The 56,555-nt window shown below is 58.0% G+C and carries 53 protein-coding genes, 1 tRNA gene and 1 pseudogene (1 of these 55 running past the window's edge); 16 read left to right on the plus strand and 39 right to left on the minus strand.

The features are described 5' to 3' along the window. The 5 genes and pseudogenes from GRX64_RS03870 to GRX64_RS03890 form a co-directional block, all read right to left on the minus strand. Positions 1 to 361 (minus strand): annotated as a pseudogene (locus GRX64_RS03870) (ABC-three component system protein); the annotation flags it as partial. A gap of 413 nt (positions 362 to 774) precedes the next feature. Then, positions 775 to 850: transfer RNA gene (locus tag GRX64_RS03875), tRNA-Phe, on the minus strand. Positions 851 to 982: 132 nt separating this feature from the next. After that, on the minus strand, positions 983 to 1,258 hold the full coding sequence (locus GRX64_RS03880; RefSeq protein ID WP_166263880.1) for an oxidative damage protection protein: 276 nt from the start codon (positions 1,256 to 1,258) through the stop codon (positions 983 to 985). A gap of 55 nt (positions 1,259 to 1,313) precedes the next feature. Beyond that, positions 1,314 to 2,378, minus strand: coding sequence for an A/G-specific adenine glycosylase (gene mutY / locus GRX64_RS03885; protein WP_166263881.1), 1,065 nt, complete (start codon positions 2,376 to 2,378; stop codon positions 1,314 to 1,316). Further along, complete coding sequence (locus GRX64_RS03890) at positions 2,378 to 4,576, minus strand: AsmA family protein (RefSeq protein WP_166263882.1); 2,199 nt, start codon at positions 4,574 to 4,576, stop codon at positions 2,378 to 2,380. The genes mutY and GRX64_RS03890 overlap by 1 nt, the downstream gene beginning before the upstream one ends. 208 nt (positions 4,577 to 4,784) lie before the next feature. Here GRX64_RS03890 and GRX64_RS03895 point away from each other — a divergent pair, with 208 nt between their 5' ends. From GRX64_RS03895 to hisF, 5 genes are all read left to right on the plus strand, one after another. After that, positions 4,785 to 5,246 (plus strand): SRPBCC family protein, encoded by a 462-nt coding sequence (locus GRX64_RS03895; RefSeq protein ID WP_166263883.1) that lies wholly within the window; start codon positions 4,785 to 4,787, stop codon positions 5,244 to 5,246. Between the two features lie 123 nt (positions 5,247 to 5,369). Then, positions 5,370 to 5,963, plus strand: a complete 594-nt coding sequence (gene hisB, locus GRX64_RS03900; RefSeq protein WP_166263884.1) for an imidazoleglycerol-phosphate dehydratase HisB — start codon at positions 5,370 to 5,372, stop codon at positions 5,961 to 5,963. Between the two features lie 24 nt (positions 5,964 to 5,987). Continuing rightward, positions 5,988 to 6,626: an imidazole glycerol phosphate synthase subunit HisH gene (gene hisH, locus GRX64_RS03905; RefSeq protein ID WP_166263885.1), complete on the plus strand. Its 639-nt coding sequence runs from the start codon at positions 5,988 to 5,990 to the stop codon at positions 6,624 to 6,626. A gap of 44 nt (positions 6,627 to 6,670) precedes the next feature. Next, the gene (gene hisA / locus GRX64_RS03910) at positions 6,671 to 7,420 is read left to right on the plus strand and encodes a 1-(5-phosphoribosyl)-5-[(5-phosphoribosylamino)methylideneamino]imidazole-4-carboxamide isomerase (RefSeq protein ID WP_166263886.1); all 750 of its coding nucleotides are present in this window, start codon (positions 6,671 to 6,673) and stop codon (positions 7,418 to 7,420) included. Between the two features lies 1 nt (position 7,421). Further along, complete coding sequence (gene hisF / locus GRX64_RS03915) at positions 7,422 to 8,195, plus strand: imidazole glycerol phosphate synthase subunit HisF (RefSeq protein ID WP_166263887.1); 774 nt, start codon at positions 7,422 to 7,424, stop codon at positions 8,193 to 8,195. Between the two features lie 12 nt (positions 8,196 to 8,207). Here hisF and GRX64_RS03920 read toward each other — a convergent pair whose 3' ends face one another. From GRX64_RS03920 to gpmM, 4 genes are all read right to left on the minus strand, one after another. Beyond that, the gene (locus GRX64_RS03920; RefSeq protein WP_166263888.1) at positions 8,208 to 9,038 is read right to left on the minus strand and encodes a divergent polysaccharide deacetylase family protein; all 831 of its coding nucleotides are present in this window, start codon (positions 9,036 to 9,038) and stop codon (positions 8,208 to 8,210) included. 4 nt (positions 9,039 to 9,042) lie between these two features. Then, positions 9,043 to 10,434, minus strand: coding sequence for a S41 family peptidase (locus GRX64_RS03925; protein WP_166263889.1), 1,392 nt, complete (start codon positions 10,432 to 10,434; stop codon positions 9,043 to 9,045). Positions 10,435 to 10,528: 94 nt separating this feature from the next. Continuing rightward, the gene (locus GRX64_RS03930) at positions 10,529 to 11,746 is read right to left on the minus strand and encodes a murein hydrolase activator EnvC family protein (protein WP_235937513.1); all 1,218 of its coding nucleotides are present in this window, start codon (positions 11,744 to 11,746) and stop codon (positions 10,529 to 10,531) included. Between the two features lie 31 nt (positions 11,747 to 11,777). Next, positions 11,778 to 13,325, minus strand: a complete 1,548-nt coding sequence (gene gpmM, locus GRX64_RS03935) for a 2,3-bisphosphoglycerate-independent phosphoglycerate mutase (protein WP_166263891.1) — start codon at positions 13,323 to 13,325, stop codon at positions 11,778 to 11,780. A gap of 173 nt (positions 13,326 to 13,498) precedes the next feature. Between gpmM and GRX64_RS03940 the strand changes: the two genes are divergently transcribed. Both GRX64_RS03940 and secB read left to right on the plus strand, forming a co-directional pair. After that, positions 13,499 to 13,915, plus strand: coding sequence for a rhodanese-like domain-containing protein (locus tag GRX64_RS03940; protein WP_166263892.1), 417 nt, complete (start codon positions 13,499 to 13,501; stop codon positions 13,913 to 13,915). Positions 13,916 to 14,063: 148 nt separating this feature from the next. After that, positions 14,064 to 14,567, plus strand: coding sequence for a protein-export chaperone SecB (gene secB, locus GRX64_RS03945; RefSeq protein WP_166263893.1), 504 nt, complete (start codon positions 14,064 to 14,066; stop codon positions 14,565 to 14,567). Between the two features lie 343 nt (positions 14,568 to 14,910). Here secB and trmL read toward each other — a convergent pair whose 3' ends face one another. From trmL to GRX64_RS03970, 5 genes are all read right to left on the minus strand, one after another. Next, positions 14,911 to 15,375 (minus strand): tRNA (uridine(34)/cytosine(34)/5-carboxymethylaminomethyluridine(34)-2'-O)-methyltransferase TrmL, encoded by a 465-nt coding sequence (gene trmL, locus GRX64_RS03950; protein WP_166263894.1) that lies wholly within the window; start codon positions 15,373 to 15,375, stop codon positions 14,911 to 14,913. A 156-nt stretch (positions 15,376 to 15,531) separates the two neighbouring features. Beyond that, entirely contained in the window at positions 15,532 to 16,710 is a 1,179-nt protein-coding gene (locus GRX64_RS03955) for an acetyl-CoA C-acetyltransferase (protein WP_166263895.1), read from the minus strand. 149 nt (positions 16,711 to 16,859) lie between these two features. Beyond that, positions 16,860 to 17,606, minus strand: coding sequence for a pteridine reductase (locus tag GRX64_RS03960; RefSeq protein ID WP_207308725.1), 747 nt, complete (start codon positions 17,604 to 17,606; stop codon positions 16,860 to 16,862). Next, the gene (locus GRX64_RS03965) at positions 17,603 to 18,724 is read right to left on the minus strand and encodes a tRNA nucleotidyltransferase/poly(A) polymerase-related protein (RefSeq protein WP_166263896.1); all 1,122 of its coding nucleotides are present in this window, start codon (positions 18,722 to 18,724) and stop codon (positions 17,603 to 17,605) included. Before GRX64_RS03965 ends, GRX64_RS03960 begins: the two co-directional genes overlap by 4 nt. A gap of 281 nt (positions 18,725 to 19,005) precedes the next feature. After that, positions 19,006 to 20,271, minus strand: coding sequence for a conjugal transfer protein TraF (locus GRX64_RS03970; RefSeq protein ID WP_166263897.1), 1,266 nt, complete (start codon positions 20,269 to 20,271; stop codon positions 19,006 to 19,008). A 284-nt stretch (positions 20,272 to 20,555) separates the two neighbouring features. Here GRX64_RS03970 and GRX64_RS03975 point away from each other — a divergent pair, with 284 nt between their 5' ends. Both GRX64_RS03975 and GRX64_RS03980 read left to right on the plus strand, forming a co-directional pair. Then, entirely contained in the window at positions 20,556 to 21,092 is a 537-nt protein-coding gene (locus GRX64_RS03975; protein WP_166263898.1) for an LPP20 family lipoprotein, read from the plus strand. Positions 21,093 to 21,115: 23 nt separating this feature from the next. Next, positions 21,116 to 22,336: a flagellar assembly protein T N-terminal domain-containing protein gene (locus tag GRX64_RS03980; RefSeq protein ID WP_166263899.1), complete on the plus strand. Its 1,221-nt coding sequence runs from the start codon at positions 21,116 to 21,118 to the stop codon at positions 22,334 to 22,336. Positions 22,337 to 22,404: 68 nt separating this feature from the next. On the opposite strand, the gene GRX64_RS03985 is transcribed toward GRX64_RS03980, so the two are convergent. From GRX64_RS03985 to GRX64_RS04020, 8 genes are all read right to left on the minus strand, one after another. Continuing rightward, on the minus strand, positions 22,405 to 22,884 hold the full coding sequence (locus tag GRX64_RS03985) for a SufE family protein (protein ID WP_166263900.1): 480 nt from the start codon (positions 22,882 to 22,884) through the stop codon (positions 22,405 to 22,407). A gap of 15 nt (positions 22,885 to 22,899) precedes the next feature. Beyond that, positions 22,900 to 23,442 carry a putative Fe-S cluster assembly protein SufT gene (gene sufT / locus GRX64_RS03990; protein ID WP_166263901.1) on the minus strand — a complete coding sequence of 181 codons (543 nt, stop codon included), beginning with the start codon at positions 23,440 to 23,442 and terminating at the stop codon, positions 22,900 to 22,902. 42 nt (positions 23,443 to 23,484) lie between these two features. Beyond that, positions 23,485 to 23,838 carry a HesB/IscA family protein gene (locus GRX64_RS03995; RefSeq protein WP_166263902.1) on the minus strand — a complete coding sequence of 118 codons (354 nt, stop codon included), beginning with the start codon at positions 23,836 to 23,838 and terminating at the stop codon, positions 23,485 to 23,487. Between the two features lie 13 nt (positions 23,839 to 23,851). Then, positions 23,852 to 25,105: an aminotransferase class V-fold PLP-dependent enzyme gene (locus tag GRX64_RS04000; RefSeq protein ID WP_166263903.1), complete on the minus strand. Its 1,254-nt coding sequence runs from the start codon at positions 25,103 to 25,105 to the stop codon at positions 23,852 to 23,854. A gap of 6 nt (positions 25,106 to 25,111) precedes the next feature. Further along, positions 25,112 to 26,398: a Fe-S cluster assembly protein SufD gene (gene sufD / locus GRX64_RS04005; RefSeq protein WP_166263904.1), complete on the minus strand. Its 1,287-nt coding sequence runs from the start codon at positions 26,396 to 26,398 to the stop codon at positions 25,112 to 25,114. Between the two features lie 14 nt (positions 26,399 to 26,412). Further along, positions 26,413 to 27,174, minus strand: a complete 762-nt coding sequence (sufC, locus tag GRX64_RS04010) for a Fe-S cluster assembly ATPase SufC (protein WP_166263905.1) — start codon at positions 27,172 to 27,174, stop codon at positions 26,413 to 26,415. Between the two features lie 53 nt (positions 27,175 to 27,227). Continuing rightward, positions 27,228 to 28,676, minus strand: a complete 1,449-nt coding sequence (gene sufB / locus GRX64_RS04015) for a Fe-S cluster assembly protein SufB (protein ID WP_166263906.1) — start codon at positions 28,674 to 28,676, stop codon at positions 27,228 to 27,230. Between the two features lie 299 nt (positions 28,677 to 28,975). Beyond that, positions 28,976 to 29,422: a hypothetical protein gene (locus GRX64_RS04020; protein WP_166263907.1), complete on the minus strand. Its 447-nt coding sequence runs from the start codon at positions 29,420 to 29,422 to the stop codon at positions 28,976 to 28,978. Positions 29,423 to 30,050: 628 nt separating this feature from the next. On the opposite strand from GRX64_RS04020, the gene GRX64_RS04025 reads away from it, so the two are divergent. Then, entirely contained in the window at positions 30,051 to 30,968 is a 918-nt protein-coding gene (locus tag GRX64_RS04025) for an AEC family transporter (RefSeq protein WP_166263908.1), read from the plus strand. 64 nt (positions 30,969 to 31,032) lie between these two features. Here GRX64_RS04025 and GRX64_RS04030 read toward each other — a convergent pair whose 3' ends face one another. From GRX64_RS04030 to GRX64_RS04070, 9 genes are all read right to left on the minus strand, one after another. After that, positions 31,033 to 31,872: a cation diffusion facilitator family transporter gene (locus GRX64_RS04030; protein ID WP_166264123.1), complete on the minus strand. Its 840-nt coding sequence runs from the start codon at positions 31,870 to 31,872 to the stop codon at positions 31,033 to 31,035. Positions 31,873 to 32,071: 199 nt separating this feature from the next. Beyond that, positions 32,072 to 33,595, minus strand: coding sequence for an FAD-binding domain-containing protein (locus GRX64_RS04035; protein WP_166263909.1), 1,524 nt, complete (start codon positions 33,593 to 33,595; stop codon positions 32,072 to 32,074). Further along, positions 33,592 to 33,735: a DUF2256 domain-containing protein gene (locus tag GRX64_RS04040; protein WP_166263910.1), complete on the minus strand. Its 144-nt coding sequence runs from the start codon at positions 33,733 to 33,735 to the stop codon at positions 33,592 to 33,594. Before GRX64_RS04040 ends, GRX64_RS04035 begins: the two co-directional genes overlap by 4 nt. Positions 33,736 to 33,845: 110 nt before the next feature. After that, positions 33,846 to 35,129, minus strand: a complete 1,284-nt coding sequence (locus GRX64_RS04045; protein ID WP_166263911.1) for a sensor histidine kinase — start codon at positions 35,127 to 35,129, stop codon at positions 33,846 to 33,848. Next, on the minus strand, positions 35,126 to 35,860 hold the full coding sequence (locus GRX64_RS04050; protein ID WP_166263912.1) for a response regulator transcription factor: 735 nt from the start codon (positions 35,858 to 35,860) through the stop codon (positions 35,126 to 35,128). Before GRX64_RS04050 ends, GRX64_RS04045 begins: the two co-directional genes overlap by 4 nt. A 4-nt stretch (positions 35,861 to 35,864) precedes the next feature. Next, complete coding sequence (locus tag GRX64_RS04055; protein ID WP_166263913.1) at positions 35,865 to 37,331, minus strand: ArnT family glycosyltransferase; 1,467 nt, start codon at positions 37,329 to 37,331, stop codon at positions 35,865 to 35,867. Beyond that, positions 37,318 to 38,325: a glycosyltransferase family 2 protein gene (locus GRX64_RS04060; protein ID WP_235937516.1), complete on the minus strand. Its 1,008-nt coding sequence runs from the start codon at positions 38,323 to 38,325 to the stop codon at positions 37,318 to 37,320. The genes GRX64_RS04055 and GRX64_RS04060 overlap by 14 nt, the downstream gene beginning before the upstream one ends. A 25-nt stretch (positions 38,326 to 38,350) precedes the next feature. Continuing rightward, entirely contained in the window at positions 38,351 to 38,734 is a 384-nt protein-coding gene (locus GRX64_RS04065; protein WP_166263915.1) for a GtrA family protein, read from the minus strand. An 84-nt stretch (positions 38,735 to 38,818) separates the two neighbouring features. After that, positions 38,819 to 40,813, minus strand: coding sequence for an LTA synthase family protein (locus GRX64_RS04070; RefSeq protein WP_166263916.1), 1,995 nt, complete (start codon positions 40,811 to 40,813; stop codon positions 38,819 to 38,821). A gap of 249 nt (positions 40,814 to 41,062) precedes the next feature. Between GRX64_RS04070 and GRX64_RS04075 the strand changes: the two genes are divergently transcribed. Then, positions 41,063 to 42,751, plus strand: coding sequence for an HAD family hydrolase (locus tag GRX64_RS04075; protein WP_166263918.1), 1,689 nt, complete (start codon positions 41,063 to 41,065; stop codon positions 42,749 to 42,751). A 164-nt stretch (positions 42,752 to 42,915) separates the two neighbouring features. Then, positions 42,916 to 43,503, plus strand: a complete 588-nt coding sequence (locus GRX64_RS04080; RefSeq protein ID WP_235937514.1) for a DUF2845 domain-containing protein — start codon at positions 42,916 to 42,918, stop codon at positions 43,501 to 43,503. Here the strand turns inward: GRX64_RS04080 and GRX64_RS04085 are convergent. The 4 genes from GRX64_RS04085 to GRX64_RS04100 form a co-directional block, all read right to left on the minus strand. After that, positions 43,448 to 44,719 carry a transporter substrate-binding domain-containing protein gene (locus tag GRX64_RS04085; RefSeq protein WP_166263920.1) on the minus strand — a complete coding sequence of 424 codons (1,272 nt, stop codon included), beginning with the start codon at positions 44,717 to 44,719 and terminating at the stop codon, positions 43,448 to 43,450. The two genes, GRX64_RS04080 and GRX64_RS04085, sit on opposite strands and share 56 nt — an antisense overlap. A gap of 124 nt (positions 44,720 to 44,843) precedes the next feature. Further along, positions 44,844 to 46,376 carry a cryptochrome/photolyase family protein gene (locus GRX64_RS04090; protein ID WP_166263922.1) on the minus strand — a complete coding sequence of 511 codons (1,533 nt, stop codon included), beginning with the start codon at positions 46,374 to 46,376 and terminating at the stop codon, positions 44,844 to 44,846. 133 nt (positions 46,377 to 46,509) lie between these two features. Then, a complete protein-coding gene (locus GRX64_RS04095) occupies positions 46,510 to 47,589 on the minus strand; it encodes a fatty acid desaturase family protein (RefSeq protein ID WP_166263924.1) in 1,080 nt (359 codons plus the stop codon). 78 nt (positions 47,590 to 47,667) lie between these two features. Continuing rightward, positions 47,668 to 48,771, minus strand: coding sequence for a ferredoxin reductase (locus GRX64_RS04100; RefSeq protein ID WP_166263926.1), 1,104 nt, complete (start codon positions 48,769 to 48,771; stop codon positions 47,668 to 47,670). 366 nt (positions 48,772 to 49,137) lie between these two features. Here GRX64_RS04100 and GRX64_RS04105 point away from each other — a divergent pair, with 366 nt between their 5' ends. Then, positions 49,138 to 49,731, plus strand: a complete 594-nt coding sequence (locus tag GRX64_RS04105; RefSeq protein WP_427901642.1) for a TetR family transcriptional regulator — start codon at positions 49,138 to 49,140, stop codon at positions 49,729 to 49,731. Between the two features lie 2 nt (positions 49,732 to 49,733). Here GRX64_RS04105 and GRX64_RS04110 read toward each other — a convergent pair whose 3' ends face one another. From GRX64_RS04110 to GRX64_RS04125, 4 genes are all read right to left on the minus strand, one after another. Next, positions 49,734 to 51,296 carry a WS/DGAT/MGAT family O-acyltransferase gene (locus GRX64_RS04110; RefSeq protein ID WP_166263930.1) on the minus strand — a complete coding sequence of 521 codons (1,563 nt, stop codon included), beginning with the start codon at positions 51,294 to 51,296 and terminating at the stop codon, positions 49,734 to 49,736. A 185-nt stretch (positions 51,297 to 51,481) separates the two neighbouring features. After that, on the minus strand, positions 51,482 to 52,858 hold the full coding sequence (locus GRX64_RS04115; protein WP_166263932.1) for a GntP family permease: 1,377 nt from the start codon (positions 52,856 to 52,858) through the stop codon (positions 51,482 to 51,484). Positions 52,859 to 52,896: 38 nt separating this feature from the next. After that, a complete protein-coding gene (locus GRX64_RS04120; protein WP_166263934.1) occupies positions 52,897 to 53,490 on the minus strand; it encodes an HD domain-containing protein in 594 nt (197 codons plus the stop codon). Between the two features lie 33 nt (positions 53,491 to 53,523). Further along, entirely contained in the window at positions 53,524 to 54,294 is a 771-nt protein-coding gene (locus GRX64_RS04125) for a class II aldolase/adducin family protein (RefSeq protein WP_166263936.1), read from the minus strand. A 107-nt stretch (positions 54,295 to 54,401) separates the two neighbouring features. Here GRX64_RS04125 and GRX64_RS04130 point away from each other — a divergent pair, with 107 nt between their 5' ends. The 3 genes from GRX64_RS04130 to GRX64_RS04140 all read left to right on the plus strand — a co-directional run. Beyond that, entirely contained in the window at positions 54,402 to 55,094 is a 693-nt protein-coding gene (locus GRX64_RS04130; RefSeq protein WP_166263938.1) for a Crp/Fnr family transcriptional regulator, read from the plus strand. A gap of 10 nt (positions 55,095 to 55,104) precedes the next feature. Further along, the gene (locus GRX64_RS04135; RefSeq protein ID WP_166263940.1) at positions 55,105 to 55,575 is read left to right on the plus strand and encodes an EVE domain-containing protein; all 471 of its coding nucleotides are present in this window, start codon (positions 55,105 to 55,107) and stop codon (positions 55,573 to 55,575) included. Between the two features lie 210 nt (positions 55,576 to 55,785). After that, a protein-coding gene (locus GRX64_RS04140) for a substrate-binding periplasmic protein (protein ID WP_166263942.1) crosses the window boundary here: on the plus strand, positions 55,786 to 56,555 show its 5' portion. It continues 1 nt past the right edge of the window; the window shows 770 of its 771 coding nt (coding positions 1-770); the start codon lies at positions 55,786 to 55,788; only part of the stop codon is in view: it crosses the right edge, with 2 bases visible at positions 56,554 to 56,555.

Raw genomic sequence — 56,555 nt, forward strand, 5'->3', positions numbered from 1 at the left:
CAGTTAAACGTCTATTGGCGACAAGAAGGTAATTATCTAAGTCACCCTCACAAATAAGCTTTTTGATCCTTGGAATTTCTTTCTGGATAACGCAGCTTTCGTTATCTTTGCTATAGAATTCACTCTCGGTAAAGCTTTTGTTTAATCCGATAGTATGCTTTGCTTGGATTATCGTAATTCCCTTCCATGGGGATGAGTTGCTAGGGAATGCATCAGCTGTTCCGACAAACTTTGCATCACGCCCGCCATCTGGTCCTTTTGCAAAGCCTTGGGTGGATAATCCAAACAGTCGTTGGGATAGCGCCAGTACCAAATCTTCGAATTGGCCATCACTTAAATCAGAATATGCAAATTTTGCCATTTTCTATAGTGCCTACTGAGTGGTGCTCAAACGGATGCTGCGCTTGCTAACAAAAATATACTCTAAGGCCACCATTCGCAAACTTGCGCGGAATCGGCAGTGATTCGATCCAGTGATCCCCGCACAATCGATTTTTCGCCCTAGACGCTGGTTCATTGAGCTAATGGGGTGGTTTTGCTTGATCCATCTCTCAATCTGCTTTCGCTTTACTACGTCGGGTGAGGCATGCCTACGTTGAAATTGAGAACCTATGAGAAATGGTGAGAACATACTGAGGTTATCCACAGTTAGCGAAGGCGTTTGTATGGGCCGCTCCTGTGACTAAATTTAAGAAAAGTGCTTACATAATGCTTACAATTGAGGATATAGAAACAACAAAGCCCGCACAAGGCGGGCTAAGTAATTGAAATAATTGGTGCCCGGAGGCGGAATCGAACCACCGACACGAGGATTTTCAATCCTCTGCTCTACCAACTGAGCTATCCGGGCGTTGCGGTTAACCCCGAAAGGTGTCACTGCAACGGGGCGCTATTAAACCGGTTTCGGTTGTTTGAGTCAAGACCGGGAGGTGAAAAAACCGGAGACCTGGCGCCTTTGGTTATTAGTTGATCAATCAGGTGGTTAGGATGCTTCCGGCGGCACGTAGCCCTCAGCCTGGTCGAACGGCTCATTTTTGAGGAAGCGCTCCATCTGAGCCTGCAGGTATTTGCGCGAGTTGGGGTCCATCATATTGAGATGTTTTTCATTGATCAGCATGGTCTGTTGGCTCTGCCATTCCTGCCAGGCTTTCTTGGATACATTGAGGTAAATGTCTTCGCCTTTTTTGCCCGGCATGGGCGGAAAGTCCAGGCCTTCAAGCTCTTTCTGAAATTTGCGGCAGAATACTGTGCGGCTCATGTTGGCTCCTGTGTGGGCGGGCGGGTGATCGACGATTACCCCGGATGATAACAGATCAAAGCAGCAAGGGCTGCGCCGGCGAGGTGAGCAGTGTGCGAACAGGCGCTGGTAACCCCAGGCTAAGCGCTTCATCGCGGAAGACCCAGCGGGTACTGGAGGGGTCCGCTACCCGATGGCCGTTAATTACGGCAAGGCGAGCGGGTTGAATGTGGAGATGATAGTGGCTGAACGTGTGCCGAAAGCCGTCGCTGATTTCGGCGTCGGTACAGCTTACACCGAAGCTGTCCTCGCAGGCTTGAGACAGCTCGTCGGCTGTGTAAGCGGCGTCGAGTTCGGGCAGGCTCCAGAGGCCACCCCAGATGCCACTGGGCGGGCGGCGTTCGAGTAAGACACGGCCATCACGGTCTTCCAGAATGATCATCCAGGTGGTTTTTTCCGGCTTGGGTTTTTTCGGTTTGCCACCCGGGTATCGGGCGACCTCGCTCTGATCAAAAGCGCTGCAGCCCTGCTGCAGCGGGCATTGGTGGCAGTCAGGGCGGGTGCGGGTACAGACCAGTGCGCCCAGGTCCATGATGGCTTGGGTGTAGTCTCTGATGCGCTTGTCCGGCGTATGGGCTTCGGCGTGCAGCCACAGCTGTTTCATGACCTGGGTCTGGCCAGGCCATCCGGGCACGGCATGGTAGCGGGCCAGGACGCGTTTGACATTGCCGTCCAGGATGGCGGCCCGTAACTGAAAAGCCTGGGCCAGAATGGCCGCGGCCGTGGAGCGACCAATACCGGGCAGGGCTTCCAGTTGCGCCTGGTCGGCCGGGAACTCACCGTGGTGTTCGATGACGACCGATTGAGCGGCTTTTTGCAGGTTGCGGGCGCGGGCGTAATAGCCGAGCCCGGACCAGTGTCCGAGTACATCGTCTACCGGCGCATCCGCCAGTGTGTGCACATCCGGAAAGCGTGCCATGAACGCCTGGAAGTAGGGGATAACGGTGTTGACCTGGGTTTGTTGCAGCATGATTTCCGAGACCCACACCCGATACGGGTTTCGGTCTTCATGCCACGGCAGGTTTTTCCTGCCGTGCCGGTCGTACCAGCACAGCAGGCGATGGGCGACGCTGTCGGGCATTACTTGAACAAGCCTTTTAACGCATCTTTGACCTTGTCGCCACTTTCGGAACCAAGCTTTTCTTCCAGTTTTTTACCGACTTTTTCATCGATGGCTTTGTCGATTTTTTCCTCGGCTTTTTTGCGAGCCGCGTTAGCCGCCATGGTTTTGAGCGTATCGCGGAAGCGTGAACCGTCAAATGAGCACAACTTGGCGGGGTCTTCCGAGAAATTGCCGCGACACTCGACTGGAATCACGGCACCCTTGACGTAATCGGTGACACGGCATGCGTTGTCACGATGGACCTCGCCAACGACTCGCAAGCCAATTTCATAGTTCAGATCGGACGCTTTCAGATCAACCGAGCCGTCGCCGCGTAATTCCATTCCGGCCAGCGCCGCGACCAGATCGGTATTGTTTAGGGTGTTGCCGTCTATTTTCAGGGTGCCCTTCATGTCGTTAAAGGGCGTGCTGGTGCCCCAATCGGAGGTTGAGAGGCTCTCGCCATTGGCCAACGCGATGCCTTGGCAGGCCATTCGAGTGATGTTCATGCGAGTGAATTGACCTTCGGCGAGATTGAAGTTGATCTCACCGTTCGCCTTCTCACGCAGAACGGAAACCCGGTTGCCCTGGGTTTTGACATCAATGTTGATGTTGGCCGCGCCGGACAGCAGGTCGAGCTCCGCCAGGTCCTTGAGCATGGGCAGGGTTTTGACGTTGGTGACTTTGCTGCCAATGACCCAGGCCGGATTGTCGGTGCGGGCGTCCAGAGTAGCATTGGTGGTGAAACTGCCGTCGTAGAGCTTGCCGCTGAACTCACTGAGCTTGAGTATGCCGTTATTGGCGGTTATCACGGATTTGATGTCGTTGATGGTCAGGTTGCTGACGACCAATTCACTCAGCCCAAGGTTGATGTCGAGTGCCAGCTCTCGCAGTGTTTGCAAGGGCAGCAGATCGCCCTCTTCAGTCTGGCCTGCTGCGCTGGTCTTGCTCGGTTCGGCGCTGGATGGGGCGGTATCTTCTTCGCTGGTCGGTGGCAGATACCGGTCTGCGTTGAAACTGTCGCCGGTGAGCTTGAGGCCAATGGCTTGGTTTGCGAGGCCATAGCTGGCCATTCCGTTAAAGGTGGTGTCGTCGACCTTTATTATGAGGCTGCTGAGCTCCAGCTTGCCTGACGGCCCACCAATGCTGGTCGAGAAGCCCAGGGCGTTCAGCACATCCGGGTCGTCGGTCTCAATCTCGGCCTGGCCAAGATTTGACAGCAATTGTTTGAGTGAGAATTCCGGAATTTTAAGGTCACCACTGATGGTTGGCTGGTCGCCGAAACCGGACACGCTCAGGTTTGTGTTGAGCTCCAGGTTTGCCAGTGTTGCCCTTAAGTTGGTCAGCATGGCCGTTTGGTTTTCGAGGTTGGCTTTGATCGCACCGGTCAGTCGGGTCTGGACGGTCTTCTCGCCAAACGGCTTGCCGCTGAGTTCGAACTGGCTGTCGAGGCCACTGACTTCAAATTCACTTAAAGCTTCGTTGGCGGCCAGTTGGGCGTTGATACGGCCGTCCACTGCAAAGGCCGGTTCGCCGGTGGAGAAGCGGAATGCCAGCTCCAATGGAAATTGCTGACCCAGTTTGATCTGGCTCGCCGCGAGGCTGAAATCTTCCAGGGTGATGGACTGGCCCGAGCTGAGATCGTCGTAATGTACCTGGGCATTGGTGATGCGGACGTCTTCCACATTAAAATTGAGCGGGGCGCTGGCGGTGGGTTCGGCGTCGTCCGTGGGTGCCGTTTCCGGTTGCGCCTCGGCGGCTTGCTCAGTCGCATTCGCCTCGCCTGCAGGTTCGGGCATCACCCGGGTCCAGTTGCCGGTGCCGTTTTTGGCCACGCTCAGTCGGGCGTCCAGGCCATCCAGTACGAACGTGTCCACCTGCGGCGACATGGTAATTAACGACCAGAAGTTGACCTGGGCAATCAGTTGGTCCAGCTTCACCAGACGTTCACCGTCCAGTGTTGCCTCCACGTTATTCAGCTCAAGGCCCAGGGGAATGAATGACCAGCCGATATTGCCCGCCAGTATCAGATCGAGATTGGTGTTGTCCTCGACGACCTGCTCGATTTGCGGTTTGTAGGTGTTGGGGTCGATGACAAGTATGGCGACACCGACAGCGACGACGGCAAATACCATCAGCCCAAACAGCGCAAGAACGATATTGCGGACAGCTTTCATGGTTTAGCATCCTTTCGATTTAAAATGGGCGGATTGTCTCGAGAGCATCAAGGATAACGTAGACGGCTTGAAATTAAAGGTGATGCAATATGACAAAACGTTAGTGTTAAGACAGAATACGTCATTAATAGCCAAAGGGTGTAGGTGGGTGGTGTTTATCACCTTTCAGTCCTTTTGGGGCAGATCAATAATAAAAGAGGAGTTGAGAGTGGCTATCACGGTATCCATCGAGTTAAATCGCGACATTGAAATCCCCGGCCCATACGACGACGTGTTTGACCTGCTGGCCGATGTGCCCAGGTCAGCCAGTCACTTTCCCAAGGTGGACAAGCTGGTGGATCTGGGTGACAACGCCTATCGCTGGGAAATGGATAAAATTGGCGTTGATAAACATGCGATTCAGTCCGTGTACGCCAGTCAGTACTCCGCCGATCGGGAGGGCGGAAAAATCACCTGGACGCCGGTCAAAGGTGAGGGCAATGGCGTGGTGAAAGGCTCCTGGGTATTAACCAGCAAGGACGACAATACCACGCGCGCGAAATTCCAGACTTCCGCAGAGCTGACGTTGCCGTTGCCAGGGTTATTGAAGTTGGCTATCAGCCCGGTGATCAAGCATGAGTTCAACAGCTTGGTTGATACTTACATGGCGAACTTGAAAAAAGCGTTCTGACAAGAAGTACTTGAATTTCCGGGGCGGCGAGCCGGTAATGGTGCAGGACGAAGACCGGTAGAACAGGTATAATTCTCGTTCACTTGATATCGGCTTTTGCCGCCTAATGACTTTGGAGACCCCATGGCCGAACGTAAGGCACGGGTAGAGCGAAATACCCTCGAAACTCAGATCACCGTTGAAATCAATCTGGACGGCACGGGGCAGTCCCGGTTCGAAACCGGCGTGCACTTTCTTGATCACATGATGGATCAGATCGCACGTCACGGACTGGTCGATCTGGATATTGTTGCGAAAGGCGATCTGCACATTGACGACCACCACACTGTGGAAGACATTGGCATTACGCTGGGTCAGGCCTTCAAGGCGGCCGTGGGTGACAAAAAAGGGATTCGTCGCTATGGCCATGCTTACGTGCCGCTGGATGAAGCCCTGTCACGGGTGGTGATTGATTTGTCCGGTCGTCCCGGACTGACCATGGATGTCCCTTATACCCGAGGCTCAGTGGGTGGCTTTGACGTTGACCTGTTTGGCGAGTTTTTCCATGGTTTCGTCAATCACTCCATGGTGACGTTGCACATCGACAACCTCAAAGGCAAAAACACTCACCACCAGATTGAGACCGTGTTCAAAGCATTCGGTCGCGCCCTGCGAATGGCGATTGAGTCGGATGAGCGCATGGCTGGTGTGGTCGCCTCTACCAAAGGCTCGCTGTAACCCGTTTCGGAGCTCTATTCTGTAATGAAAACCCTGGCCATTATCGATTACGGGATGGGTAATCTCCATTCCGTCAGCAAGGCAGTGGAACACGTTGCGCCGGATACCCGGGTCTTAGTGACCGCGGATCCCGCTCAGATACGCAGCGCAGACCGGGTCATTTTGCCGGGTGTCGGCGCGATCCGGGATTGCATGGCCGAGATTCGTCGCCTGGGCGTCGACGACCTGGTTCGAGAGGTGTCGTCGGACCGGCCATTGCTGGGTATCTGTGTCGGCATGCAAGCCTTGATGTCCCGAAGCGAGGAAAACGGCTGGGTGGATTGCATCAATCTATTTCCCGCCGAGGTGCGATTTTTCGGGCAGAACCTTGAAGAAGAGGGCGTCCGCCTGAAGGTTCCCCACATGGGCTGGAACGAGGTGCACCAGACCGTGGATCACCCAGTGTGGCATGGCATACCGGACGGTGACCGCTTCTATTTTGTGCACAGCTACTACGCCGAAGCGGAGCATAATGCCGATATTGCCGGTCGCACGCACTACGGTGTTGATTTGGCTGCGGCGGTTGCACGAGACAATATTTTTGCCGTGCAGTTTCACCCCGAAAAGAGCCATCGGGCGGGCCTGCAACTGCTAAAAAACTTTGTGCAGTGGTCGGGTACCTGATTGCTGCTCTGCCTAATTGAAAGACTGATAACGGAATCTCCCTCATGTTGATTATTCCCGCCATTGATTTGAAAGACGGTAAATGTGTTCGCCTGCGTCAGGGCCGCATGGAAGACTCCACGGTGTTCTCGGATGACCCGGTTGAGATCGCCACTCGCTGGGTCGACGCGGGTGCCCGCCGATTGCATTTGGTGGATCTCAATGGTGCGTTTGCCGGTGAACCGGTGAATGGCGAAATCGTTCAGGCCATTGCCCGTAAATACCCTGACCTGCCGATCCAGATTGGCGGCGGCATCCGGTCTTCAGAAACGATAGAAGCCTACCTGAATGCAGGCGTGCAATGGGTCATTATTGGCACTAAGGCGGTGAAGGAGCCGGAGTTTGTCACGGCAATGTGCAAGCGTTTTCCGGGTCATATCATTGTGGGCCTGGATGCCAAGGATGGGCGGGTGGCGACCGACGGCTGGGCAGAGGTGTCAGACGTGATGGCAACGGATTTGGCAAAGCGGTTTGCCAACGATGGCGTGGACGCGATTGTGTACACCGACATTAGCCGCGACGGCATGATGCAAGGTGTGAATGTAGAGGCAACGGCCGCGCTGGCCGAGGCGGCGGGCATCCCGGTGATCGCCTCGGGTGGCGTGACCAATATGGACGACCTGATGCAGCTGGCGGATGTGGCCGACCGGGGCATTCTGGGCGCCATTACTGGACGTGCCATCTATGAAGGGACATTGGATGTAGCGGAAGCCCAGGCCTGGTGTGACAGCCTGGGTGCAAGGTCGGAGCTCTGATATGGCGTTGGCAAAACGGATCATTCCTTGCCTGGATGTGGACAAAGGACGCGTTGTAAAAGGTGTCAACTTTGTGGATATCCGCGATGCCGGTGACCCGGTGGAAGTCGCTCGCAAATACAATGAGCAGGGTGCCGACGAGATTACATTTCTAGATATCACGGCCAGTCACGAAAGCCGGGACACCACCTATGAGACGGTGGAACGAATGGCCAGCGAGGTCTTTATCCCGCTGACGGTCGGTGGCGGTGTGCGTACGGTTGAGGATATCCGCAAGCTGCTCAATGCTGGCGCCGATAAGGTAAGCATCAATACCGCGGCGGTGTTTGATCCGGACTTCGTGCGGAAAGCGGCGGAGCGGTTTGGCAGCCAGTGCATTGTGGTGGCAATTGATGCCAAGCGCGTGAGCAAAGCCGGCGAAGTGCCGCGCTGGGAAATATTTACCCACGGTGGCCGCAAGCCAACCGGTCTGGATGCGGTCGAATGGGCAAAGAAAATGACCGCCCTGGGCGCCGGAGAGTTGCTGCTTACGAGCATGGACCGGGATGGCACCAAGGTAGGATTTGACCTGGGCCTGACCCGGGCAATCAGCGATGCGGTGTCGGTGCCAGTCATTGCATCGGGGGGTGTTGGTGAGCTACAGCATCTGGCTGACGGGGTCACCGAGGGGGGTGCCGATGCCGTATTGGCGGCGTCCATTTTCCATTTTGGCCAACACACTATTCCGGAAGCCAAGGCCTTTATGAAGGCGCAGGGTATTGAAATCCGCGATTAGCGGCGGGCGCGGTCAGCGCTTGTGAGCAAGTGCTGGTGAGACAGCCTCTTTGTCACCGTTAATGAACATGGCGCGGTTGTTGTTTCTCAGCGCCCACAGCGCGCTCACCGTGGCCACGGCAATGCCTTGTTCGTCAAGCTCGGGCAGTTTTTTAATAAGATAGTCCACCGTCACTTTGTGGGGGTGGCCAATGCCGATGGCACTGCCAGTGTCCCGCGCCTTCTGCACCAGTAATTTGAACTGGGCATCGACATACTCTTCCGTTTGTTCATGATCCAGAAATACGTCCCGCACCATGGTCGGTATCCTAAATGCCTCGGCCGTTGCGCCGGCCACGGTGGTGGCGATGGTTCGGCTATCGACAAAATAGACCGGATACTGATCCAGTTCCGCCATGACCCATTCCATACGGTCCTGCATTTGGGTGAGTTGACTGCCCATATGGTTGTTAACACCCTGCACATGAGGGATCGACTGAAGGGCACGTCGCAGGACCCGGATCGTTGACAGCATGTCCATTCCAGTTTCCAGTCCGCCGGCCCCAAGGCCCAGGTTTCGGGTGTTGGCCATTGGGATATGGAGCATGATTTCTTTGTGATGCTGGTGCGCCATTTCGGCAAGCGTTGTGGTATGCCGACGATAGGGCAGGAAGGCCAGGGTGACCGGTTGCTCTAACATCGCCAGACGGCGACCTTGAGTCAGATCATGACCCATATCATCAATGATGATGGCGATGGTCGGTGGAGGGGTGTTGTCACTGAATTCGGCGCGAACGGGCTGCGCTGCCGACGCAAGTGTCGTCAGCAGTGTGAGCGCAGTTATTAATACCAGGGCTGGCTGCATAGAATCAGTCGTTCCGGATCGGTCTCTTGTCGAGAATGCGTAAGCCTTTGAGCAGGTTCAGCGCCGAGCGTAGCTGGAAATCTCTGTCAATCGGATTGGTGGTCGGCTCGTCGCCGTCTGCCTGTTCCGGAGCGGTCTCCATGTTGCCATTTTCAAGATGGCCGCTGAGGTCGGCTTCTGTGAAGAACGGTTGGTTGTCCACCTCGGTCAGTCGGGCCTGCTTCACCACAATGTCCGGTTTGATGCCCTTGGCCTGAATGGAGCGGCCGTCCGGGGTGTAATAACGGGCGGTGGTCATCTTGATGGCGTGGGTCTCATCCAGTGGGATGACGGTTTGAACAGAGCCTTTGCCAAAGGAGTCGGTACCCATTACCACCGCGCGCTGGTGGTCTTGCAGGGCGCCGGCGAGAATTTCAGAGGCCGATGCTGAGCCGCCATTAATCAGAACAACGATGGGGGTCCCGTCAGTAAGATCGCCAGGCTTGGCGCTGAAGCGCAAGCGTGAGCTTTGGATGCGGCCTTCCGTGTAGACGATCAAGCCTTCATCGAGTACTGCGTCGGCGGCTTCCACGGCGGCTTGCAGGATGCCACCGGGATTGTTGCGCAGGTCGATGACCAACCCTTCAAGGTGGCCACCGTTGTCACTGGTGAGCTTTTTGATGGCGTCACTGAATTCCTGGCCGGTCTCGGCCTGAAACTGCGTCAGGCGAATGTAGCCATAGCCATCTTCGACCAGTCGTGACTTGACGCTGGCCACTTTGATGACATCGCGGACCACGTCGATCTCGATCGGGCCGGTTTCGGTGTCTCGAATGATGGTCAGGGTCAGCACCGTGCCAGGTTTGCCTCGCATCAGCGTGACCGCTTCTTCGAGCGACATGCCCTTGACCGGCTGATCGCCGAGTTTGATGATCAGGTCGCCCGCTTGAACGCCTGCTTTCTGGGCGGGCGTGTCGTCAATCGGCGAGATCACTTTTATGAAACCATCTTCCATGCCGACTTCGATGCCAAGACCGCCAAACTCGCCACTGGTGTTCTCTTCCAGCTCTTCGTAAGCCTTGGGTTCAAGGTAAGTGGAGTGGGGGTCAAGTCCGGACAGCATGCCCTTGATGGCATTCTCGAGTAGCGTCCGGTCGTCCACCTCTTCGACATAGGCGTCTTTGATCCGGCTGAACACTTCGGTAAATTTGCGCAGGTCCTGCAGGGGCAGTTGGGTCTCAGGGTCGGGTAGGCGAAGCTCAACATCCTTGCCCTCGGAAATCGCCTTGAGCAGCTGTTGGCCTTGGGCGTCAGGTTCTTGAGCGTGGGTCAGAGCCGGGAGCGTAGTCATTAGGGCGGCGGCACCGAGCAGTGCGCCGAAAAAGACAGAGTGATGCTTACTTCTGACCCGTATCATTCACGTATCCTGTTTCCTGATTGTCATTATTGACTTCCGTTTTAACAGTATGGCGGTCTGTCGGAAGTTTGTCAGCTTTGAAACTGGTTTCGAATCAGCGATTCAGCCAAGACTCCGGATTCTGGGGTTTGCCCTTGTAACGTATCTCAAAGTAGACGCCAATGTCATCGGTGCCACCAGACTGGCCGGCCACCGCAATGGGCTCGCCGGCATCGACCCAGTCGCCGGGGCTTTTCAGCAAACTGCTGTTATGCCCATACAGACTCATATAGCCGCCACCATGGTCAACAATGGTCATCAGGCCAAAGCCTCGCAGCCAGTTGGAAAATACCACTCGGCCATAATGAATGGCCCCGACGTCGACACCTTCTGCGGTTGCGATAAGCACGCCATTCTGGCGCAGTTTTCCGTGCGCGAGACTGTCACCGAAGCGCCGGATTACCTTACCACGGGCGGGCCAGGGAAGTTTGGCTTTCAACGCCTTGAACGGCTTGGACTCATTGGGTGCGGGAATGCTGGCGATGGCTTCCTCCACCTCGCGAAGCAGCTTTTCCAGTCGTGCCCGGTCAGCAACCAGGGCCGCGCGCTCCGATTGCCGGTCGCGTATATCGGTGTTCAATGCGGTCAGGGTTTGTTGGCGCTGCTTCTTTTTATCGCGCAACGTTGCCTGGCGGTCTTCAACCTGAAGCTTAAGCTGCGACAATTCGACCTGGGTGGCCTGGGCATCCTGCTGGGTCGCTTTCAGTTTTCTAAGGGTGGTGTTGAACGCGTCCAGGCGCTCGATGGCATCCCGGCTCAGGTACTCGTAGTAGGTCATGGTGCGGGAGATCGTTTGCGGGTCGATTTCATTCAATAGCACTTTGACGGCCGGTGCGTCGCCTTCCATCCAGGCGGTCCGTATCTGTTTTTTCAGGCTTTCCCGCTGCCGCGCCAGGACCCTGTTCAGGTCGGCCTGTTCGGCTTGCAGCGCTTTCAGGCGCTTGGTTTGTACCATCGCCTTGGCCTGGAGCGCTCGCCGTTCACGAGTCAATTGGCTGATTGCGCGATCCGTTTCGACCAAATCCTGCTCCAGGGAGCTGCGATCCCGCTCAGCGGATTTTAACCACTTGTCAATGGAAAGGATTTGATCTTTGAGCGCCTCAACCTGCGCCGGCGTGACATTTTGCTCGGCCGCCGCATGCCCGGTCAATACCCCGAGAAAGAGGCCCAGCACCGCGATTTGGCCGACGCCCCGGAGCCATGACCGGGCGCCCGACTGACGGACGCCGGCAGGCGTCAACCGGACGAACGAACCCGGTATGGGTGCCGTCAAAGCAGTGTCTTTGGGGCGCGCAGTGATTGCTTTAGCCTGCATCGACCAGACTATGGCCGGTCATCTCTGCCGGTTTGTCGATGCCCATGAGGGCCAGCAGCGTCGGAGCGACATCACTCAAGCTGCCGCCTTCCTGGAGGCTCGACACGTTTGAACCGATGTACACCAGCGGTACCGGGCCAATGGTATGCGCCGTATGCACCTGGCCAGACTTGGGGTCGGTCATTTGTTCGCAATTACCGTGATCGGCGGTAATCAGCGCCTGGCCACCGACCTCGTCAATGGCTTTCGCAATTCTCTCAATGCACTGGTCCAGGCACTCGGCGGCCTCGATGGCGGCGTCCAGTTTGCCGGTATGGCCGACCATGTCGCCATTGGCATAGTTGCACACGAGCAGATCGAATTTGCCGCTCTTGATGGCGTCCACCAGTTTGTCGGTGACTTCCGGCGCGCTCATTTCTGGTTGCAGGTCATAAGTGGCGACGTTCGGCGACGGAATCAGGATGCGTTCTTCGCCCTCGAAGGGTGTCTCAACGCCGCCATTGAAGAAAAACGTGACATGGGCGTACTTCTCGGTTTCTGCGATGCGTAACTGGGTTTTGCCCAGCTTGGCCATGTACTCGCCGAGACCATTTTCGAGCGTTTCAGGAGGATAAGCGCAAGAGGTATCAATGTCCGCTGCGTACTGAGTCAACATGACGAAGTCGGCGATGGCGGGATGTTTGCGACGTTCAAATCCATCGAAATCCCGCTCGACGAAGGCACGGGTGATTTCGCGCGCGCGGTCTGCTCGGAAGTTCATGAAAATCAATGCATCGCCATCATTAACGGTGGCGTCGGGCTCATCGGCTTCCTGAAGGAGTGTGGGCTTGACGAACTCGTCGTTTTCGCCGCGTTCATAGGCCTGGGCCAAGCCTTCCACGGCGGTTGGCGCGGTGAACTCGGCCTCGCCCAGAGTCAATAGGTTGTAAGCCGCCTCGACCCGATCCCAGCGATTGTCACGGTCCATGGCATAGTAGCGCCCGACCATCGATGCCACCCGGCCGACGCCCAGCGATTTCATTTTTGCGGCCGCTTTCTCCAGCGAGGGTTTGGCACTGCGCGGAGGCATATCGCGGCCATCAAGAAAGGCGTGGATGTAAACCTGTTTGGCGCCGCGGTCAGCGGCCAGTTGTGCGGCCGCGAGTACGTGATCCTCGTGGCAGTGAACACCGCCCGGCGACAGCAGTCCCATCAGGTGCACGGCCCGGTCCTGGCGAACGGCTTTATCAATGGCATCACACAGCACCTGGTTGTGGGCGAAGGTGCCGTCCGCCAGATCCTTGTCGATTCGGGTCAGGCTCTGGTAAACCACCCGGCCAGCGCCGAGGTTCATGTGACCGACTTCGGAATTGCCCATCTGGCCTTTTGGTAGGCCGACAAACATGCCGGACGTATTGATCAGTGTTTTCGGCTGTTGTTGCCAGATCTTGTCCCAGAATGGAGTGTTGGCATTGCTGATCGCGTTGTCGTCAGCGGGTTCACGATAGCCCCAGCCGTCAAGAATAATCAAAGCTGTCGGTTTGCGGGTGTCAGTCATCTCACCATCCGGTTGCTGTTGGTAACCACGTGCAGCCGATGCAGGGATTACCTGAGGAATGAAAGGTTTTAGATTCTACCCGGTTTGGCCAGTTCCGGCTATGCGGAGTGCCTTCTGTCAGCGGCAGCAGACGTGTATAATCTCGCCAAATTATCCAGCAGGGCACATTGTTGATGGAAAGGTTGTTTGAGTTTGTCGTTAGTCATTACGTTCTGGTGTCAGCGTTTGTCGCGCTGTTGGCAGCCCTCTTCCTTCTCGAGAGCCGCCGGGGTGGCCAGAAGGTCAGTGCTCAGGCTGCGGTGAACCTGATCAACCGGGATCAAGCGATCGTGGTGGATATCCGCGACCGGAAAGAATACGGCGAAGGTCGCATCACCGGCTCTGTGCATATTCCGCTCAGCGCGATTAAAGAGCGCGCCAGCGAGCTGAAAAAGCACAAGGACAAGCAGTTGATCGTCGTCGACAAGATGGGGCAGCACTCAGCCGCAGCGGTCAAGCTGTTGAATGGCGAAGGCTTCGAGAACGTCTCTCGTTTGGGCGGTGGCATCGCGGACTGGAAGAGCAGCAACCTCCCGCTGGTGAAAAAGTAGGGTAGGTGTGGTTTGCGCTTGAACGGGTGTGTAACCTGACGCACTGTTTCACACCTCGACCCAGGCCGGGCGGTCACACCCACGGCCGCGCCTGGCTAACAATAACAGGGCCGCACAACGCCCACGACAGAGAATGAAAGGATCGAACATGGCTGATAATGAACAGGCCGCCGCTGGCAGCGAAGACACCAACCAACCTCAGTTCGCACTCCAGCGGATTTACGTAAAGGACATGTCCTTCGAGTCACCCAATTCACCGCTGGTGTTTCAGGACCAGTGGAAGCCACAGGTGAATCTGGACCTGAACACAACGCACACCAAGGTGAGTGACAATCAATACGAAGTCATCTTGTCTCTGACGGTAACGTCAAAAATTGACGAGAAAGTGGCTTTTATTGTTGAGATCCAGCAGGCCGGTGTGTTCTTGCTGAAAGGGATTGAAGGGCCTCAGCTTGGTCAGATGCTGGGCGCGTATTGCCCTAACATCCTGTTCCCCTACGCCCGTGAAGCCATCGATGGCATTGTCAGCAAGGGCAGCTTCCCGGCCTTGATGTTGGCTCCGGTCAACTTCGACGCTATCTACGCGCAAGCGGTGAAGCGCCAGCAGGACGAAGCAAACGGCGAAGCCGAGAAGGAAGAACAAACTCACTGATGTTTTGGTGAGAAAACAGGCTCATCGCGGATGGGTTTGAAAGCACGGATATTGAAGGCGATCACCGAACGGCTGTTTGCCTATGCAACCGAGGCTTCAGTTTCGGAGCAGGCCCGCGGCCTGCCAGATTGACCCTAAGGACCCTGGCGGGCCCTCCGAAGCTGAAGCGTCGGCTACGAAAACCATTCCGACAGAGTTGGGTCGTCCGCCAGCCATAGCCGTGTTTCCTCAGTAAAGCGCAATGTGTCGTGTCTCTGTCTTGTCCTCAAAAGCCCCCATTACGGGGGCTTTTGGCGTGTGTGGTTCCGAGTAACGGTCGGTCAGCAAGCGGCCGTATTTGATGTTACACGCCGCCGACAAAATCGAGCTGGCGCCACGCCTCGTACACAACGATCGCCGCGGTGTTTGACAGGTTCAGGCTGCGACTGCCGGGCTGCATTGGCACCCGGATGCGGTGCTCCTCCGGCAACTGCCGACGTATGGTATCCGGCAACCCCCGGGTCTCGGGGCCGAACATCAGGTAATCACCCGCCTCAAACCGGACCTGTTGATAAGGTTGGCTGCCCTTGGTCGTCAGTCCGAACAGGCGTCGTGGAGTCTCCGACGCCACAAAGGCCTCAAAATCCGGGTGTACCATCAGGCTGGCGTATTCGCTGTAGTCGAGCCCTGCGCGTCGAAGCTGCTTGTCATCAAGGCTGAAGCCAAGGGGCTCAATCAGGTGAAGTTTGCAGCCTGTGTTGGCGCATAGCCGGATGATGTTGCCTGTATTCGGCGGTATCTCCGGCTCGTAAAGAACCACGTTAAGCATGGGGGGAGGTCTCTTCTGGCTGATCCCTTGACTGACAGGCCAAGGTCCCAGCAAACGTGAAAACAGGGCGTGGCAATCGCCATGCCCTGCAGGCCAGCACCTTGACAAACGCCTTCAGAAGCACGCAGTCAATTCTGTCACTGGCCAGAGCGGGTGTTAGCGTTCGACGGCCAATGCCACGCCCATACCGCCGCCAATGCACAGTGTGGCCAGGCCCTTCCTGGCATCCCGGCGGCTCATTTCGTGGAGCAGGCTGACCAGGATGCGGCAACCTGAAGCGCCAATCGGGTGACCCAGGGCAATCGCGCCGCCATTCACATTCACTTTGTCAGTATCCCAGCCGAGGTCCCGGTTGACCGAGATGGCCTGGGCGGCGAACGCTTCGTTGGCCTCGATCAGGTCGAGGTCAGTGGCAGACCAGCCTGCGCGTTTCAGGCAGCGCTGGGTCGCGGGGATTGGTCCGGTTCCCATAATGGCGGGGTCAACACCGGCGTTGGCGTAGCCGCGAATGGTCGCCAGGGGAGTCAACCCCAGTTCGGCGGCCTTCTCTGCGCTGCAGACCATGACGGCCGCTGCGCCGTCGTTTAATGATGACGCATTGCCTGCCGTAACAGTGCCGTCTTTCTTGAACGCCGGGCGTAGCTTGGCCAGACCGTCCGCGCGGACGCCATCCCGAGGGCCTTCGTCCCGATCAACCACCAGCGGTTCCCCTTTACGCTGTGGAATGCTCAACGGCACAATCTGGCCATCAAAATAACCGGCCTTTTGCGCGGCAACGGCCTTCTGCTGGGAGGCCGCCGCGAATGCGTCCTGTTCTTCCCGGCTGATGCCGTACTGCTCAACAATGTTTTCGGCGGTGATGCCCATATGGTAGTCATTAAAGGCATCCCACAGCCCATCGGTCACCATGGTGTCGATCATTGACCAATTGCCCATGCGCTGGCCATTTCGGCTGTTGGGCAATACATGGGGTGCCTGGCTCATGCTTTCCTGGCCGCCGGCAATGATCATCTCGGCGTCGCCGCATTGAATGGCTTGTACGGCCATATGGACAGCCTTCAAGCCGGAGCCACAGACTTTATTGATGGTCATGGCAGGCACGGATGCAGGCAGGCCGGCATTGATCGCGGACTGTCGGGCCGGGTTCTGACCGACGCCCGCCGTCAAGACCTGCCCCAGCACAACTTCGTTGACCTGATCCCCGGATACACCGGTCTCATCAAGCAGCGCCTTGATCACGGCCGTTCCGAGCTGATCCGCCCGTAAACTCGACAATGCACCGCCGAAAGCACCGATGGCGGTTCGTTTGGCTGAAACAATCACAACATCCCGCATAACCTTCTCCTTTAAAAGCGTGTTTGTCGCCATTGTATCATTCGCACCGAGTGCAGTGCGCTTTTACGGATCACCGCACTGGGTCCGTAAACGGGTTGCGGGAAATTGTTCGCAGGGCTGTGGTTCCTGCTGTCTCAGTGGCGAAGGTGTTACATATTCAAGCTGCGACCGCCATCCACGGCCAGGATTTGCCCGGTCACAAACGGCGCCCCGGCCAGGAAATAAGCCACCGCGCCAGCAATATCTTCCGGGTGGCCGGTACGTTTTAATGGCGTCCGGTCGATAATGGTTTGCGGGTCGGCTGAAACCTTCTGGTCATTGTGTTCTGGCCACAGTATGGCGCCGGGCGACACACCGTTGACCCTGACCGCGGGGGCGAGGTCTTTGGCCCAGGCCCGGGTCAGGGCGGCCAGCCCCGATTTGCTGGCGCAATACAGCGGGTGCTCGGGTAACGGCTGTTCACTGTATATGTCGATGAGGTTGACGATGCTGCCGTGGCTTGCCATCAGTGCCGGTAAGCAGGCCTGCCCGAGTAAGAAGGGCGCCCGAAGGTTGGTGTTCATAATGCGGTCCCAGTCGTCCAGTGTCGCCTCACCGGTTGGCGTCGGGTAGAACACCGATGCATTGTTGATCAAACCGTCGAGCCGGTTCCAGGCGGCGATACTGGCCTGGGCCAGCTGCGTTATCTCGCCGGGTTGGCAAAGATCGGCCTGCACGTCGATGGCTGAGTCAGGGCGGCGGCTGTTGAGCGTCTTGACCAGGCTGCGTGCCTGCTGTGGTCGGGAGCGGTGATGGACGATGATGCGCCAGCCACGGTGGTGCAGCGTTTCGGCCATGCAGACGCCAAGACGCTGGGCGGCGCCGGTAATGAGTACCACTGGGCCGGGATCGGTCACGGGGCGTCCTCGCGGTGGTTGAGTGGCGTTGACTCGGCAATACGACGAAGTCGTTCGCGGTGGATGGCTGCTCCAAGTTCGGGTCCGGAGAACCCTTGTGCCATAAGAGCGCGGGCGTTGACTTTGTTCGCGACCGCGTAGGCCTGGCGCAGGGTGGTTGCAACCTCGGTCGTTAGCGAATTGGGCAAACAGTGGCCCACGGACAGCAACCGCTCGAAACGTTCGGGCCGTCGCCACACATCCGCATCATCAAGCACCGCAAGTTGCGCCGCCGGCGAGGTGGCGGTGGGTATCCGTTCAGCCAGTCTGGCGGTTAACCGGGCCAGTTCCAGGCACTCGTTGGGTGCTTTCAGGGCTTTTGCGCGGGCTTCTTGCTGTTCCGGTTGGAGTGCCGCCAGCAGTGCGGCAAACCGGACGTCGGTGGGTGAGGGTTGTTGGCAAGCGCAGCGCAGATTGCTCAGTGCCGCTTTCAGGCAGGGTTCATCTTCGAACTCCGGCACCAGCACGGACAATGCCCCGCACTGGTCCAAGACCTCGAAAAATACCACCGGATTGTTCTCCTGCAGGGCGCGCTGCATTTCCTGCCAGACCCGTTCGGGCACAAGGTGCTGCACCTCGCCGGCCTCAACCATTTGGCGCATGACGCCCAGGGTGTCGGGGGTGACTGTAAAACCAAGGGTGGAAAATCGGGCCAAAAACCGCGCGGTTCGCAGAATGCGCAGGGGGTCTTCCGAGAAGGCAGCGGACACATGGCGCAGTTCTCGCCGGGCAAGGTCGGCCTGGCCATTAAAGGGATCGATGATTTTACCGTCGGTGGTCTGGGCCATCGCGTTGATGGTCAGGTCCCGGCGCTGCAAATCTTCCTCCAGAGTGACGTCCGGTGCACTGTGAACGGTAAAGCCGTGGTAACCGCGGCCCTGTTTTCTCTCAGTCCGGGCCAGTGCGTATTCTTCATTTGTCTCAGGGTGCAGAAACACGGGGAAATCGGCGCCTACCTGGCGATAGCCGGCCGCCAGCATTTGTTCGGGCGTGGCGCCAACGACGACCCAGTCCCGATCGGTTACGGGCAGCCCGAGTAGGGCATCGCGCACAGCGCCGCCAACGAGATAGATGTCCATGAAAGTCCCAAAGTTATGCGGTGTAGAGGCACAATTATCATAGGCTTATGCCAGTAGCGCAAACGACCGCTACGGGTTGCGTGATTCGGGGGAGTGTTGGGCCATCCCTTCAGCGTCCGCACGTGACCGAGGCATCCGCTAGCTGGAATGCTCCGTGGGGCCCGGCCATGGCCGATCGCGATCAACGTTTATGGCGCGTCATCCTGACGGGAGAGGAAGCGTTTGTCCGGAGAGCGGGCCAGTCTGTTCATGAACCAGACTGGCCCGCAACGTTTGTGTGGCTAGAATGCAGCGCCCAGTTCAATGGCCGCCCCAGTATCCGTGTCGCTCACCAGACCGGCAATATCGAGCCGGGCGCCAAACGGAGACAAGCCGATACCAAAGGTCAGCTGTGTTGACTCTTCAATGCCATTGCTGCTGTCGTTGCTGGACAGATTGTGGCGCGCGCCCAGGCGAAGTTGTGCGTAACGGAAGGCGTCAAACTCGGCACCGATGGCCACCCATCGGGTATCGTCTTCAAAACCAAACGCTTTGGTTTTGGTCAGGTCCCAGTCGGCGGTGACCGTGTGAAACTCGCCCGTATGGGCAATGCCGACCGTTACCCGTGGGTCCAGCTCGTAGGTCCGGATCTGTTCCCCCAGTTGAGGGCGGGAGGCTGCCGAGTCGAGTGCCATCGGGATCATGTTCTTGACCACAACACCGGCATTCCACTGCCGGGTTTCGCCGAAGCTGTAAACGGCGCCCAGATCAAAATTGAAGCTGCTTTTATCCGTTTCATACTCGTCACGGTCGACATCGTTATCCTCAAAGCCCGAGACGGTTTCGGTGTACTGAAATGTTCTCAGCTGCACGTATTTAGGTGAAACCCCAAGCTGGAGCCGGTTGCCGTTGGCAAGCGCGAACGCACGCGCAAAGCTGATGCCGAACTCTGACACCGCGGTGGCCAGCAGGCGCCCGCGGGACTCAAGGTCGCGATCAAGGTCAGCGAGCAAAAGCTCGGCCGCTGTGGCGGTTTCCAGGTCCGCCAGGTACTGCTCGTCGTCCTGGTCAAAGTCACCGCGTGCCGTCGCTCGTAAAGACGCATTGGCGAACACGCCTACCGCAAGGGTTTTGCTGGGAAGCGCGACGCTGAGACCAACAGCGGCATCGACGCGCACGGTGTCCTTGTCGAATGCATTGAGTTGTCGCCGTAAATCGCCCGCCGCATCGCGAGCCTCTTGCGGGCTGGAGGTCTTATCGATGCCCTGGAACCGGTCAATGGTGTCCTGGATCGCATCGATCTGATCTCCGGTCTCTTCCTCATCCGCAAACCGGGCGTTGACGGACGGCAGAATCAGGCCGAAATCATCGGACCAGTCGTGATGATCGGCTGCCAGCATTGCCGGATTGGCGCTATTGGCACTGGCGGGGTGTGCTGCGGCCACGCCGGTGCCACCCATGGCAAGCGATCGGGCGGTATTGAATGTCTGCGCTCCGGCGAAGGTTAATGAGGAGGCAAGCGACAACCCGATGGCCAGGGACAGGCGCGAAAACTGGCAGAAGATCATAGATCAGGAAACTCCAACGATTAGACACACGTAATACCGGGCCCCTTGGAGGGCTTTGTTTTTTATTGCGATATCGAGAAGTTAGGGTAATGCAAGGCGGGACCGTCGGCATTAGCAGAGGGGTAACGGATTGTTGACCGTCTGTTAACGACGGTATGAATTTGCCGCTCTGGCGGGTGAATTTCGGTGAGTGGCTATGTGGGTTTAGGTAAAACAAAGGCTTACAGAAGTTGGCGTGTTTCTTCCATGGTGAACCTAAATTGCCGTATTTCCGGAGACAAAACATGATGCTTCGCTGGATCAGCCTGATAGTGGCCATTGCTTTGGTGGGTTGTGCCCCCATTCGCCAGGACCAACAGACGAGTGAAAACACTGACCGCCGGTTCGAGCCGATTACGGTCAGGGTCAGTGGGTTTGGTACCTACGAGGATACCGCCAAGGATCGCCTCAATACCCGCAAGCGGCTGCTGGCGCGACGTGCATCGCAGTTGGACGCCTACCGGAATCTGGCCGAGCGGGTTTATGGCACAGTGATCTACGGCAGCTCCACAGTGAATGATTTTGTGCTGCGCAATGACATGTTCCGGGCCTACGTCGACACCTACCTTCGGGGGGCCAAGCTGGTGGCAGTCAATGAACACAGCGACGGCGTGGTTGAATCGGTCATGGAGCTGAAGCTGGAGCCCAGATTTCGCGAATGCGTATCCAAAGTTGCTGACCACCGGGTCAGAGATTTGTGCGTGATCCCCATGCCATTGGAGAACGACAGTGCTGGCGACGTTCACAGCCGCAGTGTTGATTCGCTGTACTACCTAGAATGATGTCTGAGCACTTGGAGTCTGTGATGACGCTGAGTCGTTGGAACTGGCGATCGTTGGTTTGTCTGGCGTGCGCCTTGTTGGTATTGGGACCCTGGGGCGTGGCCCAGGCGGTTGTGCTTGAGGGCACTGGTCAGGCCGTCATACAGGGCGATGATCTGGATCAGGCGCGCACTCAGGCTCGGCGAGCCGCCTTGAGGGATGTGGCGCTGCAGTACGAGGCGCGCATCGCCAGTGAAGAGACCATGGAAAACGGGGTATTAACCGACTCGCGCCTTACCGTTGCCTCCCAGGCGCGGGCCAGAGACGTCCGGGTGGTTAACGAGGTGCGTCGGGGTAACCTGTTGCGTCTCACCATTCGGGCTGACATGTCGGCCGGGCAGGCCTGCGGTGCGGGTGAGGCGGCCCGCATGAAGAAGCGCGTGGCGGTGACTGGATTTCCGATCCTGTACCCTGATCAGGCCCGCATCGGCCGTATTGGCGATGCCGGCGAAGTCTTGCCGCAGACCCTGCAGGCGACCCTCCAGAGCGAGGGCAGTTTGCAGATTTTCGGGGCAACCCGGTTGCAGCTGTTTGGTGACCTTTTGAACGCCCCCACGCGGCAGGGCGCCGACAACCGACTGACCAACGTAACCGAGTTGGCGAAAGAGCTGGATGTTCAGTTTGTGGTGGCCGGTGTCATTCGGGAGCTGGCGATTGACGATCCGACGGCCTGGGGCTCCTCAGTATGGCGCCAGATGCAGCGCGGTGTGGGCCTGGCTAACCGAAACCGCCAATTTGTGGCCGATTTGATCGTGTTTGACGGCTTTAGCGGCTCGCCGGTGTATCGCGAGCGGTTCGCCGCCCAGGGCAGCTGGAATACCGATCTCCGGTCGACTGTGGGCTTTGGCTCGCCTGGTTTCCTGGAGACGGATTACGGCAAAGCCGTCGGGCGTTTGATGGGAGAGATGAGTGCGGCAGTCACCGAGGCCTTGGCCTGTCAGCCCTTTATCACTCGTATTACCCGTGTCGAGGGCCAGAATGTGACCCTGGCGTCCGGTGCTCTGGCGGGCATTCGACCCGGCGATGAGCTGCAGTTGTATCGCAGCTATAGCTATTTCGATAGCCCCGGGGCCACGCCGGAACTGAGTGACAGCGGCACGGTTGTTCGCATTGATAACGTTCATCCCGATTTCAGTAACGGCCTGATTCCGGTGGCGGGCGGTCAGATCAATATCCAGCGCAACGACATTGCCATTCTCTGGTAACACTTCAGATTATGTGTTGATGGGGATGGGCACGACGCGCCACCGCACCGGGGTGGCGCTGGGCGTATTCAGACCCGGCTGGGCGGCTCCGATGGCACTTGTGTGGCGGCGATGTCGCGAATTTTGCCAACCATCGCCCGCAGTCCATTGCCCCGGGTGGGGGAAATGTGCCGGAACAGGTCGAGGGTCTCAAACAGCTCGTCGATATCCGTGGTCAGCAGCTCACGCGGGGTCCGGCCGTTCAGGGCCACCAGAATGATGGCGGCCAAACCACGCACAATCATGGCGTCAGAATCGATCAGCAAATAAAGTTTGCCGCTGGCTTCATCAAAGTAATGAATGAGCCAGACCTGGCTTTGGCAGCCATGCACGTAATTGTTTTCAACCCTGGCTTCGTCGGGAAACGCGGGCAATTGTTTGCCCAGGTCGATGATGTAGGCGTATCGATCTTCCCAGTCGTCCAGAAATTCAAAGTCGTCCATTACGCCGTCGATGGTGACGCTGGTGCCCAGAGGATTGTCGAGAAAAGTTTCAGTTGCAGAGGTCATGGATTACCGCTCTCTTTAAAACATACCCAATTCGAGTTTGGCTTCGTCGGTCAGCATGTCGCTGTTCCACGGAGGATCGAACGTCAGCTCGACTTCGACCTTGTCGACATTGGGAACATGCTCCACTTTCCGTTTCACGTCCTCGGTGATCACTGGCCCCATGCCACAACCGGCGGCGGTGAGGGTCATTTTGATGAACACTTCATTGCCGTTCGGACCGCCATTGGTGATCTGGCAATCGTAGATCAGCCCCAAATCAACCACGTTGACCGGAATTTCCGGGTCGTAGCAGTTGCGAATGGCTTCCCAAATCTGGTTTTCATTGATGGTGCCATCGGCCGACGTTTCAAAACTGCTTTCCAGAGGAGTCTTGCCGAGCGCATCGGCTTCGTGACCTTCTATTCTGGCCAGGTTGCCATTGACCGCTACCGTGAAGCTACCGCCCAGTGACTGGGTAATCGTGACAAAGGTATCCGACGGAATCATGATTTCGGTGCCGGCGGGTACTAGGCGGGCTTCCACCGCACGTTTGGTCAGTACAACTTCCCGTTCTTGCATGAATTTCTGTGGCCTCGCCTGTAACTGGTCCGGGTGCTGCGCTTATGCGATGGAAAAGCTCTCACCGCAGCCGCACTCGGCGGTTGCATTGGGGTTGCGGAAATAAAACATGGAATTGACGCCTTCGGTGATGAAATCAATCTCAATGCCATTCACCACCGGTAGATGTTTGCGCTCAACGTAGATGTTGACTCCGTCAACCGTGAACACCTGGTCGTCATCCAGCACTTCTTCCACCCACTGGGTTTCGTATTTAAAGCCAGAGCACCCACTTTTCTTGATGGCCAGACGAATGCCCTTGGCGTCTGGCTTCTTGGCCAGTTGCTTACGGACGTGGCTCACCGCTGTGGGTGTCATGGTCACCCCCACTGTCGGGGTAAAGGTTTCTGCCGTCATGGTCTCGTCTCCATCAAGCAAACAAACGCTGAATTTTCTGGAGAGCGGTAAAGAGCTGCTCCACCTCGTCCAGCGTGTTGTAAAACGCAAAGGATGCACGGGCAGTACCCGGCACCCCGAAAAATTCCATCAAGGGCATGGCGCAGTGATGACCGGTCCGGATCGCAATGCCCTGTTGATCCAGAAGCGTCCCTATATCACTGGGGTGCAATCCGGCAATTTTAAAGGACATCACCGGGACTTTATGGCGCGCGGTGCCAATCACTTCCATGCCCGGGACTGTCGCCACCAAAGCATTGGCTCGGGCCAACAGTGCCTGTTCGGCGGCTTCCATGGCGACCCGGTCCAGGGTGCCCAGATAATCGATTGCAGCACCCAAGCCCACCGCTTCGGCGATGGCGGGCGTGCCCGCCTCAAACTTGTAGGGCAGAGTGTTCCAGGTGGTTTTTTCAAAACTCACCCGCTCAATCATTTCACCACCACCCTGATAAGGCGGCATCGCCTCCAGTAACGCTTCGCGGCCGTACAGCACCCCGATACCGGTGGGACCGAACAACTTGTGCGCCGAAAAAGTGTAGAAGTCGCAGTCGATCGCCTGAACATCCGGCTGAAAGTGAGGCACGGCCTGCGCACCATCGACTACGGTGAAAACCCCGCGGGCCTTGGCCTTGGCAACCAATGACTTGATCGGGTTCACGGTACCGAGCACATTGGATACGTGGGTCAGTGCCAGGATGCGGGTTTTGTCGTTCAGCAACTGGTCAAAGGAGTCGAGATCCAGTTCGCCTTCGTGCGTGACCTGAACTGGCACAACCTTGGCGCCGGTGCGCTCGGCCAGCATTTGCCAGGGCACAATGTTGGCGTGATGTTCCATCCGACTGACCAGGATTTCATCGTCAGGCTGCAACTTGCCCGCCAATCCGTTTGCCACCAGGTTGATCGCTTCGGTGGTGCCCCGTGTCCAGATGATTTCCCGGGTGCTGGCGGCATTCAGAAATCCACGCACGGTCTCGCGCGCGCCTTCAAAGGCGGCCGTCGCCCGGTCACCTAGGGTATGGGCACCACGGTGAACGTTGGAGTGCATCTCGCGATAATAACGGTCCATGGCATCCAGCACAGCGATCGGTTTTTGCGCCGATGCGCCGTTATCCAGATACACCAGCGGCTTGTTGTTGATGCATTGCGTGAGGATAGGGAAATCCCGGCGCACTGCCTCCACATCAAGCCCTTGTCTGGTAACGGTTTTTGCCACGGAGAGATCCGTCATAATCGTTCAGGCCTCGTCAAATGTCTGGTCAAAGAACCGGTTCAGACGCGCTTGCACGGTGTCTTTGACAGAGTCCACGGGAATCTGCTCGACCAGTTCGTTGATGAACGCCATGCTCAGCAGTGCGCGCGCTTCCTGGCGACCTATACCGCGGGATACCAGATAAAAAATCGACTCATCATTGAGCTGTCCGACGGTTGCGCCGTGGGCACATTTGACGTCGTCGGCGTAAATTTCAAGCTCAGGCTTGGTATCAATTTCGGCGCCGGTGGACAGCAGCAGGTTCTTGTTGCTCATGTTGGCGTTGGATTTTTGCGCATCCGGGTGAATGTGGATGCGGCCATTGAAGATCGCATGTGACTCGTCGGCGGCAATGTTGCGATAGGTTTCTTCGCTGTTGCAGTGCGGTGCCACATGCTCAATGGTGGTGTGATTGTCGTAGTGCTGTTTGCCCTGAGTGACGACCACACCATTCAGGCGGCACTCGGCCCCCGGGCCTTCCAGGCGCACCTGCAGGTCGTGCCGGCGCAAGGGCCCACCAAAGCCTACCGTGTGGTTTTCAAAACGGGCGTTGGCGTGCAGCCGCGCACCGGTGGCGCCGATGTGCTGAACGGTGTCGCCATCCAGTGACAGGCGAACGCTGGTCACATGGGCACCTTCGCTGAGCGCAAATTCGGTCACCGTGTTGGTCATTGCCGGTTCAGAACCGCTGGTGATGTGCTCTTCCACCAGGGTAATCTGGCTGTGGCGGCCGGCGTCCACATAGATACGTGGGTAAGCCGTTCCGGCGCTGCTGGCATCGGTTTCACAGATAATGTACAGCGGCTGGTCCAGCACCGCGTCTGCTTGCAGGCGGATCAGCAGGCCATCCTCGAAGCGAGCGGTATTGAGCCGTGCCATCTGGGCGGCCTTGCTGTCCAGAGTGTTGTCCAGACGCTCCGCCAACTCACGGGCTTCGTCATCGTCCAGATCGACAAAGCGTTTGATCTCAATGCCCGCGATATCGGGATAATCACTGGCTTCCGGCACCATGACGCCGTTGTGGAAGACCACATGATAGCCGGCCACGGCTAAGCCCGGGCCAGACTTGCCCGCGCTGGGCAAGGTCTTTGCCAGGGCCTCGTCCAGCTTCAGGTAACGGCTGGAGTATTTCCAGTTTTCGGTTTTCCGGGTTGGCAGAGGCATATCCACCAGAGCCTTGCCACGCTGTTCACGAAGTTTCAGCAGCGGCGAGGGCAGTGATTGCCCGGGCGCGTCGAGAAAAGCGCTGGAAAGTGTGGGTGCTGCAATCATTCCTGCGTTCTCCTTTAGCTGGCTGTGGTTTCTTCGTTAACGCCGAGCCAGCTATAACCGCGGTCTTCCAGCTCAAGGGCCAGTTCGCGCCCACCGGATTTGACGATTTGGCCGCCGGCCAATACGTGCACGAAGTCCGGCACGATGTGGTTAAGCAGGCGTTGGTAGTGTGTGACCATCAGGATTGCGCGGTCTTTCGATTTCAGCGCATTGACGCCATCCGCCACAACCTTCAGAGCGTCAATGTCGAGACCGGAGTCGGTTTCGTCAAGAATCGCCAATCGGGGTTGCAGCAGCAGCGCCTGCAAAATTTCATTGCGCTTCTTTTCGCCACCGGAAAAGCCTTCGTTGACGCCACGTTTGAGAAAGCTTGGGTCGAGATCCACCTGTTTGGAGGTTTCCCGCGCCAGCTTCATGAACTCGGCGGCGTTCATTTCGGGTTCGCCACGGTGATGGCGCTGCGCATTCACCGCCGTGCGCAGAAATTGCATATTGCTGACGCCGGGAATTTCCACCGGGTACTGAAACGCAAGAAAAATGCCTTCGCGGGCGCGCTCTTCGGTGGCCAGATCCAGCAGGTTCTCACCGTCCAGCAGGACCTCGCCTTCGGTAACGGTAAAGGTTTCATTGCCTGCAAGTACCTGGGACAGGGTGCTCTTACCGGAACCGTTGGGGCCCATAATCGCATGAACTTCCCCGGCCTTGATCTCCAGGTTGATGCCCTTGAGGATTTCTTCACCCTCAACGGTGGCGTGCAGGTTTTTGATGCTCAGCATGAATCGGATTCTCTCTCGTTTAATCTGTCTGAATTCCTGGTCCGTCCGGCGGCTTAACCCACGGACCCTTCAAGGCTTACTTCCAGCAGCTTGCCGGCTTCCACCGCGAACTCCATTGGCAGTTCCTTGAACACTTCCTTACAGAAGCCGTTCACAATCATGGAGACCGCCTGTTCGGGGTCAATGCCACGCTGCCGGCACAGGAACATTTGCTCATCACTGACCTTGGAGGTAGTGGCTTCGTGTTCCAGCATCGCGCCCTTGTTCTTGCTCTCGATGTACGGGAACGTGTGCGCCGCACTCTTGTCGCCAATCAGCAGGGAGTCGCATTGGGTGAAATTCCGGGCGCCCTCGGCACCGGGGCCAAACTTCACCAGGCCTCGGTAAGCATTGCTGCTGTGACCGGCGGAAATGCCCTTGGAAATAATGGTGCTGCTGGTGTTTTTGCCCAGGTGAATCATTTTGGTGCCGGTATCGGCCTGCTGGTAATTGTTGGTCAGGGCCACCGAATAGAACTCACCGACGCTGTTTTCGCCACGCAGGATACAGCTCGGATACTTCCAGGTAATGGCTGACCCGGTCTCGACCTGAGTCCAGGAAATCTTGGAGTTCTTGCCGATGCAGGCGCCGCGCTTGGTAACAAAGTTGTAAATGCCGCCTTTGCCGTTCTCATCGCCCGGGTACCAGTTCTGGACGGTGGAATACTTGATCTGGGCGTCATCGAGTGCGACCAGTTCAACCACCGCGGCGTGTAACTGATTCTCGTCCCGCATGGGTGCGGTGCAGCCTTCAAGATAGCTCACATAACTGCCAGCTTCGGCGATGATCAGCGTACGCTCAAACTGGCCGGTATTGGCCGCATTAATGCGGAAATAGGTCGACAGCTCCATCGGGCAGCGAACGCCCTTGGGTACATACACAAACGTGCCGTCGGAGAAGGTTGCAGCGTTGAGACCGGCGAAATAGTTGTCGCCGGCGGGGACCACCGAGCCGAGGTATTTTTTGACCAGTTCGGGGTGCTCTTTGACCGCTTCCGAAATGGAGCAGAAAATCACGCCTGCCTTGGCCAGCGGTTCCTTGAACGTAGTTGCCACCGACACCGAGTCAAAGACCGCGTCGACCGCCACACCCGCCAAAGCCGCCCGCTCATGGAGCGGAATGCCGAGTTTTTCATAAGTGCGCAGCAGTTCAGGATCCACTTCGTCCAGGCTCTGGGGCATATCTTCTTTACGCTTGGGGGCGGAATAGTAGGAAATGCTCTGATAGTCCACTTTCGGGTAGTGGACATGAGCCCACTCCGGCTCCTCCATTTCGAGCCAGCGACGATACGCTTTCAGCCGCCACTCAAGCATGAACTCAGGCTCACCCTTGATCGCCGACAGGCGTCGAATAACGTCTTCGTTAAGGCCGGGCTCAAACGTATCGGCTTCGATTTCGGTCACGAAACCATGCTCGTATTCACGTTTGATCAGCTCGTTCACCTGTTTGTCGGTGTTCGCCATGATCGTCGCTCCGTATTCTCTCTCATTGGGGCGGCAAAGCCGCTCTCTTGCTGGGCCAGGCTCTAACAGGCCTGTGGCAGCAACTTTTCATCGTATTGGCAAGGTCCGTGATGCGGGCCTCGACAGTAATAGCCTTGGTGTACGTTATAGGAGTTGTTATTGGATGAGGCTTCTGACGACAGATTGTACAATATCAGACTAAATTAGTCAGGTATTAATTCCGGGGTCCGGCAAGTATAGCGTAAGACCCCCCGTCAGCACCAAGGCTGCACGGGGGCTATGGGGTGGATATCGGTTAGCTAATGGTCGACACGGTAGAGTGCGCCCAACTCGGTGGAGTAACTTACACCCACCAGTTTCCAGCCTTCCTTGGGCTGATAAAAAGTAAAGGTCCAGGCCATGGCGGCGGCCGGGAACTTCTGCAGCCAGACCACGTGATGGAAATGGTTGCCGATGGATTCCGACAGCACCTGATCGTAATCCACTGCATGACCGGCTTTGTCGGTGACTTTCTGGAAGTAGGTCTCCGCATCAGCGGCGGACTGGTCGAACGCAGATACCGATACACCCAGGTAAGGGCGAATGCTTTGATACGCCTGCAGCGTTTTGGTTTGCGCCAATTTGGCCATAAAGGCCTCGGTTTGGTCGGTCATGGCCTGACGGGTCGGCAATGATGGGTCGCTCTCCTGGGCGACGGCCCCGGTCGCGCAGGCGAAGACCAATGCAAGAAGCAGTCTTGGCAACATGTGAAATCCCTGGTGATGTTTGTTGTTGTCGGTGCAGGGCACAGTTTAATGGCTGCAGGCCACCATTTTCCATGGCAGCGGTCGCAAAGCCGGGATGTCGCGCGCGTGGACAAAACCAGCCGGGGCGGCCGTCGGACCTTGGAATGGCAGCGATACCTGGCTGTCACGGCAACACGCCAAACGCGGTCGCAACGGGGCTCGTACGTGCCCATGATTGGCGACAAACACGGTAACCATGCCCTTGGGTAGTGTTAACGGGTGGCGAAGCCAGCGTCCAGACTTGAGGCATACCGAGACGAGGTGTCGTCCGGCCCGGAGGTTGATGTCAGTGTGCCGGGCGACCTCCGTAACGAGATCCGTCACTCCTCATTCACAAAGGTGTGACTGGGTGTGTATTACCCGGTAATCCGACGACTCACTCCGCGTGCTGATGTCCCTGGCGATAAGCGATGAGTCGCTGGATCACAAGGGCCTGGCCGACATACTGCCGGCAATAAGCAACGCCCGGTTGATTCGGTCTCCGCAGAATGACGGAACTGGCGCCGTCCCCAGCCATCTTCGCGGCGTGTGTCTTGAGCGCTCGTGCTAGACTTCGGCGAGTCTTTAACTGATGCCTGCAGGAGCAACCATGACAGCGGCGTTGGCTTTGTTGTTCAAGTTAATTCCCCTGTACGTCACCGTCGCGATGGGCTGGGCTGCAGGGCGTTATCTGGAGGCCAGCGGTCGCCATATCGCCGGCATTATGCTGTACATGGTGACGCCGTCGGTGATTTTTTATGGCGTCATGAAAGCTCCGTTAACCACGGAAGTGGTTCTGCTGCCGCTGCTGACCTTTGGCTTGTCGACGCTAATCGGAGTGGTTCATCTGCTGATCGGTAAACGCCTGCTGACCGACGGCAGTGCCAATATCCTGCCGTTGGCTGCGGGCACGGGCAACACCGGGTATTTTGGTATCCCGGTGGCGTTGTTACTGTTCGGTGAGCAGGGGCTGGGTATCTACATCGTCTGTATGTTAGGCACCACCCTGTATGAGACCTCCGTGGGGTTTTATTTTGCCGCCCGTGGCCGCTATGGGGCAGCGGATTGTTTGCGCCGGGTGGCGAAGCTGCCCTCGGTGTACGCCTTTGCCCTGGCGGTTGTGCTTAATTTATCGGGGCTGACCATACCGGACGTATTTGAGCCCCTGTTTGACAACCTGCGCGGTGCCTACAGCGTGTTTGGGATGATGATTGTCGGCATGGGTATTGTCAGCTTGAGGGGGTTGGCCGGCAATCCGCGTTTTACCGGGTTGGCGTTTATGGGCAAATTTGTGATCTGGCCGATGACCGCATTGCTGTTGTGGTGGGTCGACAGCCGGTTTTTCCAGATCTATGACATCAACGTCTATCAAGCCCTGTTTCTGGTGTCCATCACTCCAATGGCTGCCAACACCGTGGTGATTGCCACGCTGCTGGATGCTTCGCCCCGTCAGGCCGCCGGCACCACCTTGCTGAGCACCCTGTTTGCGCTGGCGTTCATTCCCGTGATGGTCGCCCTGGTACTGTAATGGCGTTCTGGTGATGACCGCGCAGCAACGGGCACGGTCCGCCGGTGACAGGAACGGCGTCGGATCAGCAGTGCTCGCCGCCTGGGCAGTCGGAGTGTGTTCGTTCCCACTGGATGGTGACGTGGCCGATGTTGAAGTCGTGCGCGAGGGTATCCGAGGCTTGCCGGATCACGGCATCATCGTGGTCGGGGTCCGGTTTGACCAGGTGTACGGTCAGGGCATTTTCCGTCGTACTCAGAGCCCAGATGTGCAAATGATGAACGGCCTCCACCCCGGGTAACTGGTTCAGACAGGCACTTACCGCAGCGGTGTCTATGCCCCTGGGCACCGCGTCCACCGCCAGGTTGACCGAGTCCTTGAGCAACTGCCAGGTGCCGATAAAGATGATGATGGCGATGACCAGGCTGATGGCCGGGTCAATCCATTGCAGCCCGGTAAACAGGATTACGACACCCGCGATGACGACCCCCAGCGATATGCCGGCGTCGGCGGCCATGTGGAGAAACGCCCCCCGAATGTTCAGGTCGCCCTTGCGGCCGGCCATGAACAGCAACATGGTGGCACCGTTGATCAGTACGCCGATACCGGCCACCACGATCACCGTCAGCCCGGTCACTTCGGACGGATCCCCGAAGCGGCGAATGGATTCCCAGGCAATGCCTCCAACGGCCGCCATCAGGATGACGGCATTGAACAGCGCCGCCAGAATGGTCGTTTTTTGCAGGCCGTAAGTGGCACGGCTGGTACCCTGGCGCTTCGCCAGCCAGCTTGCACCCCAGGCCAGCAACAGCCCGGTGACATCACTCAGGTTATGGCCGGCATCCGCCAGTAGTGCCATGGACCCCGCCAACACCCCATAAGTCGCTTCGATGATCACAAAACCGAGATTCAGAACCACCGCCATCGCAAAGGATCGGTTGTGGGTGTCAAAGGTATGGCTATGAGAATGACTGTGGGAATGGTTGTGATGACCGCTCACGTTGTGGGTATCTCCAGTAGACTTCGGTGGCCGGAAACGCGGTATTAAAAACCCTGAAGTGACTACAGGGTCAAGTGCTTGGTCAATTATCACGTTTTCGTCGTCATGACCGCATCATACTGCATCAATCAAACAGTGATAATTGACCATCATCGGCCGCTTTGGATTTCGGTGCCTGGGGGCGTTGCTGTACCGGCCCCTTGCGACTGCCGTGTCGGGTAAGCACCCGACCGGTCTCCGCTGAACTGACGTGTCGCTGACGAAAGTCGCCAATGGCCTTGCGTGCAGCCCGGGCCGATTGTTCGTGGTCACACACCGGGGCGGTATAGGTGTTGCCGCCATAGTGCGCTTTTTGAGTCGCATTCATTTGCCAGGGTGTGTGAATCAGTTCGGCCGGTACGCCCGCCAACTCCGGCACCCAGCGTCGGATGAAGGCGCCGTCCGGGTCCAGCTTCTGAGACTGCAGCACGGGGTTGTAAATTCGCAAGGCATTGATGCCGGTTAATCCCGACTGCATTTGTGCCTGGGGGTAGTGGATGCCGGGCTCGAAATCGGTAAACAGCCCGGCCAGGTGCAGGGCCGGATCGCGCCAATGCAGCCAGAGTTGATAGCTGGCCAAGGCCATCAGCATGGCCCGCATGCGAAAGTTGATCCAGCCGGTGGCCCGCAACGCCCGCATGCAGGCATCCACCAAGGGCCAGCCGGTTTCACCCTGGCGCCAGCGGTCCAGACGTTCGACGTTGTTGGGCCCTTGCTTGAGCGACTCGAGGTCGCGATGCATGGCCCGGAACTCCAGCGCCGGTTCGTCTTCCAGTTTCTGGATAAAGTGACAGTGCCAATGCAGGCGAGAGCGAAAGCTGGTGAGGCTGCGCTTCTTACGCGGCAGACTGTTGGGGTGCAGCCCTGCAGCCTTCGATTGTTGGTAAACAGACCGCAGGCTGACCGTGCCGTAGGCAAGGTGCGGACTGAGCCGCGAGCAGGCCCGCTCAGCGGTATTCGGGCTGGAAATGTTGTATTGATAGCCCACGCAGCGCCGATCGAGGAACGAGGCCAAGAGTCGGTGACCCTGCTCGGTGCCGCCTTTCTGGCGATCAGGGCATTCGATATTGGTGTCGAAAACCGGCGCCATGAGCGCCGTGTCCGCGCGCGGCAAGCCGTCGGGCAAGCGCAGTCGTTCCGGTGCCGGCAAGGGCGTCTGTTGCATCAGCGCGGACCAGGCCTGGTCCCATACATCACGGTCTCGAAGTCTGCGCACCACCCCAAACTGCTGCCATTCCCGGAATTCGATCGCGTGTTCGGCGCACCAGCCGATGACTTGCCGGTCGCGGTCAAAGGTCCACTGGCCGCCGGTTTCCTGATGGCAAAACAGACGCTTTACGGGGACCTGGCGGCACACCTCCGCCAGCGTCTCGATGACGCTCCCCCGTCGCACGACCAAGTGGCCGCCAATGCGCCGCAGCTGGCGATCAAGATCGCGCAGGCTGTCTGCAACAAAGTCCCACTGTCGCGCGCTGGTGTCGGGCTGTTGCCAGTAATCCGGTTCAATGACGTAGAGAGGGACAACGGGTTCGCCGAGGCGAACGGCCTCCAGCAATGGGCCGTGGTCAAACACCCTCAGGTCGCGTTTGAGCCAAACGAGGGTGGTCATTCGGCCTGGCTCCGACGGCGACGGCAGCGCTCGCTGCAATAGCGTACCTCGTGCCAGTTGTTGGCCCATTTTTTACGCCAGTTGAAGGGGCGCAGACAGATAGGGCAGAGTTTGGCTGGCAGGTTGGGTTTCTGGTGCATGGTGTTATGTCGGCTTCCGGTCCGTTGTCCCGAGTCGTCGCGACGGAGAATTGGCTGGTTGGAATCTCTTACGCTGGAACGATCGCAAAAGACTACTACTGCGTGGCCACTCAGAGACCGGGTGCCGGCGACCGGAAGTCCACTTCCAGGACGGTGCCGGTATGATCGGATTGCACCACCGTCAGATGCCAGGCCATGCGTTCACAAATTAGCTGAACAATCAGCAGCCCGAAGCTGCTTTCCTGTGATGGCCTGGTGTGCTGACTGTTGGGCATTGTGAGGTGGTGGACCACCTTGCTGGGCAGGCCGCTGCCAAAATCGGTGATGCGCACGCCATTGTGGGTGAGCGCGAGGTGCACCTCCGAACGTGTGTGTTTGAGCGCATTTTGAATCAGGTTTCTCAGCAGCATGCGAACCAGCGCCGGGTCTGTGCGTAGAGTCAGGTCATGGTCCGATGGCAACAGGGTAACGCGCCCGGCCTGGTTTGGCTGGCTGCCGTCCAGTTCCTGGATGGCAGCCGACGTGCTGGTGCCAAGGCTCACGAGCCGGTTAGCCTGAGTCTCGTTGCCGCCCCGGGCAAGGGTGAGCAGTACCTCGACGTCCGACTGCATGTCGCTGGTTGCACGCCGAATGCGGGCGGCGGTGCGTTGGTCGGTCGAACTGAGGGTGCTGCGCTGCTCAATGACATCGAGAGCGCCCGAGATCACTGCCAGGGGGGTTCTCAGTTCGTGACTGGCCATTTTGACAAAAGCTTTCTCCCGGGCCACGAAGACTTCCAGTGCGTCCAGGAACCGATTGAACGCACTGGCAATATCCGCGTATTCGGATTCAGTGTAGTTGAGGGAAAGCCTGTCCATATTTTTACTGGGGGCGGTATTTTGAATTTGATGGGTCAGCCGACGCAGGGGTTGAATCAGTTTGCGGGCACTCAACTGCGACAAGACGAACCCGATCAGTGTAATCAGCAGTGCGATGACCACAATGGCAATTTGTGAGTACAGTTCACGGCTTTCCATCAAGGAGATGTCTTGCGCCAGATACAGTCGGCCGGCGGGTCGGCTCACCGGTTCCACCAGCACCAGGTAGGTTTTATCACCGAGCTCGACTTCCTCCGAGTATTGTTCGGGCAAGTCCTGAAGCAGCGCCGGCAACCGCTGGTCTGACGCGCCAGCGCCCAGGAAAAAGGCTTTCAGTCTGGCCGTTTCCCAGTGCTGGAAGTGCGGATTGGAAATCTGGTTCCTGAAAAATTTCTGCTCCTGTTCCAGTTCAATGTCGAGAATCGTTGATTCCAGATCACTGTACTGAAATTCCACCGCCATGAGCGACAGAAACACGGTGGCCAGGCTCACACCAAAGATAACCCGGTACAGCCGGGCGGACAGGGATTTCCTCATACCTCCGGTGCCCTGGTGGTCTCTGGTGGCTCTAACCGGTAGCCACGCCCGTGCATGGTTTTAATCAGGGAGTGCCCCAGGGTTTTAGACAGTGTCTGGCGCAGAGAGTAAATGTGGGTTCGAAGCGTGTGGGCATCGCCGTCATGGTCACCCCAGATGATTTCGCTCAGTGCCTCTCGGCTGATAAATCGCGGGTAAGCGCGAATCAGATTCTCAAACAGGCGAGCCGGAATGCCGCTGAGTTCGACGCAGTCACTGCCGCCCAGATCGACACTCAGGGCATCGGGGTCAAAATGGATAGAACCGGCTCTCAGGCCAACCGTTGATGGCGAATAGCGGCGGTGCAGGGCTTCCACACGAAGCTGGAGTTCGCGCAAATCAAAGGGTTTCACCAGATAGTCGTCGGCGCCACAAGTGAAGCCCTTTTCCTTGTCGGCGAGGGTGTCGCGAGCGGTCATAAGAATGATAGGCACCTGGGACTTCAGGTCGTTGCGAATGCGCTCGCAGATCTCAAAGCCAGACACGCCAGGCAGCATCAAGTCCAGCACGATGACGTCGTACGGGTGCGTTGCCAGCAAATGCAGGGCGGTCAGGCCATCGGCGGCAAAGTCCAGCTCGTAGCGGGGCTGCTCAAGAAACTCAAACAGATTTTCCGCCAGATCGATCTGATCTTCCACGATCAACAGGCGGATTTTACCCGTGGTAAATGATTCCACCGCTACTGGTTTCATTTCGTCAAACCCCTTGGTCATAGCCGGACTGGGTAAAAGTGAGCAGGACGTAGCGACGATTTTCCCGGAGGATGCGGGTTGATGCCGGTAACTGCTTCAGAACGCTCGCTTTGTCGTCGTGTGGCACCGCAAAAAAGTAGCGAGCATGGGTGCCATTTCGCAGCATATGAAGCACCTTATCAAGTGAAACTTCTTCGGCATCGCCTTGTGAGTAAAATTGCGCCGAAAACGGCCGTTTATTCAGATACAGCAGCCCGCTGTCGTCCGCCATCGCCATATGCTCGTAAGTGTTCACGAATTCCCGCTCGGTTTTCAGGCGGTTATCCTGAGCCAGAAAAGTAAGGGTTGCAGCCGTCACCAGCACCGGCACCGAGACGGTGACGGCGGCTAAAGCACGGTGTGCCATGGGCCGTTGCAACGGAACCTGGGCCAGGCCCTGGGCAATCAGCAAGGCACTGAACGGCAGCGACGGCAGGGCGTATGTCCACAAGGTATTGCCCGCCAGGGTAAAAAACAGCAAGGGGGCTAACGCCGCCGCCAACATCAAGCGCACGCTGTCATCTCGCAGGAACAAACCGAGGGTGAGTCGGACCGGGCGTCGGCACAGGCCCCACACCAGCGCGGCCAGGGCCAGCACGCCCCAGGGAAAACTGGCCCAGGTCCAGAAAGCCCAGATCATGCCTTTGGGTTGCACGTGTGCGCTGCCGTAGAGATCGCCGGCCCAGCCCGGGTCGATAAATCGACGGAAGTGCTCGCCGACGATGAAATAATCGAGGAAACCCGGGGTTTTAAGCTCCGCTGCAACGTACCAGGGCAACGACAGGGCCAGCGTGATCAACGTACCGCGAACCCAGGGCAGACCTCTGAGTGCAGTATGCCAGCGCCCGGTCCACAATGCCCAGAGCCCGACCGGTACGCCGGTCAGAACCACCGCCAGGGGACCTTTTGCGAGCAGGCCAATGGCCAGGCCGATAAAAAACAGCCAGCGCCAGCCGATTGGCCGGCCGGCGGCCACCTGACCAAAACTGACCAGGCTGAGCGTTGTGCCCAGAGTCAGCACCGAGTCCGTCATGACGGCCCCGGCGCTGATGTACGTCAACCCCATGGTGGAAAATATCAGCGCCGCCCATCGCCCAACCTGAGCGCCGCCGACCGCACGGCCGTAGCGCCAGATGAGACCGACAATCAGCAGCGTGGCCAGCCACGACGGCAGCCGGGCAGAAAATTCAGACAGCCCGAACGCCTTGATCGCCCCTGCCTGTAACCAGAACGATAGGGGCGGCTTGCCCCAGAACGGTACCCCGGGCTCAAACCAAGGGGTTACCCAGTCTCCGGTGACCACCATCAATCGAGCCACTTCCGCATACCGTGGTTCGGTGGTATCCACCAAGGGGAAAGTCACCATGGTAATCAAGCGGCTTAGGAGGACTAGCGCAAGTGCCCACAACCAAAGGTGATTAGGCTTTTGCATGAAGTTCACGCTCCTTGTAGCGGATCACCTCGGGCCTGACCAAGGTGTTTTGAGCGACCGTGTCCTGAATCAGGTACACCGGTCGTCGCTTGGACTCCATGTACGTCTTGCCGACGTACTCACCCACAATCCCGATACCCAATAACTGAATGCCGCCCAGAAACGTAATGATGGCAACTAGCGATGGATAGCCGGTGGGCGCATCGCCGAAAAAGAGCGATTTCGCCACAATCCATAGCCCAAACAGGGTCCCCAGGGAAGCGGCCACCAGCCCGATCATGGTTGCCCAACGTAACGGCGAAATGGAAAACGAGGTGATGCCTTCCAGCGCTAGTTGAATCAAACCAAGGTAGTCCCATTTGGTGCTGCCGGCGGCTCTGGGGGCTCGGTCGTATTCCATCACGACGGTGGGCATTCCAATCCAGGCAAACAGCCCTTTCATATATCGGTTGCGTTCGGTGAGTTGCAATAGCGCCTGAATGGCCCGCCGGCTCATCAGGCGGAAATCGCCGGTATCGACGGGGATGTCCGACTGGCTCACGCGATTCAGCAAGCGATAAAACAGGTGGGCGCTGGTGCGTTTGACCCAGGTTTCTCCCTGTCGGGACCGACGTTTCATCAGCACCACATCAACGCCGGACTGCCACTTTTTCACCATCTCCGGAATCAGTTCCGGCGGGTCCTGAAGGTCGGCGTCCATGACAATGACGGCCTCGCCCCGGGCGTGTTCCAGGCCGGCCGTCAGCGCCGCTTCTTTGCCGAAATTCCGGCTCAATCTGATCAGGCGGGCGGTCGGGTGGGTGCGCATCTGGTCGATCAGGTATTCCGGGCTGCCGTCCTCACTGCCATCGTCCACAAAGACAAGCTCATGACTGAGGTCGAGAGTGGCCAACGCTTGCGCCAGCCGCGCCAGGCAATCCGGCAGCACGCTGCGTTCGTTAAACAGGGGAACCACGATGCTGATGCCAACGCGGGGTGAGGATGCTCGGCCCATATCGGTGAGCGGCTGGGGGTGGGGTTCAGTCATTGAAAACTAGCCTCTTGAAGACACTGTAATTCAGGGCCGCAACCACCACGGTGGTGATCAGTTGCGCCGATACTGGCTGAAGACCGGCGTCCTGGTAGAGCGCATAAAACAGCAGGAGGTTGGTGGTCCACGCGATAACACACGACAACAGGTACCGGGGTAGCGTTCGGCGATGGGCTTTGCGGGAACGGAAGGTCAGTTGACGTTGCAGGGCATAGTTTGCACCGGCCCCGACAACACTGCCTGCCGCTGTGGCCCAAGCGGGCTCAGCCCCGAATAGAATCATCACTGACATGGCCAGCCAGTGCATGCCGGTTGCCAGCCCTCCGGAAACTACAAACCGGAAGGGCTGGCGACGGCGCGCGATTTCGGACATTGGGACCACGGGTTCTGTTTTCATCGTGGCGGCAGGATAGTGCAGTGAGGATCAGGTTTTCGTACGGGAGACGTCAGGAAAATGTCAAAGTAAGTCGTATTTCTGTTCCCGGTAAAGCCACAGTGGCAACAGCGAATGCGCCAGCGCCTTGTGTATTTGCGCCTGCGTTGGCGGTTCAGTCTGGTATTGGGTTGTTGTGGTTTTCGGGTCGTAGTGGCCGCCCAAAGGCGGCTGATCGGGGCGTAACACAGTGACCCGGAAGTCACCCTCCATCCAGGCGTAGTAGTCGTTAAACTGCATCATCGCACGGCCGGTTTCACCGGGCTTGAGCCGAGTCAGGTCGTTGCCCACCATGGGGTGGTGGCTGTTGAGCCCCATCAACGAAAGCAGGGTTGGGGCCAGGTCAATCTGGCTGGTCAGAGTCTGGACTTGCCTGGGTTCGATATCGGCACCCAGAATCAATCCGGGAATCTGGAAGTTTTTAATGGGTACCAGTTCATTGCCCCACACCCGGGCATCGTGATCCGCCACGATCAGAAACAGGGTATCTTGCCAGTAGTCGCTGTTGCGGGCCGTATCGATGAATTCGCCGAGCACGTGATCGGCGTATTTAACCGCATTATTGACGGTGTTCTTGTCCGCGTCGTAAAGCGCAATACGACCGTCCGGATACTCGAACGGAGTGTGGTTGGAAGACGAGAACACCAGGCGGAAAAAAGGCTTGTCTTGAGCGTGGAGTGCCTGCAGTTGCTCATGGGCCTTGTTGAACAAGTCCTCGTCGCTGACGCCCCAACTGCCGGTAAAGACCGGTGCCGAATAGTCCACCTCGTCCACAATGTGGTCAAAACCGTTGCCCGTGAAGAAGCTGCGCATGTTGTCGAAGTGCGCCTCACCCCCATAGATGAATCCGGTGTCATAGCCGCTGCGTTTGAGCAGTTCGCCCAAGGTAAAGAAATGGTTCTGTGCCAGCGACAGTTTGACGACACTGCGGGCTGGCGTCGGCAGGTAACCGGAAATCACCGCCTCGATGCCCCGCACCGAGCGGGTGCCGGTGGCATAGAGTTGTTTGAACCACCACCCGTCCTGGCTCAGCCGTTCAAGGTTTGGCGTCACCGCCAAGCCGCCCAGGCTGTCGACAAATGTTGCTCCCAGGCTTTCTTCCAGCACAATTACCAGGTTAAGCGGTCGTGCGCGAACTCGAGTGGCGGTCTGCTCATGGAGTGTCGGATAAGTCTTATTCGGATAACTGAAATTCTTCAGCCAGGGGGCGCTGCGAACCTGCTCCAGAATGGCTTCATTGCTCATGGCGCCGTAGGCATCGCCTGCGTTGGCCTCATGCTTGAGGTTGTAGATGGCGTGGAACACCGACCAGGTCGAGTTGAGCATCAGGGAGTTGACCAGGGCGTCGGACGTCAGCGCAAACATGGCGGGGTTGGCAGGCCGGTGGTCGGTAGTCGAGCGCACGCCGGCAAACACCAGCACCACCACCACAGGCCAGGCCAGCAGGGTGTTCCGGTACCGCGGCACACGAGTCTCCCTGAGCCAGGGTTTCAGCAGTTTGGCGACCCATACGACACCTGCGATACTGGTCAGCACACCGATGATGACCGTGGTGCGGAAACCATGCCAAAGCGTTGAAAAGACCTCTTTGGGATAGCGAAGGTACTCAATGAACAGCCGGTTGGGACGCACATCGTATTGGGCAATAAATGTGGGTGTCGCCAGTTCCATAAACAACAATAAGGCAACACAGAACAGCACCCAGGCGTAGGAAAAGCGCTTCCATGCGGTCCAGGTGTAGCGATGCGCGAGCACGGGTAACAGCAGCAATGGCAAAGCGATGAACAGGCCCGCCTGGATAATATCAACGCGCAAACCGTGCAGAAAAATCGATGGCCAAACCTCAGTCGGCGCCACGCGACCGAGCTGCCACATCACCAACAGTCCGCGAGACAGCCCCAGCACCAGCAGGGCCAGGCACAGCAGTTGCAACAGCGGAGCATAAGCCCCGGACCAACGAAACGCATGGCACCAGCGTTGGGCCAGCGTTTTATTTTCGATGTCAGTAACAGCGGTCATGGATAACCCGTATCAATTGAACGTTCGTGCTGAGGCGCGAAGTCGCACAAGCGGCGACGCCAGCACCCGGATGGCGGAATGTTACCGGCCATACTGTCAGGCCGACGTAATGAAAAAGTCAAAACCATGTCAAAGTCATGGCATCAAAAAGGCGTCTGTTCTCGGGCATGGAAGTTTGGCGGTCGACGCGAATTTGAGTTTTACTAACCCATGGGGTACAGCAGGTTGTGACGTTCAGAGGACGATGGGATGACGCGATTTTCCGATTCGATCCACCCACCGGCGGTGATGCTGTTCGATTGGCATGGCACCCTGGTGGATACCCATGACGCCATGTTCAGTGCCATGGAAGATATGCTGCCCCAGCTTGAAGACCTGGGCCTGGTGGGGCGGTTGTTGCCAGAGGCCCGGTGCAAGACCGCGGACGACGCCCGGCTGGTGCGTTACATCCGGATATTTCGGCGCCTGCACCCGCGCATCCTGGCCGAGCGGCGGGTATCAAGGACCGATATTTTCAATGCGATTTTCGGGGAGGACCGCGACGCCAAATTGATTGCACATGAAGCCTACAATCACTGCTACCGGAAGTATTTTGGCCAGGTAAAACCGTTTCAGGAGGGCATGCTGGAGTATCTTCTGGCGTGTAAAAAAATGGGCGTCAAGTTGGCGGTGGCCACCAACCGTAACCGGGAATTTCTGGATACCGAAATCAACACCGTGGATGACGGCCGCTGGGTGGGGCTGTTTGATGCCACCGTGTGCGCCGATGATGTCACCCACTATAAGCCCGACCCGGAGGTCGTGATCAAAGCACTGGAGCAGCTGTCGTTGCCGGCCGATGCATCGGCCTGGTACGTGGGCGACAGCTACGTTGACATGATCACCGCCAACAACGCCGGTGTGACCGCCATTTTCTATAACGGCGCCGGCTGGGAGCCGGCGCGGGTGGACAGTTGGTTCAGCACCCGGGAAGCCCCAAGGGCCATGCTGGACAGTTTTGACGACCTGATGGATTGTCTGGACGCCATTGAAACCCGCGCGCCCGGGAATTTTATCATGCCCCCCTGGCAGGCCCGCCCGGATCATCACCCGGCGCCCAGGCCGCCAGAGCCCCGGATAGAGCCCGATTGGCACCCGGCCGTCGCCAAACTGATCCGGCCCGCGGTGGTGCTGTTCGACTGGCATGCGACCCTGGTGGATACCCTGGACGCCATGTACCACGCCGTTGATGACATGCTGCCGGATTTCCATGGCCTGAAACTGATGGACCGCATGGTCACCCCGGAGGATAGCAAGACACCGGAGGATGCCAGGCTGGTGGAGTATATCCGTGAGTTTGCCAAGCTGCACCCCAAGGTCAAAGCCGATCGAAAAATTTCCCGGACCGATATTTTTGAGGTGTTGTTTGGCGATGATGAAGACGCCAAACAAATTGCCCACAAGGTGTTTAACCAGCATTACCGCAAACACTACGGCAATGTCGCTGCGTTCGAGCCCAGGGTCAGGGATGTACTGGAGGGCCTGATTCGGCTGGAGATCAAGGTGGGAGTGATTACCAACCGGGATCGCGAATTTTTTGAGCATGAGCTGGCAGCTGTGGAAGGTACCGGCTGGACTGAGTTATTCGACACCGATGTCTGCGGTGATGACACCCCATTGCGCAAGCCCCACCCGGATCAGCTGTTGCTGGCGGCCGAAAATCTCAACTACCCCTCTGGTCCCAGTGTCTGGTACGTCGGTGACAGCACCACCGATATTATCGCCGCCAAAAGGGCGGGCATGACCGCCGTGTTTTTCAATGGTGCGCAATGGGATCTGCCGTGGTTGCATAAGATTTTCCCCGGTACCCGACGCCACCCGGACAAGCCGGATGTGGTGGTCAACGATTTTTCTGAGTTTTGGGCGTTGGTGCTGGCCTGCGAGGTGGGGCCGCCCTGATCCACGGCCGGTGTCCGGTCGGTTCGGGGACGCCAGCACGCCAACCTTTGCATTAACTTTACGTGCCCGGTGGCTTCTCCTCGTCTTTGGGCGCCGTAAAATAGGACCCATGGGGTCGGCACAACAGCACGGTGGGCGATCAGGGTTTGTAGCAGGAGGCACTTATGGCCGAGCAAAGACCAGCACTGTCGATAACGATCGCCGGCGTATTGATGTTGGCGCTGGCCATGACCGCACAACACGCGGCGGCAGCCTTCCGATGTGGCACGTCCTTGGTGGATGTGGGCGATTGGCCGGCAGAAGTCGAAGAGCGGTGTGGGGCACCGGATTATGTGGCGTCCTATCCTGCGGTGGTTGTCGCGGGGTTGGGAGTGGTACGAGACATCGAGCATTGGTACTACAACCCCGGCCCCCAGGGGTTTATCCGACGGCTGGAATTTCGGGATGGCCTGTTGCGACAGGAACGCAGCCTGGGCTATGGGTTTCTGGGCGAGACCGCGGGCAACTGCGCGCCGGCTCGGTTGCAGGAGGGTATCAGTGAATTTGAGCTTATTGCCCGTTGTGGCGAGCCGTTGTCCCGGCGTACCCGTTGGCACTCGGTGTCCTCCTCCCGGCATCACGCCGGCCAGGTGGCAGCCGTGATGCCGGTGCAGGAATGGCTGTTTGAATTTGGCGATCAGCGTTTCCGCCGCCTGGTTACTTTGGAGAACGGTCGGGTGGTTCGGATAGAAACGAGGAAAAAACCCCATTGACCTTACGCAACGCTCTTTCAATGTCGATGCCGATGGCAATGGCGCCCAGAAAACGGCCGCGTTGATCGTGGACGGGCGCCGACGCAGTGACCTGGAAGCCCCTGACCGAGGCATCGTAACTGAGTGGGCTCATCACCAGGTCGCTCGGCGCGAGGGCTAACGTGGCCTGGAATTTTTCCTCATCCCCTTGCCAGTAATCCGATGTCAGCCGGCTCAGGGCGGTGATTGCCCCCTGCGCATTCATAGCAAAGACCTCAGTGACAAGGCCGCCGGTTGTGTCCTGCCACGCCCGCAGATCCCCAGACGTCGGGCGCTCCAGCAATGCTTCGGCTAATACCGAGGCATTGTCGGGCGCGGTGGCCTGCCACCGGCTATCGAGACTCAGTATCTCGCTGAGTGGCATGTCGGTCTGACTCATGGCCAGGTTGGCGGCGATGTCGACGGTGTCTTGGAGGTCCGCCAACAAGGTGTTGGCCAACGCTTGCACGGTTGTTTCTTCCTGCTCGCTGAGCTGGAAATCGACAGACACACAGCCACTCAGGTTCGCGTTAAAGGTCGGTAAAAAATCCGGGTGCCGATCAACAAAATGGTTGTCCAGATAGAGACTGAGAGGCGCAAAACGGACGAACTCGGTGGCGAGTGTCCGCAATTGCGTTTGTTGTTCCGGTATCATGTCGCTGACATGGAATTGCATGGTCCGCCAGTCCATCATGATGGCATCCACCCGGCCGCGGAGCAGGAGTTGCAGCAACTGTTTGATGGATGTCACCTGCAGTAACCTGCTTTGGTGAATGGCGTGCAGCCAGTTGGCTTCATTGCTGCCGGCGATAACACCGATCCGGGCGTCCATCAGGTCCCTGATGGGCTGAACGGAAAAGAGGTACCATTTTTCCAGCGCAATGGGCGAGCTGAGTTTGGCGAATTGGTTCAATATCGGTGATTCGTCCACCGCAAAATAGCCATCGACAGCGTGATTGCGCAGGGAAAGCACCGCCCGGTTCTGTGGCACGACCTTGACTCGAATGGTCCAGCCCATGGCTTTTGCAGCGCACTCGATCGTATTCACCGTGGTGCCGGACACGGCATAATTGGCCATCAGGTGGTCCGGGTTGATCTGATACGGCGGCGCGTGAAAGGTATAGAGATCGAGCGTCTGGGCGTGCGCAGGCGCTAGGAGCAAACTGGCAACCAAGGCGGCATAAAAACGGAGGTCCATCGTCCATCCTTACTGTCACGTTTAAGCAAAAACCGTCCCGGTAATCCGATATAGCCGATCGTCTTCTGTCAGCGGCGGGTCCGCCCAAAGTCCGCCAACAGATAGCTCAATAGTAGGCAACCCTTTAGAGAGAATCCAGATTTTCCAGCAGCCAGTCCGCCCGCGCCAGCAGCGCTTTGCGCCGCTCCGGTTGTTGCTTGTCCCAATTGCGGTACATCATGCCCATCCGCGGGTTGTTGCTGAACGCGTCCCGATGGCGGTTGATAAAGTGCCAGTACAGTGCGTTGAACGGACAGGCGTCGTCTTCGGTGGCCCGGTTCACATTGTATTTGCACTGGCTGCAGTGATCGGACATGCGGTTGATGTACTTGCCGCTGGCGGCATAGGGCTTGGATCCCAGGTAGCCGCCATCCGCGTGCATGACCATCCCCAGGGTGTTGGGCAGTTCGACCCAGTCGTAGGCGTCGGCATAGACCGCCAGATACCAGTCGCAGATCTGTTCCGGAATCACGCCGGTGAGCAGCGCGAAATTACCGGTCACCATCAGGCGCTGGATGTGGTGGGCGTAACCGTTGCGCCGGGTGGCGTCGATGGCTTTGTGCAGGCAGCGCATGCCAGTGTCACCGGTCCAGTAGAACCAGGGCAGGGCGCGGGTATTGCCGAGCCGGTTTTCGCGGCCGTAATCCGGCATATGCAGCCAGTAGATGCCCCGGACAAACTCCCGCCAACCAATGATTTGACGGACAAAGCCTTCGACCGCGTTAAGCGGAGCCTGGTTGGCGTAGTAGCGCTGAACCACCGCCTCGCACACCATCAGCGGGTCCAGCAGCCCGCAGTTGATGTAAGGTGATAATACGGCGTGAAACAGCCAGTCTTCGCGATCCGAGATCGCGTCCTGATAGTCGCCAAAACACGGCAGGGCAAAATCCAGGAAGTGTGCCAGGGCCGCTTCCGCTCCCGCTCGGGTGACAGCGAAATGAAAGTCGTCAGTGCTGCCGAAGTGGTGTTCAAAGTGAGTATTTACTTCTTCAATAACCTCTTGGGTCAGCGTATCCGGCTCCACTCGAAAGGGCGCCGGTGCCGGCGGTTTGCCCGTCCACTTGCGACGGTTGTCACTGTCGAAGTTCCATTGGCCGCCTTCGGGTTGCCCCTCCGGCGTCATCAGTAGACCGGTTTTCTTGCGCATTTCCCGGTAGAAAAACTCCATCCTCAGCTGTTTGCGGTCTCTGGCCCAGTCGGCAAAGACCTGTTTGCTGGCAATGAAGCGGTCGTCCGGGCGGATGTCAACGGGGATGGCCAGGGTTGTGTGCCACTGCCGGATGTCCTGGTCCAGGCGCCATTCGCCGCATTCTGTGGTGACGATTTTTGCCGGCTGCACGATGTGGGCGTAGTGGCCCACCACCGCCTGCAGTGAGGTCAGATCACTGTCGGGCTGGTAGCGATGGTAGTGAACGGTCCAGCCCTGGGTCCGGAGTTCTTCGGCAAAATGCCGCATCGCACTGAACAGCAGTGTCAGCTTGATTTTATGATGATTGGTGTAGGTTGCCTCGTCGTAAACCTCCGCCATGACAACGACGTCGGTGCCGGGGGCCGCATCGACCAGTGCACTGAGGTCGGGAGTGAGCTGATCGCCCAGCACAAGAATCAGGTTTGCCATAGTCGTCGCTCCGATGTTGTCCCCCGAATACGTTAACCGACCGGAGTCAGTTCAATCGGTCGGCCAGATACGCGTTTCCGGAAGGCAACAGGAAGGCGCACTCAAGGCAATATAGAGCGCCGATAGCCCGAATTCACGCCGTCTGGGGTGAAAGCTTCAGCCGGAGCTTGTCGGGCAGGGAATACTGCGCAATGCGTTTGAGCACCGTGCCGTACTGCCCGGCAAAGCTGCCGGTGTTGTAGTGAATGCCGTACTTCTTGCACACCGCTTGCACCCTGGGGGCGATTTCCGGGTACCGATGGGCCGGTAGGTCCGGGAACACATGGTGTTCAATCTGATGGCTCAGGTGGCCACTCAGCATGTGCACAAATTTACTGCCGGTGAAGTTGCTGGAGCCGGTCAGCTGGCGCAGGTACCACTGGCCTTTGCTCTCGTTCTCACACTCGGCCTCGGTAAAGGTTTCCGCATCTTCCGTGAAATGCCCACAGAAAATCACCGTGGACGACCACAGGTTACGGATCAGGTTTGCGCTGATGTTGCCTGCCAGGACAATGGGCGCCACTGGCAAGGTCAACAGCGGGAAAAACACATAGTCCTTGAAACCCTGGCGCCCGCCTTTGCGGGCATACTCTTTGAGGAACTGTTTCTTCTCGGAGAGGCGGATCTCACCACGACGAATGCGGTCGAATTCCAATTCGTGCAATCCCACACCCCATTGGAAAAACACGGTCAGCAGTATGTAGTTAATGAACTGCAGGCTGTGAGCCGGCCGCCACTTATGGTCATCATTCAGACGCAGCAGGGCATAGCCGTAGTCGCGGTCCTTGCCGATGACATTGGTGTAGGTGTGGTGCTCATAATTGTGCGTGCGGCGCCAGGAATCTCCGGTGCACACTGTATCCCACTCGTAGGTCTGGGAATGCAGTGCGGGGTCGTTCATCCAGTCGTATTGCCCATGCATGACGTTGTGGCCGATCTCCATATTCTCAATGATCTTGGACAACCCCAGGGAGGCCACCGCAGCCGTGAACACGGGAGGGATGAAACCAAGCGGCATCATCAAGCGGCCGCCCACCGCCAGGGTGCGATGCAATCGGATAATCCGCCGGATATAGCGGGCATCGCGGTCTCCGAGGTCCGCCCGGACTTCATCCCGGATGGCGTTCAAATCCTGTTCAAGGCTGTTGAGCTGTTCGTGGGTTAACGTCTTCATGTCTGTTCTCCTGGCGCCGGCGATATAAAGACCGGGCGCTGACTAGGGGGTGGCAACTAGCCGGTGCGCGAAAGACCGTCAAATGTCCACGGATACCGGACCCTGTGGCACCGAAATGCACAGTTGAATGGTGTCCTCTCCGGGGCCCGAAGCCTTGCCGGTCAGGCGGTTGACCACGGTGCCGCTGGTTTTCCTGCAACTGCACTGGTGGCATACGCCCATGCGGCAGCCGTGACGGGGTGTGAGGCTGGCCGCTTCGGCAATGTCCAGCAGCACGGCATCACCTTTTGAGGTGACCTGGATCTTACTGCGGCTGAAATGAACCGCACCGCCCAGTGCATCGCCGTCCAGCGCCGCTTTCGGCACGGCGAAGAACGTACTGTGAATCCGGGCCTGATCAATGCCGCGCTGGACGAGCAGTTCCTCGGCAATGTCCATCAGGCCTTTGGGGCCGCAGAGATAGCATCGGCGAGCCGCCACATCGGGAACCCGGTCCAGGAGAGTCGTGCTGAGGTGCTCGGGATGTTCGCCCTCATCGGTGGCAATGATGTTCAGGGTCAGTGCGGGCCAGCGTTGGCTCAATGCGGTCAGGGTTTCGGCGGCGATGATGTCCGCCTGTGTGCGAACAAAGTAAAGCAATGTCACCGGCGCCCGGTAGTGGCTCGCAGCCAGGGTCTGGAGCTGGCTGAGCACCGGTGTGATACCGCTGCCGCCGGCGATGTACAGCACCGGTTCCTGAGTCTCGGGAACCCGAAAGTCGCCGAAGGCCTCACCTATGCCCAGAATGGACCCGGTGCTCACATTGTCGTGCATCCAGTTGGTCACGAGGCCGCCGCTCAGGCGTTTGATGGTAAGGCTCACAGACCCGTCAGCCGCCCACTGTCCTGGCGCGCTCGACAAGCTGAACGTGCGGTTGTATCGCACACCGCCAATGTCGAGCCCGATGCTCACGTGCTGGCCGGCTTCAAAGCCGGCCCAGCGATCGGCCGGTCGCAGTACAAAGGTTTTGGTGTCGGCGGTTTCATCCACCACCGACTCCACCAGCGCCGGAACGTATTGGCGAACCCATAGTGGGTTGATGCGTTCCAGTAGGGGGTCAAAAAAAGCAGCCGGATCGTCCCGGTTGAAAAGCTGCTTGCCCAGCCAGCGTAGGGGGGTGTTTTTTTCCAGTAGAGACAGCATGGTTTTCCTCTCCATGTGTACAAGTGTTCACAGTATGTGTACGACTGTACACATCGTGAGGGCGCGCTGTCAATTAACTCTTTTTATTGTGATCGTTTTGTTTTAAGTCTTTGTAATAAATGAATATAGAAGTTTTTATTGGGCGCGATTGATAGGTGGGGAAGTCGAAATTCAGTGATTGCGGCCCGAAATGACAGGTGGCAATTCCGCGAACAGGGGAAAATGTGTACACTTGTGTCTTTTCTCGTGGCGGTGTTGGCGCGGCGGCGAACCCCCTTTGGCGGCGATAGACGGTTGGGACAATAATGGTGTACCGAAGTGGTAGATAAACGACGACCCAAGCCAGGGGAAACCCACGACAAGCTGATGACCGCAGCGCTTGCCCTGGTCGGCAAGGGCCGTCATTTTGCCAGCCTGGGGATTCGCGAAGTGACGCGCCAGGCGGGTGTGGTCCCCACCTCGTTCTATCGGCATTTTCGAAACATGGACGATTTGGGTCTTCAGCTCGTTGACGAGCTGGGTCTGGTGTTACGCAAAATGATGCGCGAGGCTCGGTCCAATGTGTTGCAGGCCGACAAGCTGATGGCCGAATCCGTTGCCATTTTTGTCAGTCACGTTGAGGCTAACCGCAGTTTTTTCTTTTTTATGGCGCAGGGCCTGGCAGGGGAAAGTCGTGCGGTGCAGGACGCCATCCGCAGTGAAATGCGGTTTTTTGCCAGTGAATTGGCCAACGATCTGCGCCGGATGCGAATGGTCGATCATCTCAGCGACGGTGACCTGGAGTTGACCTGCGATCTGGTGGTGCGCAGCGTCGCGTTCAGTTTGACGGACCTGCTCAGTGTGTCACCCGACGATGAGTTCCAGATCGATCAGATCAAACAGCGCACCACCCGGTTCCTGCAACTGATATTTGTTGGGGCGGCGCACTGGCAAAGCAGTGGCCGCCCTCGCCGGGCCTGACGTCAGCCCGCTTTTTTGGCGGCGACTTTTTTCGACGCGGTCTTGCGGGGGGTGGCGGGTTTTGCACGCTTGGCCCTAGGTTTGCGGGGCGCCGGTTTTACCGTCTCAGGTGCTTTCGTTGTGGGGGTGTCCCCTGTGGGCGCTTCTGTTGTGGACGTTTCAGAGGGGGCCCGGGTATTGAACAGGACTTCCAGTTCTTCCAATGCTTCGCCGGTGTAGACCGCCAGCCGCTGCATGCTGGGCAAGGTGTCACGGCATCCGGTGAAACCGAAATTCAGGGAGCCGGCATAGCTCAGGCAGGTGATGTTCAGGGCACCACCGTGTGCAATCAGTGACACCGGATACATGGCTTCCAGCTTTGCGCCTTCGTAGTACAAGGTTTCCCGTGGGCCAGGCACATTCGATATGGTCACGTTAAACACTGGTCGCATGCGACCGCCCAGCCCTGACATCAACTGCAGGATGTACGGCGACATCAACAGCATGGTGTACTGATTCAGTGCGCTGCGGGGCAATGTTTGCAAGTGCTCTTTGGCGCGCTTGGTCGAGTACTTGATGGTTTCCAGTCGGGTTTTCGGGTCGGCCTCATCGGTGGCCAGGGTGGCGATCATAAAGCTGATTGCAGTGCCGGTGCCCTGATCATCGGCGGGCCGAACATTGACCGGAATACCGGCGGTCAACGCGGTATCGGGCAGATCGTTTTGCTCCAGCAGGAAGCGCCGCAACGCGGTTCCGCACAGGTACAACACAATGTCGTTCAGTGACGCATGGGTGACGCGGGTCAGGGCTCGCAAACGACCTAGCTGGTAATGCTGGGTCGCCAGACGGCGTTGACCGGCCACCCGCTTGTTCAGCGCCGACCGGGGGCCGGCGAAGGGTGCGGTGAGGCCGTCTTCAGGATGCCGTGCCGAGTGCACCAGCCGAGTCATGGCGCTCCACAGTCTTGGCGCCATGTCGGCCTGGATTTTCAGTGCCTCCAGGGCATGGGAAAACGCCGCCGGCAGACTGGCATCGGTATCTTTGCTGCTGGCGCGGGTGCTCTGGGGCCGAACCGACCAGGGGGGCAGCATGTTGGTCTCGTTGGGGTCGGTCGACAGCACGCGCTGCAGCAGGCGTACGCCACTGATGCCATCAATCATGGAGTGGTGCATCTTGGTGTACAGTGCAAACCGGTTGTTTTCCAGCCCCTCAATAATATGGCACTCCCACAGCGGGCGCGAAAAATCCAGCGGGTTGGAATGCAGACGCGACACCAGGATGCCCAGTTCGCGCTCACTGCCGGGTCGGGGCAGTGCCGAATGGCGGACGTGGTAATCAAGGTCGATATGCTTGTCGACCGTCCAGGCTGGCACTATTAACCGGCCCAGCGTGCCGGTGTACATCAGTCGGTTACACCAGGGTGGTGCGACCTCGAAATCGGCTTTCATCCTATCCAGCAAATCCCGCAGAAATGTTTCCGGTGCATTGTCCGGAAGAGAAAAAATCTGCAGATTTCCCACATGCATCGGGGTGTCTTCTGACTCGACGGCGAGCCAGGATGCATCCAGCGTTCCCAGGCGTTTCATTGATCGTCCTCTTGCCTCCGGGGGCTCTATCATTGCCCCGGCGTTGTTATTGTGTGGTTGCAGGTTGCAAGTATACGCAAGAATGTCGCCTCGACACGAGCCTCGTGATCATCCCTTTCGTGATGGCGTGCACCGTCCTGAGAAACTCACACCAATCGGTCTGCCGGGTTATCACAGGGCGGGGCTCAGAACAGGGTCGCGGCACCAATGGCCGTCAACGTCGCAATGACGGGAATCGCCACCGTCACCACAAAGACATCCTTGTAGGCCTCGCGGTGTTTGAGTCCCATGATGGTCAGCATGGCGATGACCGCGCCACAGTGCGGCAGCGAATCAATGCCCCCGGAACCCAGGGTGGCGATGCGATGCAGTGTTTCCGGTTCGACCCCCATGGCGAGGTACTTGTCGGCAAATGTCTGCATGAATATCTGCAGGCCGCCGGAGCCGGAACCGACAATGGCGGACACCACACTGACCGACGCAAATACCGAAAGCAGGGGCGATAGGGGCAGCTCCAGGACCCACTGGGCAAACGTTGAAAAGCCCACAGTCTGGGTTACCACGCCGCCGAAACCGATGACTGCGGCGGTGTTCAGCAGTGGCATGATGGCATCGTCCGCACCGGCTCCGAGGCTCTGCATGGCTTTGGCCCGAAAGTGAGTGAACAGAACCACACAACTTGCCGCTCCCAGGACCAGCGCAAAACTTGGCCAGATGATCGGTTCGGCATTGGCAAAGCTCACCAGTGATCCCAACCCGGGCGTGTTGCCATCGACCAGTCCGGTAGCGGTCAACAGACGCGGCAGGACAATCGTCGACAGCACCACTACCAGTGGCAGCACACTGAGCTTCCAGCCCGGGCCATGCTGCAGGGCGGGTGCCAGCTTCTCCATGTTGTCGTCCTGCAGGTTGGAGGCATAACCTTCACCGTTCGCCCGCGCCTTGGTCCACTGCCGCTCCAGATACACCATGCCCAGCACGAACATTACCCCGGCCGCGGTGATGCCGATAAAGGCACCGGCAAACAGGTCGGTGCCCAACGCCGAGGCTGCGATCACATTGTGGATTGAGGGTGTGCCGGGCAGGGCCGTCATGGTAAAGGTGCCGGCGCCAAGGGCCACGGCACCGCAAAACAGCCGCTTGGGCAGGTTGGCTTCGCGCATCAGGGCCACGCCCAGCGGGTACATGGTGAAGATCACCACAAACACCACGACGCCGCCGTAAGTGAGCATTGCGCACACCAGCATGGAGACCAGGATGGTGTGTTTGGCACCCAGTTTCCGGGTCACTGCGCTGGCGATAGAACCGGCCGCACCGCTGGCCGCCATCATCTTGCCGAAGATCGCTCCGGTCAGGAACAGCACGAAGAATTTACCGGCAAAACTGAACGCCCCGAGAGGCCCGAATGGGAAGTTACTCAGCAGGGCCTCGGAGACCCCCATGTCGTTGGTGACTGCCACCACCAGACTGGCAACCAGTGCCGCCACCAGAATGTTCACGCCACGCAACGCCATGACGATAAGCAAAATCAGGCCTGCGAACAGGCCAATGTTGTCTAGCATAAGAAACCTATGGGTTATTGTTATTCGTTGAGGGTGTCTTACATGGACTCAACAGCTTGCTTGTAAAGCGACTGCCGGGGCCGGGACATGACCCGCCGCAGCATGGGTTCAAAGTAATCCAGGGGCAGGGTTTCTGCCGCCGGGTCGAAGGCGGGGGAGTCGTACTCGGTGACAAATTCCAGGGTTTGCCGGTAGCAGGGGTGGTCCTTGAACTGCTCGCGCATGTCGCGGTCCATGCCCAGATGATGGAAGAAGTAGTAGCCCTGAAAGATCGCGTGATGCTTGACCATCCAGTGGTTGTCTTCACTGACAAACGGTTGCAGGATGGCCGCCGCCACATCGGCGTGATTGTAACTGCCCAGGGTGTCGCCGATGTCGTGGAGCAGGGCGCACACCACGTATTCCTCGTCCTTGCCATCGCGGTGGGCGCGGGTGGCGGTTTGCAGGCAATGGTTCAGGCGATCAATGGCGAAACCGCCAAAATCCCCTTGCAGCAATTGCAGGTGAGCCATGATGCGGTCAGGCAAGCCTTTGCCAAACGCCCTGAAATGGTCAGCAATGACCTGCCAGTCTTCCGCAGTGCTGTCCTTCATGTCGGTGAAGGTGGCCTGAGGTTGGGTTACGTCGCTCATTCGTATTCTCCTATCGCCATCACGGTGGCCTGATCAATCCCGAAAGCTGGTGTCATTGCGGTCCAGTTTACGCAGTAGGCCCGGCCAGGCCAGTTTGCCTCCCAGGCCCTTGGTCACCTGCGCCGCCTGCTGTTTGATGGTGTCGACAATGCCACCGGGAATCGGCGTCAGTTCGCGATTGCCGGACAAGGCGCCGATCTGGATCTCGCAGGCCCGTTGCAGTATGTACATGGCGAGAAACGCATCCGCGATGGAGTTGCCCACAGTCAGCAAACCGTGGTTGCGGAGAATCATCGCATTGGCAGCGCCCAGGTCGTTTTGCAGTCGGGCTTTTTCGTCCTCCCGCAAGGCCACGCCTTCGTAGTCATGGTAGGCCAGGCTCGCCAGCGGGAACAGGCTTTGCTGCGACAGCGGCAGCAAGCCGTTTTTCTGCGCGGAAACCGCAACGCCGGCGGTGGTGTGGGTATGCATCACGCAGTTTGCGTCGACACGCACGGCATGGATCGCACTGTGAATCGTAAAACCGGCCGGGTTGATGTCGACATCGTCCGGGTTGATTTTGTTGCCTTCCTGATCGACCCGTACCAGGCTGGAAGCGGTGATTTCCTCAAACATCATGCCGTAAGGATTGATCAGAAAGTGGTGGTCATCGCCAGGGATGCGCGCTGAAATATGCGTGAATATTAGGTCATCCCAGCCGTAGAGCGCGATCAGTCGGTAGGCGGCGGCGAGGTCGACCCGCAGTTGCCACTCGTCGTCGCTGACGCTGTGTTTCTTTGATGGGATGGCGAGTTGTGATGACATGGTTGGCCTCTCGAATTCAGGGTAGTTGGAATGTCATGGGGATCGCATTAAGAGAAGTGTAGGCCGCACCACGTCACGAACACTGTCAATTGGTTTACACTCTGGACATGATCGATTCGAAAGCCGTCTTGAAAAACTGCCCGCTGTTTCAGGCCTTTCCCGACCGGGCGCTTGAGGAGGCCGTGGCGGTGGCCCGTGTCCGGCATTTTCAGGCAGATGAGCCGATTTACGGCAAAGGCACCCTGCAGTCCACGCTCTCAGTGATTGCCGAAGGCACCGTCCGTATCAGTTCGGTGAATGCGGCTGGCCGAGAAGCCGTGCTGGTCATTTTTGACGCGGGCGCCTGGTTTGGCGACACCGTGTTTTCGCCTGGAACTCCGAGGGTGTATGGCGCCACTGCCCATGAGGCGGCCACGCTGGTCGAGCTGCCTGGTGAGGGGTTTCGGCAATTGATGGCACGGTACCCGGAAGGCTATCCGGTCGCGCTGGATCTGGTCAGCCGGCGACTGTGGTCGGCGATGTCCCTGATTGAGGATGATGCGCTGCGCGGTATTGAGGCACGAATCGGCCGGCGATTGCTGTTTCTCGCCCAGATGCACGGCGATTCCATCAGCGCGTCTTTACCCGTGACCTTTCGCCTGACCCGGGAGCACATTGCCAATATGATGGGCATGACCCGTCAGGGCGTTCACAAAGTGCTTAAGCACTTTGAGTCGGAAGGCCTGATGAGCTTTAGTTATGGCCGGGTAACCGTGCCGGATCCAAAACGCTTGACGTCGTACCTGCAAACGCTCGACTGAGGATAAGCCCATGGCCTATTGGCTGGTAAAAACCGAACCCTCGGAATGCGGTATCGATGACTTCGCCCGCGAGCCGGAACGCGTCATCCCCTGGGACGGGGTGCGGAACTATCAGGCGCGCAATTTCCTCCGCGCCATGACCCGGGGCGACCGGGTCTTTCTTTACCACTCCAGTTGCCAGCACATTGGCATCGCGGGCATTGTTCGCGTGGTCAGGGAAGCTTACCCTGACCCGACTCAATTCGATCCGGAGTCGCCCTACCACGACCCCAAGAGCCGCCCGGACGCCCCGCGTTGGCAGGCTGTCGATATGGTGTTTGAACGCAAACTGCAGCCGCTTGTAACGCTGGATACCATCAAGAACACAGGGGGCCTGTCGGGACTGGCGCTGATAAAGCGGGGCAACCGGTTGTCGGTGATGCCGGTGTCGGACGCTGAGTGGCAGATTCTGATGACATTGCCGGCACCCCCTAAAATGTAATCTGTCGGAAAGACTGAGTATTTGTTTCTCTAGCGCATTGTTTTTGTGAATTATTGCCGAGCTATAGCCAGTGCTTGCGTGGGCCTTGACGCTGGTGACGGGATGCCGGGACTTGAGAGTCCTGTGCTCCGCAATCGCAAAACGGTAAGATGCCGGCGGCTAGTCGTTGTCATCTTCTGTTTTCGTTGCGATAAGGTAGACACCAGATCAATGGGTTGTTCTCGAATACTGACGTTGTCACTGATCGTTGTTCTGGGACTCAAACACGGTGTTGTCTCTGCGGAGCCATTGCGGGTCGTGACGTCCGATTTTCCGCCCTACTCAATGCTTGAACATGGTTCTGTATCCGGCCTGTCGACCAACGTTGTCAGAGAAGTCCTTGAGCGTGCCGGAGTCGAAACGCGCGACGTTGAAGTGTATCCCTGGGCCCGGGCGTTCACGATGGCGAGGAAGCTGGATTCCATCCTGATCTACTCCATCGCCATGTCCGATGAGCGTCAACCGTTGTTTCAGTGGGTTGGCCCCATCGCGCCCTACAACGTCGACTTGTACAAATTGCGGTCTCGCGAGGACATTCAGGTGAAGACCCTGGACGATGCCAAGGCCTATCGCGTGGGCGGTGAATTTCAGGACATCAAGCAGGCCTTTTTGCTGGAACGCGGCTTTGAGATAGGCCGAAATCTCGATCTGGCGCCCCGTGCTGAAATCAACGTCAGGAAGCTGTTTGCCGGGCGTATCGACTTGCTTCCGATGAGTGAGTACAACCTGCCATACCTGTTACGAGAGGAAGGCTTTGACCCGGCCCAGGTTGAAAAGGTGATGAACCTCGAAGGCGTGTCCTATTACCTCTATCTGGCTTTCAGTCTGGATGTGCCGGAGGCCACGGTGGCGCGTGCCAGACAGGCGCTGAATGCCCTTCGTGAGGAGGGCCGGCTGCAAACACTGTGGGTTGAAGCTCTCCATCAACCACCCAGTCCATA

This window comes from Marinobacter caseinilyticus (assembly GCF_011074955.1).
Classification (GTDB): Bacteria; Pseudomonadota; Gammaproteobacteria; order Pseudomonadales; family Oleiphilaceae; genus Marinobacter; species Marinobacter caseinilyticus.

Coding starts and splice junctions, on each gene's coding strand:
- GRX64_RS04100 (WP_166263926.1), bottom strand. CDS start 48,771: ATGCTGTCTCTACTGGAAAAAAACACCCCCCTACGCTGGCTGGGCAAG.
- GRX64_RS04085 (WP_166263920.1), bottom strand. CDS start 44,719: ATGGACCTCCGTTTTTATGCCGCCTTGGTTGCCAGTTTGCTCCTAGCG.
- sufT (WP_166263901.1), bottom strand. CDS start 23,442: ATGCAAGAACGGGAAGTTGTACTGACCAAACGTGCGGTGGAAGCCCGC.
- GRX64_RS03980 (WP_166263899.1), top strand. CDS start 21,116: ATGACGCTGAGTCGTTGGAACTGGCGATCGTTGGTTTGTCTGGCGTGC.
- hisB (WP_166263884.1), top strand. CDS start 5,370: ATGGCCGAACGTAAGGCACGGGTAGAGCGAAATACCCTCGAAACTCAG.
- GRX64_RS04110 (WP_166263930.1), bottom strand. CDS start 51,296: ATGAAACGCCTGGGAACGCTGGATGCATCCTGGCTCGCCGTCGAGTCA.
- GRX64_RS04060 (WP_235937516.1), bottom strand. CDS start 38,325: ATGGGCCGAGCATCCTCACCCCGCGTTGGCATCAGCATCGTGGTTCCC.
- GRX64_RS04040 (WP_166263910.1), bottom strand. CDS start 33,735: ATGCACCAGAAACCCAACCTGCCAGCCAAACTCTGCCCTATCTGTCTG.
- GRX64_RS04120 (WP_166263934.1), bottom strand. CDS start 53,490: ATGAGCGACGTAACCCAACCTCAGGCCACCTTCACCGACATGAAGGAC.
- GRX64_RS03975 (WP_166263898.1), top strand. CDS start 20,556: ATGATGCTTCGCTGGATCAGCCTGATAGTGGCCATTGCTTTGGTGGGT.
- GRX64_RS04050 (WP_166263912.1), bottom strand. CDS start 35,860: ATGAAACCAGTAGCGGTGGAATCATTTACCACGGGTAAAATCCGCCTG.
- secB (WP_166263893.1), top strand. CDS start 14,064: ATGGCTGATAATGAACAGGCCGCCGCTGGCAGCGAAGACACCAACCAA.
- GRX64_RS03965 (WP_166263896.1), bottom strand. CDS start 18,724: ATGGACATCTATCTCGTTGGCGGCGCTGTGCGCGATGCCCTACTCGGG.
- GRX64_RS03940 (WP_166263892.1), top strand. CDS start 13,499: ATGGAAAGGTTGTTTGAGTTTGTCGTTAGTCATTACGTTCTGGTGTCA.
- GRX64_RS04080 (WP_235937514.1), top strand. CDS start 42,916: ATGGCCGAGCAAAGACCAGCACTGTCGATAACGATCGCCGGCGTATTG.
- sufC (WP_166263905.1), bottom strand. CDS start 27,174: ATGCTGAGCATCAAAAACCTGCACGCCACCGTTGAGGGTGAAGAAATC.
- GRX64_RS03995 (WP_166263902.1), bottom strand. CDS start 23,838: ATGACGGCAGAAACCTTTACCCCGACAGTGGGGGTGACCATGACACCC.
- GRX64_RS04115 (WP_166263932.1), bottom strand. CDS start 52,858: ATGCTAGACAACATTGGCCTGTTCGCAGGCCTGATTTTGCTTATCGTC.
- GRX64_RS04135 (WP_166263940.1), top strand. CDS start 55,105: ATGGCCTATTGGCTGGTAAAAACCGAACCCTCGGAATGCGGTATCGAT.
- GRX64_RS04000 (WP_166263903.1), bottom strand. CDS start 25,105: ATGACGGATCTCTCCGTGGCAAAAACCGTTACCAGACAAGGGCTTGAT.
- GRX64_RS04105 (WP_427901642.1), top strand. CDS start 49,138: ATGACCGCAGCGCTTGCCCTGGTCGGCAAGGGCCGTCATTTTGCCAGC.
- sufB (WP_166263906.1), bottom strand. CDS start 28,676: ATGGCGAACACCGACAAACAGGTGAACGAGCTGATCAAACGTGAATAC.
- hisH (WP_166263885.1), top strand. CDS start 5,988: ATGAAAACCCTGGCCATTATCGATTACGGGATGGGTAATCTCCATTCC.
- GRX64_RS03970 (WP_166263897.1), bottom strand. CDS start 20,271: ATGATCTTCTGCCAGTTTTCGCGCCTGTCCCTGGCCATCGGGTTGTCG.
- GRX64_RS04025 (WP_166263908.1), top strand. CDS start 30,051: ATGACAGCGGCGTTGGCTTTGTTGTTCAAGTTAATTCCCCTGTACGTC.
- GRX64_RS03920 (WP_166263888.1), bottom strand. CDS start 9,038: ATGCAGCCAGCCCTGGTATTAATAACTGCGCTCACACTGCTGACGACA.
- GRX64_RS03890 (WP_166263882.1), bottom strand. CDS start 4,576: ATGAAAGCTGTCCGCAATATCGTTCTTGCGCTGTTTGGGCTGATGGTA.
- GRX64_RS03955 (WP_166263895.1), bottom strand. CDS start 16,710: ATGCGGGATGTTGTGATTGTTTCAGCCAAACGAACCGCCATCGGTGCT.
- GRX64_RS04065 (WP_166263915.1), bottom strand. CDS start 38,734: ATGTCCGAAATCGCGCGCCGTCGCCAGCCCTTCCGGTTTGTAGTTTCC.
- GRX64_RS04090 (WP_166263922.1), bottom strand. CDS start 46,376: ATGGCAAACCTGATTCTTGTGCTGGGCGATCAGCTCACTCCCGACCTC.
- hisF (WP_166263887.1), top strand. CDS start 7,422: ATGGCGTTGGCAAAACGGATCATTCCTTGCCTGGATGTGGACAAAGGA.
- GRX64_RS03925 (WP_166263889.1), bottom strand. CDS start 10,434: ATGATACGGGTCAGAAGTAAGCATCACTCTGTCTTTTTCGGCGCACTG.
- GRX64_RS03880 (WP_166263880.1), bottom strand. CDS start 1,258: ATGAGCCGCACAGTATTCTGCCGCAAATTTCAGAAAGAGCTTGAAGGC.
- GRX64_RS04125 (WP_166263936.1), bottom strand. CDS start 54,294: ATGTCATCACAACTCGCCATCCCATCAAAGAAACACAGCGTCAGCGAC.
- GRX64_RS04130 (WP_166263938.1), top strand. CDS start 54,402: ATGATCGATTCGAAAGCCGTCTTGAAAAACTGCCCGCTGTTTCAGGCC.
- GRX64_RS04075 (WP_166263918.1), top strand. CDS start 41,063: ATGACGCGATTTTCCGATTCGATCCACCCACCGGCGGTGATGCTGTTC.
- GRX64_RS04095 (WP_166263924.1), bottom strand. CDS start 47,589: ATGAAGACGTTAACCCACGAACAGCTCAACAGCCTTGAACAGGATTTG.
- GRX64_RS04035 (WP_166263909.1), bottom strand. CDS start 33,595: ATGACCACCCTCGTTTGGCTCAAACGCGACCTGAGGGTGTTTGACCAC.
- GRX64_RS03985 (WP_166263900.1), bottom strand. CDS start 22,884: ATGACCTCTGCAACTGAAACTTTTCTCGACAATCCTCTGGGCACCAGC.
- sufD (WP_166263904.1), bottom strand. CDS start 26,398: ATGATTGCAGCACCCACACTTTCCAGCGCTTTTCTCGACGCGCCCGGG.
- GRX64_RS04045 (WP_166263911.1), bottom strand. CDS start 35,129: ATGAGGAAATCCCTGTCCGCCCGGCTGTACCGGGTTATCTTTGGTGTG.
- mutY (WP_166263881.1), bottom strand. CDS start 2,378: ATGCCCGACAGCGTCGCCCATCGCCTGCTGTGCTGGTACGACCGGCAC.
- GRX64_RS04020 (WP_166263907.1), bottom strand. CDS start 29,422: ATGTTGCCAAGACTGCTTCTTGCATTGGTCTTCGCCTGCGCGACCGGG.
- gpmM (WP_166263891.1), bottom strand. CDS start 13,325: ATGACTGACACCCGCAAACCGACAGCTTTGATTATTCTTGACGGCTGG.
- hisA (WP_166263886.1), top strand. CDS start 6,671: ATGTTGATTATTCCCGCCATTGATTTGAAAGACGGTAAATGTGTTCGC.
- GRX64_RS04070 (WP_166263916.1), bottom strand. CDS start 40,813: ATGACCGCTGTTACTGACATCGAAAATAAAACGCTGGCCCAACGCTGG.
- GRX64_RS04055 (WP_166263913.1), bottom strand. CDS start 37,331: ATGCAAAAGCCTAATCACCTTTGGTTGTGGGCACTTGCGCTAGTCCTC.
- trmL (WP_166263894.1), bottom strand. CDS start 15,375: ATGCTTAACGTGGTTCTTTACGAGCCGGAGATACCGCCGAATACAGGC.
- GRX64_RS04030 (WP_166264123.1), bottom strand. CDS start 31,872: ATGGCGGTGGTTCTGAATCTCGGTTTTGTGATCATCGAAGCGACTTAT.